This window comes from Streptomyces sp. NPDC059454 (genome assembly GCF_042749965.1).
Classification (GTDB): domain Bacteria; phylum Actinomycetota; class Actinomycetes; order Streptomycetales; family Streptomycetaceae; genus Streptomyces.
Window position 1 is genome coordinate 1 of sequence record NZ_JBHYVC010000025.1, and the last position, 56,602, is coordinate 56,602.

The 56,602-nt window shown below is 72.2% G+C and carries 52 protein-coding genes and 1 pseudogene (1 of these 53 cut by a window edge); 33 read left to right on the top strand and 20 right to left on the bottom strand.

Annotated elements, in window-relative coordinates; translation table 11 throughout:
* Positions 1-171 precede the first annotated feature (171 nt).
* Together ileS and ACFXAE_RS18805 are read right to left on the bottom strand one after the other, a co-directional pair.
* Positions 172-3,315, bottom strand: a complete 3,144-nt coding sequence (ileS, locus tag ACFXAE_RS18800) for an isoleucine--tRNA ligase (RefSeq protein ID WP_384715645.1) — start codon at positions 3,313-3,315, stop codon at positions 172-174.
* Between the two features lie 627 nt (positions 3,316-3,942).
* Positions 3,943-4,074, bottom strand: coding sequence for a hypothetical protein (locus ACFXAE_RS18805; protein WP_384715913.1), 132 nt, complete (start codon positions 4,072-4,074; stop codon positions 3,943-3,945).
* 49 nt (positions 4,075-4,123) lie between these two features.
* Between ACFXAE_RS18805 and ACFXAE_RS18810 the strand changes: the two genes are divergently transcribed.
* From ACFXAE_RS18810 to ACFXAE_RS18835, 6 genes are all read left to right on the top strand, one after another.
* Positions 4,124-5,092, top strand: a complete 969-nt coding sequence (locus ACFXAE_RS18810) for a TraR/DksA C4-type zinc finger protein (protein ID WP_384715901.1) — start codon at positions 4,124-4,126, stop codon at positions 5,090-5,092.
* Positions 5,093-5,159: 67 nt separating this feature from the next.
* Positions 5,160-5,756 carry a signal peptidase II gene (gene lspA / locus ACFXAE_RS18815; protein ID WP_384715648.1) on the top strand — a complete coding sequence of 199 codons (597 nt, stop codon included), beginning with the start codon at positions 5,160-5,162 and terminating at the stop codon, positions 5,754-5,756.
* A gap of 43 nt (positions 5,757-5,799) precedes the next feature.
* A complete protein-coding gene (locus ACFXAE_RS18820) occupies positions 5,800-6,744 on the top strand; it encodes an RluA family pseudouridine synthase (protein ID WP_384715651.1) in 945 nt (314 codons plus the stop codon).
* Positions 6,741-7,208, top strand: a complete 468-nt coding sequence (locus tag ACFXAE_RS18825) for a GNAT family N-acetyltransferase (protein ID WP_384715654.1) — start codon at positions 6,741-6,743, stop codon at positions 7,206-7,208. Before ACFXAE_RS18820 ends, ACFXAE_RS18825 begins: the two co-directional genes overlap by 4 nt.
* Positions 7,209-7,295: 87 nt before the next feature.
* Positions 7,296-8,882 carry a Na+/H+ antiporter gene (locus ACFXAE_RS18830; protein WP_384715657.1) on the top strand — a complete coding sequence of 529 codons (1,587 nt, stop codon included), beginning with the start codon at positions 7,296-7,298 and terminating at the stop codon, positions 8,880-8,882.
* A 108-nt stretch (positions 8,883-8,990) separates the two neighbouring features.
* Positions 8,991-9,731, top strand: coding sequence for an SDR family NAD(P)-dependent oxidoreductase (locus tag ACFXAE_RS18835; RefSeq protein WP_384715660.1), 741 nt, complete (start codon positions 8,991-8,993; stop codon positions 9,729-9,731).
* Positions 9,732-9,738: 7 nt separating this feature from the next.
* On the opposite strand, the gene ACFXAE_RS18840 is transcribed toward ACFXAE_RS18835, so the two are convergent.
* Positions 9,739-10,854, bottom strand: coding sequence for a mechanosensitive ion channel family protein (locus tag ACFXAE_RS18840; protein WP_384715663.1), 1,116 nt, complete (start codon positions 10,852-10,854; stop codon positions 9,739-9,741).
* Between the two features lie 107 nt (positions 10,855-10,961).
* On the opposite strand from ACFXAE_RS18840, the gene ACFXAE_RS18845 reads away from it, so the two are divergent.
* A complete protein-coding gene (locus ACFXAE_RS18845) occupies positions 10,962-11,537 on the top strand; it encodes a dienelactone hydrolase family protein (RefSeq protein ID WP_384715666.1) in 576 nt (191 codons plus the stop codon).
* Positions 11,538-11,549: 12 nt separating this feature from the next.
* Here the strand turns inward: ACFXAE_RS18845 and ACFXAE_RS18850 are convergent, their stop codons facing one another.
* The 4 genes from ACFXAE_RS18850 to ACFXAE_RS18865 form a co-directional block, all read right to left on the bottom strand.
* Positions 11,550-13,235: an alkaline phosphatase D family protein gene (locus ACFXAE_RS18850; RefSeq protein WP_384715669.1), complete on the bottom strand. Its 1,686-nt coding sequence runs from the start codon at positions 13,233-13,235 to the stop codon at positions 11,550-11,552.
* Between the two features lie 90 nt (positions 13,236-13,325).
* Positions 13,326-14,141 carry a DsbA family protein gene (locus ACFXAE_RS18855; RefSeq protein ID WP_384715672.1) on the bottom strand — a complete coding sequence of 272 codons (816 nt, stop codon included), beginning with the start codon at positions 14,139-14,141 and terminating at the stop codon, positions 13,326-13,328.
* A 96-nt stretch (positions 14,142-14,237) separates the two neighbouring features.
* Positions 14,238-14,939: a hypothetical protein gene (locus ACFXAE_RS18860; protein ID WP_384715675.1), complete on the bottom strand. Its 702-nt coding sequence runs from the start codon at positions 14,937-14,939 to the stop codon at positions 14,238-14,240.
* Positions 14,940-15,007: 68 nt separating this feature from the next.
* Positions 15,008-16,357, bottom strand: a complete 1,350-nt coding sequence (locus ACFXAE_RS18865) for a DUF2252 domain-containing protein (RefSeq protein ID WP_384715678.1) — start codon at positions 16,355-16,357, stop codon at positions 15,008-15,010.
* 205 nt (positions 16,358-16,562) lie between these two features.
* On the opposite strand from ACFXAE_RS18865, the gene dnaE reads away from it, so the two are divergent.
* Entirely contained in the window at positions 16,563-20,102 is a 3,540-nt protein-coding gene (gene dnaE / locus ACFXAE_RS18870) for a DNA polymerase III subunit alpha (protein ID WP_384715681.1), read from the top strand.
* A gap of 107 nt (positions 20,103-20,209) precedes the next feature.
* Here dnaE and ACFXAE_RS18875 read toward each other — a convergent pair whose 3' ends face one another.
* Positions 20,210-20,377: a hypothetical protein gene (locus ACFXAE_RS18875; protein ID WP_384715684.1), complete on the bottom strand. Its 168-nt coding sequence runs from the start codon at positions 20,375-20,377 to the stop codon at positions 20,210-20,212.
* 220 nt (positions 20,378-20,597) lie between these two features.
* Here ACFXAE_RS18875 and ACFXAE_RS18880 point away from each other — a divergent pair, with 220 nt between their 5' ends.
* From ACFXAE_RS18880 to ACFXAE_RS18895, 4 genes are all read left to right on the top strand, one after another.
* Positions 20,598-21,806, top strand: coding sequence for an NYN domain-containing protein (locus ACFXAE_RS18880; RefSeq protein ID WP_384715687.1), 1,209 nt, complete (start codon positions 20,598-20,600; stop codon positions 21,804-21,806).
* Positions 21,807-22,098: 292 nt separating this feature from the next.
* The gene (locus ACFXAE_RS18885) at positions 22,099-23,073 is read left to right on the top strand and encodes an ABC transporter ATP-binding protein (protein WP_384715904.1); all 975 of its coding nucleotides are present in this window, start codon (positions 22,099-22,101) and stop codon (positions 23,071-23,073) included.
* Between the two features lie 80 nt (positions 23,074-23,153).
* A complete protein-coding gene (locus ACFXAE_RS18890; protein WP_384715690.1) occupies positions 23,154-23,975 on the top strand; it encodes an ABC transporter permease in 822 nt (273 codons plus the stop codon).
* Positions 23,976-24,009: 34 nt separating this feature from the next.
* On the top strand, positions 24,010-24,714 hold the full coding sequence (locus tag ACFXAE_RS18895) for an AAA family ATPase (RefSeq protein WP_384715693.1): 705 nt from the start codon (positions 24,010-24,012) through the stop codon (positions 24,712-24,714).
* A gap of 157 nt (positions 24,715-24,871) precedes the next feature.
* Here ACFXAE_RS18895 and ybaK read toward each other — a convergent pair whose 3' ends face one another.
* The 4 genes from ybaK to ACFXAE_RS18915 all read right to left on the bottom strand — a co-directional run bounded on the left by ybaK (position 24,872) and on the right by ACFXAE_RS18915 (position 28,948).
* Entirely contained in the window at positions 24,872-25,372 is a 501-nt protein-coding gene (gene ybaK, locus ACFXAE_RS18900) for a Cys-tRNA(Pro) deacylase (RefSeq protein WP_384715696.1), read from the bottom strand.
* A gap of 30 nt (positions 25,373-25,402) precedes the next feature.
* Positions 25,403-26,143 (bottom strand): LON peptidase substrate-binding domain-containing protein, encoded by a 741-nt coding sequence (locus ACFXAE_RS18905; RefSeq protein WP_384715699.1) that lies wholly within the window; start codon positions 26,141-26,143, stop codon positions 25,403-25,405.
* 11 nt (positions 26,144-26,154) lie between these two features.
* On the bottom strand, positions 26,155-27,231 hold the full coding sequence (locus ACFXAE_RS18910) for a hypothetical protein (RefSeq protein ID WP_384715702.1): 1,077 nt from the start codon (positions 27,229-27,231) through the stop codon (positions 26,155-26,157).
* Between the two features lie 139 nt (positions 27,232-27,370).
* On the bottom strand, positions 27,371-28,948 hold the full coding sequence (locus ACFXAE_RS18915; RefSeq protein ID WP_384715705.1) for an oxidoreductase: 1,578 nt from the start codon (positions 28,946-28,948) through the stop codon (positions 27,371-27,373).
* A 192-nt stretch (positions 28,949-29,140) separates the two neighbouring features.
* On the opposite strand from ACFXAE_RS18915, the gene hisD reads away from it, so the two are divergent.
* The 8 genes from hisD to hisF are packed head-to-tail and all read left to right on the top strand — an operon-like array spanning position 29,141 to position 34,870.
* Entirely contained in the window at positions 29,141-30,466 is a 1,326-nt protein-coding gene (hisD, locus tag ACFXAE_RS18920; protein WP_384715708.1) for a histidinol dehydrogenase, read from the top strand.
* The gene (locus tag ACFXAE_RS18925; protein WP_384715711.1) at positions 30,463-31,572 is read left to right on the top strand and encodes a histidinol-phosphate transaminase; all 1,110 of its coding nucleotides are present in this window, start codon (positions 30,463-30,465) and stop codon (positions 31,570-31,572) included. The genes hisD and ACFXAE_RS18925 overlap by 4 nt, the downstream gene beginning before the upstream one ends.
* On the top strand, positions 31,569-32,162 hold the full coding sequence (hisB, locus tag ACFXAE_RS18930) for an imidazoleglycerol-phosphate dehydratase HisB (protein ID WP_384715714.1): 594 nt from the start codon (positions 31,569-31,571) through the stop codon (positions 32,160-32,162). Before ACFXAE_RS18925 ends, hisB begins: the two co-directional genes overlap by 4 nt.
* A 3-nt stretch (positions 32,163-32,165) precedes the next feature.
* Positions 32,166-32,324 carry a hypothetical protein gene (locus ACFXAE_RS18935; RefSeq protein WP_384715717.1) on the top strand — a complete coding sequence of 53 codons (159 nt, stop codon included), beginning with the start codon at positions 32,166-32,168 and terminating at the stop codon, positions 32,322-32,324.
* Positions 32,325-32,328: 4 nt separating this feature from the next.
* Positions 32,329-32,970, top strand: coding sequence for an imidazole glycerol phosphate synthase subunit HisH (hisH, locus tag ACFXAE_RS18940; RefSeq protein ID WP_384715719.1), 642 nt, complete (start codon positions 32,329-32,331; stop codon positions 32,968-32,970).
* Between the two features lie 4 nt (positions 32,971-32,974).
* Positions 32,975-33,697: a bifunctional 1-(5-phosphoribosyl)-5-((5-phosphoribosylamino)methylideneamino)imidazole-4-carboxamide isomerase/phosphoribosylanthranilate isomerase PriA gene (gene priA, locus ACFXAE_RS18945; protein WP_384715722.1), complete on the top strand. Its 723-nt coding sequence runs from the start codon at positions 32,975-32,977 to the stop codon at positions 33,695-33,697.
* A 16-nt stretch (positions 33,698-33,713) separates the two neighbouring features.
* Complete coding sequence (locus tag ACFXAE_RS18950) at positions 33,714-34,118, top strand: Rid family hydrolase (RefSeq protein WP_384715725.1); 405 nt, start codon at positions 33,714-33,716, stop codon at positions 34,116-34,118.
* Positions 34,115-34,870 (top strand): imidazole glycerol phosphate synthase subunit HisF, encoded by a 756-nt coding sequence (gene hisF, locus ACFXAE_RS18955; protein ID WP_384715728.1) that lies wholly within the window; start codon positions 34,115-34,117, stop codon positions 34,868-34,870. Before ACFXAE_RS18950 ends, hisF begins: the two co-directional genes overlap by 4 nt.
* 2 nt (positions 34,871-34,872) lie before the next feature.
* On the opposite strand, the gene ACFXAE_RS18960 is transcribed toward hisF, so the two are convergent.
* Both ACFXAE_RS18960 and ACFXAE_RS18965 read right to left on the bottom strand, forming a co-directional pair.
* On the bottom strand, positions 34,873-35,271 hold the full coding sequence (locus ACFXAE_RS18960) for a VOC family protein (RefSeq protein WP_384715731.1): 399 nt from the start codon (positions 35,269-35,271) through the stop codon (positions 34,873-34,875).
* A gap of 23 nt (positions 35,272-35,294) precedes the next feature.
* Entirely contained in the window at positions 35,295-35,930 is a 636-nt protein-coding gene (locus tag ACFXAE_RS18965) for a TIGR03085 family metal-binding protein (protein ID WP_384715734.1), read from the bottom strand.
* A 176-nt stretch (positions 35,931-36,106) separates the two neighbouring features.
* Here ACFXAE_RS18965 and hisI point away from each other — a divergent pair, with 176 nt between their 5' ends.
* From hisI to lgt, 11 genes and pseudogenes are all read left to right on the top strand, one after another.
* The gene (gene hisI, locus ACFXAE_RS18970; RefSeq protein ID WP_384715737.1) at positions 36,107-36,487 is read left to right on the top strand and encodes a phosphoribosyl-AMP cyclohydrolase; all 381 of its coding nucleotides are present in this window, start codon (positions 36,107-36,109) and stop codon (positions 36,485-36,487) included.
* 11 nt (positions 36,488-36,498) lie between these two features.
* Positions 36,499-37,992, top strand: a complete 1,494-nt coding sequence (locus tag ACFXAE_RS18975; protein WP_384715740.1) for an anthranilate synthase component I — start codon at positions 36,499-36,501, stop codon at positions 37,990-37,992.
* 41 nt (positions 37,993-38,033) lie between these two features.
* Entirely contained in the window at positions 38,034-38,675 is a 642-nt protein-coding gene (locus ACFXAE_RS18980; protein ID WP_384715743.1) for a TIGR02234 family membrane protein, read from the top strand.
* A 103-nt stretch (positions 38,676-38,778) separates the two neighbouring features.
* Positions 38,779-39,030 (top strand): HGxxPAAW family protein, encoded by a 252-nt coding sequence (locus tag ACFXAE_RS18985; RefSeq protein ID WP_384715746.1) that lies wholly within the window; start codon positions 38,779-38,781, stop codon positions 39,028-39,030.
* 65 nt (positions 39,031-39,095) lie between these two features.
* Positions 39,096-39,533: a DUF2752 domain-containing protein gene (locus ACFXAE_RS18990; protein WP_384715749.1), complete on the top strand. Its 438-nt coding sequence runs from the start codon at positions 39,096-39,098 to the stop codon at positions 39,531-39,533.
* A gap of 120 nt (positions 39,534-39,653) precedes the next feature.
* Positions 39,654-40,463, top strand: a complete 810-nt coding sequence (trpC, locus tag ACFXAE_RS18995; RefSeq protein ID WP_384715752.1) for an indole-3-glycerol phosphate synthase TrpC — start codon at positions 39,654-39,656, stop codon at positions 40,461-40,463.
* A 20-nt stretch (positions 40,464-40,483) separates the two neighbouring features.
* Positions 40,484-40,724 (top strand): annotated as a pseudogene (gene trpM / locus ACFXAE_RS19000) (tryptophan biosynthesis modulator TrpM).
* A gap of 9 nt (positions 40,725-40,733) precedes the next feature.
* Positions 40,734-42,017 (top strand): tryptophan synthase subunit beta, encoded by a 1,284-nt coding sequence (trpB, locus tag ACFXAE_RS19005; protein WP_384715755.1) that lies wholly within the window; start codon positions 40,734-40,736, stop codon positions 42,015-42,017.
* Positions 42,014-42,829 carry a tryptophan synthase subunit alpha gene (gene trpA, locus ACFXAE_RS19010; protein WP_384715758.1) on the top strand — a complete coding sequence of 272 codons (816 nt, stop codon included), beginning with the start codon at positions 42,014-42,016 and terminating at the stop codon, positions 42,827-42,829. The genes trpB and trpA overlap by 4 nt, the downstream gene beginning before the upstream one ends.
* 98 nt (positions 42,830-42,927) lie before the next feature.
* Positions 42,928-43,707, top strand: coding sequence for a thioredoxin domain-containing protein (locus tag ACFXAE_RS19015; protein WP_384715760.1), 780 nt, complete (start codon positions 42,928-42,930; stop codon positions 43,705-43,707).
* A 93-nt stretch (positions 43,708-43,800) separates the two neighbouring features.
* Positions 43,801-44,778 (top strand): prolipoprotein diacylglyceryl transferase, encoded by a 978-nt coding sequence (gene lgt, locus ACFXAE_RS19020; protein WP_384715763.1) that lies wholly within the window; start codon positions 43,801-43,803, stop codon positions 44,776-44,778.
* A gap of 195 nt (positions 44,779-44,973) precedes the next feature.
* Here the strand turns inward: lgt and ACFXAE_RS19025 are convergent, their stop codons facing one another.
* The 6 genes from ACFXAE_RS19025 to ACFXAE_RS19050 are packed head-to-tail and all read right to left on the bottom strand — an operon-like array spanning position 44,974 to position 51,942.
* A complete protein-coding gene (locus tag ACFXAE_RS19025; RefSeq protein WP_384715766.1) occupies positions 44,974-45,804 on the bottom strand; it encodes an HpcH/HpaI aldolase/citrate lyase family protein in 831 nt (276 codons plus the stop codon).
* The gene (locus tag ACFXAE_RS19030) at positions 45,801-47,006 is read right to left on the bottom strand and encodes a CaiB/BaiF CoA transferase family protein (RefSeq protein ID WP_384715769.1); all 1,206 of its coding nucleotides are present in this window, start codon (positions 47,004-47,006) and stop codon (positions 45,801-45,803) included. The genes ACFXAE_RS19025 and ACFXAE_RS19030 overlap by 4 nt, the downstream gene beginning before the upstream one ends.
* Entirely contained in the window at positions 47,003-48,487 is a 1,485-nt protein-coding gene (locus tag ACFXAE_RS19035; RefSeq protein WP_384715772.1) for an ADP-ribosylglycohydrolase family protein, read from the bottom strand. Before ACFXAE_RS19035 ends, ACFXAE_RS19030 begins: the two co-directional genes overlap by 4 nt.
* Positions 48,475-49,662, bottom strand: coding sequence for an ADP-ribosylglycohydrolase family protein (locus tag ACFXAE_RS19040; protein ID WP_384715775.1), 1,188 nt, complete (start codon positions 49,660-49,662; stop codon positions 48,475-48,477). The genes ACFXAE_RS19035 and ACFXAE_RS19040 overlap by 13 nt, the downstream gene beginning before the upstream one ends.
* 7 nt (positions 49,663-49,669) lie before the next feature.
* Positions 49,670-50,941, bottom strand: coding sequence for an ADP-ribosylglycohydrolase family protein (locus tag ACFXAE_RS19045; protein ID WP_384715778.1), 1,272 nt, complete (start codon positions 50,939-50,941; stop codon positions 49,670-49,672).
* Complete coding sequence (locus ACFXAE_RS19050) at positions 50,938-51,942, bottom strand: ADP-ribosylglycohydrolase family protein (protein WP_384715781.1); 1,005 nt, start codon at positions 51,940-51,942, stop codon at positions 50,938-50,940. Before ACFXAE_RS19050 ends, ACFXAE_RS19045 begins: the two co-directional genes overlap by 4 nt.
* A gap of 259 nt (positions 51,943-52,201) precedes the next feature.
* On the opposite strand from ACFXAE_RS19050, the gene ACFXAE_RS19055 reads away from it, so the two are divergent.
* Both ACFXAE_RS19055 and gltB read left to right on the top strand, forming a co-directional pair.
* Positions 52,202-52,933, top strand: coding sequence for a VIT1/CCC1 transporter family protein (locus ACFXAE_RS19055; protein ID WP_384715784.1), 732 nt, complete (start codon positions 52,202-52,204; stop codon positions 52,931-52,933).
* Between the two features lie 370 nt (positions 52,934-53,303).
* Positions 53,304-56,602, top strand: partial view of a glutamate synthase large subunit gene (gene gltB / locus ACFXAE_RS19060; protein WP_384715907.1) — the 5' portion only. 1,300 nt of this gene lie beyond the right edge of the window; 3,299 of the gene's 4,599 nt are visible here — the first part of the coding sequence; its start codon is at positions 53,304-53,306; its stop codon lies off the right edge, out of view.

The following is a 56,602-nucleotide window of genomic DNA, read 5'->3' on the forward strand; positions in this document are numbered from 1 at the left end:
CCCACCGAGGTTTTCCGGTGGGCCGGGCCTTCGGCGTTGCGTCGTGCCTTCCCGTCCGCGGGGCAGGCCGTCCGGCGCCCGCGGGTGGTGCGTGGCCGGCCGCGCCCGCGCGGCGAAGCCGCATGTCGACGAGGCCCCGCGCCCCTGGGGGCGCGGGGCTCACCGGGAGGCTTACGCCTTCCGCAGGCGGAACGTCAGTGACAGGCCCTCGTCCGCGAAGGCGTCCCCGTACGTGTCGTCCGCCTCGCCCTGCGCGAAGTCCGTGGCGAGGACCTCGTCCGCGATCAGGGCGGAGTGATCGGTCAGCGCGGCGACCGCCGCGGGCTCCGTGGCCGTCCAGCGCAGGGCGATCCGGTCGGCCACGTCCAGGCCGCTGTTCTTGCGGGCCTCCTGGATCAGGCGGATGGCGTCACGGGCCAGGCCCGCGCGGCGCAGCTCCTCCGTGATCTCCAGATCCAGGGCGACCGTGGCGCCGGCGTCGGACGCCACCGACCAGCCCTCGCGCGGGGTCTCCGTGATGATCACCTCGTCCGGAGCGAGGGTGACCGTCTCACCGTCGACCTCCACCGAGGCCGTGCCCTCGCGCAGTGCCAGGGACAGCGCCGCGGCGTCCGCGTTCGCGACCGCCCTGGCCACGTCCTGGACCCGCTTGCCGAACCGCTTGCCCAGCGCGCGGAAGTTCGCCTTCGCCGTGGTGTCCACCAGCGAGCCGCCCACCTCGGACAGGGACGCCAGGGACTCGACGTTCAGCTCCTCGGTGATCTGCGCGTGCAGCTCCGGGGCGAGATCCGCGAAGCCGCCCGCCGCGATCAGCGCGCGCTTCAGCGGCTGGCGGGTCTTCACGCCCGACTCCGCGCGCGTGGCCCGGCCCAGCTCCACGAGCCGCCGCACCAGCACCATCTGCCGCGACAGCTCCGGGTCGATCGCGGACAGGTCCGCCTCCGGCCACGAGGACAGGTGCACCGACTCCGGGGCGCCCGGGGCGACCGGGACGATCAGGTCCTGCCAGACCCGCTCGGTGATGAACGGGGTGAGCGGGGCCATCAGCCGGGTGACCGTCTCCACGACCTCGTGCAGGGTGCGCAGCGCGGCCTTGTCGCCCTGCCAGAAGCGGCGCCGGGAGCGGCGCACGTACCAGTTCGACAGGTCGTCGACGAACGCGGACAGCAGCTTGCCGGCGCGCTGGGTGTCGTAGCCCTCCAGTGCCTGGGTCACCTGGTCGGTGAGCGCGTGCAGTTCGGAGAGCAGCCAGCGGTCGAGGACCGGGCGGTCGGCCGGGGCCGGGTCGGCCTCGCTCGGCGCCCAGTTCGACGTACGGGCGTACAGGGCCTGGAAGGCGACCGTGTTCCAGTACGTCAGCAGCGTCTTGCGGACGACCTCCTGGATGGTGCCGTGGCCCACCCGGCGGGCCGCCCACGGGGAACCGCCGGCCGCCATGAACCAGCGGACCGCGTCCGCGCCGTGCTGGTCCATCAGCGGGATCGGCTGCAGGATGTTGCCCAGGTGCTTGGACATCTTGCGGCCGTCCTCGGCGAGGATGTGACCGAGGCAGACGACGTTCTCGTACGACGACTTGTCGAAGACCAGGGTGCCGACCGCCATCAGCGTGTAGAACCAGCCGCGGGTCTGGTCGATGGCCTCGGAGATGAACTGCGCCGGGTACCGGCTCTCGAACAGCTCCTTGTTCCTGTACGGATAGCCCCACTGCGCGAACGGCATCGAGCCCGAGTCGTACCAGGCGTCGATGACCTCCGGCACGCGCGTGGCCGTCTTCCCGCAGCCGTCGTGGCGGCAGCCGAAGGTGACCTCGTCGATGTACGGGCGGTGCGGGTCGAGGTCCGACTGGTCGGTGCCGGTCAGCTCGGTCAGCTCCGCGCGGGAGCCGACGACCGTGAGGTGGTCGTCCTCACAGCGCCAGATCGGCAGCGGGGTGCCCCAGTAGCGGTTGCGGGACAGCGCCCAGTCGATGTTGTTGTTCAGCCAGTCGCCGAACCGGCCGTGCTTGACGGAGTCCGGGAACCAGTTGGTCTTCTCGTTCTCCTGGAGCAGGCGGTCCTTGACGGCCGTGGTGCGGATGTACCAGGACGGCTGCGCGTAGTAGAGCAGCGCGGTGTGGCAGCGCCAGCAGTGCGGGTAGCTGTGCTCGTACGGGATGTGCTTGAAGAGCAGGCCGCGCTCGTCGAGGTCCGCGGTGAGCTTCTCGTCGGCCTTCTTGAAGAAGACGCCGCCGACCAGGGGGACGTCCTCCTCGAAGGTGCCGTCGGGGCGGACCGGGTTGACCACCGGCAGGCCGTAGGAGCGGCAGACCTTGAGGTCGTCCTCACCGAAGGCGGGGGACTGGTGGACCAGACCCGTACCGTCCTCGGTGGTGACGTACTCGGCGTTCACCACGTAGTGGGCCGGCTCGGGGAACTCCACCAGCTCGAAGGGGCGCCGGTACGTCCAGCGCTCCATCTCGGCGCCGGTGAAGGACTGACCGGTGGCCTCCCAGCCCTCGCCGAGGGCCTTGGCGAGCAGCGGCTCGGCGACGACCAGCTTCTCCTCACCGTTCGTCGCGACGACGTAGGTGACCTCGGGGTGGGCGGCGACCGCGGTGTTGGAGACCAGGGTCCACGGGGTCGTCGTCCAGACGACCAGCGCGGCCTCGCCGGCCAGCGGTCCTGAGGTGAGCGGGAAGCGGACGTAGACGGACGGGTCGACGACCGTCTCGTAGCCCTGCGCCAGCTCGTGGTCGGACAGGCCGGTGCCGCAGCGGGGGCACCAGGGGGCGACGCGGTGGTCCTGGACCAGCAGGCCCTTGCCGAAGATCTCCTTCAGCGACCACCAGACGGACTCGACGTACTCCGGGTCCATGGTGCGGTAGGCGTCGTCGAGGTCGACCCAGTAGCCCATGCGGGTCGTCAGCTCGGTGAAGGCGTCGGTGTGCCGGGTCACCGACTCGCGGCACCTGGCGTTGAACTCGGCGATGCCGTACGCCTCGATGTCCTGCTTGCCGGAGAAGCCGAGCTCCTTCTCGACGGCCAGCTCCACCGGGAGGCCGTGGCAGTCCCAGCCGGCCTTGCGGGCCACGTGGTAGCCGCGCATGGTGCGGAAGCGGGGAAAGACGTCCTTGAAGACGCGGGCCTCGATGTGGTGGGCACCGGGCATGCCGTTGGCGGTGGGCGGGCCCTCGTAGAACACCCATTCGGGGCGGCCCTCGGACTGCTCCAGGCTCTTGGCGAAGATCTTCTGCTCGCGCCAGAAGTCGAGCACCGCGTGCTCGAGGGCGGGCAGGTCGACCTGGGCGGGTACCTGGCGGTATGTCGGCGTTGTCATCAGCGGGCTTCCTCCGGCGGACTTGCTGCCTTCCGTCCGGAGGGACGAGAGCTGTGTCGATCCCTGCGCCGCTGTCGGCGCGCTCCCGCGGTACCACCCTCCTTGGCCCCCCGGTGCGACACTCGCTCCGGTGAGCCCCCTCATTGGGGTCGCGATACCGGGTCTACCGCCCCGTGCAGGGGTTTCTTCCGGCGGCTCCGGGGTGATCTTCACGTCGCGCTCGCCCCCGGGCTCACACCGTCCCCGGGTCGCTCTGGGCCGCGTACGCCGCTACTCGTCCCCATCCACGCTTTTCGCTCCGCCCAGTGTACGGCGCGGCGGGGACGGCGGCCGACCGGATTTCCGCCCGCCGTACGACCCGGCGTACCTCGAATGGCGCGGTGTGCCCGTCCGGGGCCCGGAGGTCCGTGTCGGCGGCATACCCGGCGGGGAGCTGGGCACAACGCATGCAGGTTCGCCGCGGGGCGGGGCAACGGGGCGGTGTGCCCCGTTGCCGCGGGGCTCAAGTCGATTTATCGTCCCAGAGCGATTTGCGTGCAAGATCACAATATGTGAAGGGGCCGCGGCCATGGTGGCGAAGAAGACCGCCGTACAGCAGCCGGCACCGTCCGGCAGGCCCGGGCCCGCTCATGGCGGCGGGGCCAGGAAGAGGGCGCCTGCCGGGGAGGCGGTGGCGAGGAAGAGGGCGGTGGCGGAGGCACCCGCCAGGAAGACGGCGAAGAAGGCGACGGGCGCCGCCAAGGAGGCGGCGGCGCGCACGGCTCACGACGGAGTGACGGTGGAGACCGGGTCGCCGGCCACGTCACCCGTGAAGAAGACATCGGCCAAGAAGACGTCGGTCAAGAAGGCCACGGCCAAGGAGGAACCCGCGGACAAGGCCACCGCGCGGGGGACGCCAGCCGGGGCTGCGTCCGCCGAAGAGGCGCGGGCGAAGAGACCGCCCGCGCGGAAGGCGGCGACGACGAAGGTGAAGGCGGCGCAGACGACGGGGCGGAGGGCGGTGGCCGGGGATGCCTCCGCGAAGAGGCCACCCGCGCGGAAGGCGGCCGGGGAAGCGGCCGTCGGGAAGACACCCGCGGCCAAGGAGGCGGTGGCCGGGAAGGGGGGCCGCGAGCAGGCGGCCGGTCGGGTACCGGGAAAGGGGGCCGCCCCGGGGGCGGTTTCCGCGGGGTCCCCCAGGGCGGGTCGCTCGGGGAGCGGCGCCGCAGGGGCCAGTGGGTCCGTACAGGATGTGGCCGGGCACAGCACGGCCGATGACGCGGGCGCGGTGGATGCCGCGGCGCAGACGGGAGCGACGACGGTGGGTGCGAAGAAGACTCCTGGCACGGCCACGGCGGCGAAGAGCCCCGTACCCAAGGCCCGGATCGGTGCGGCGGGACCGGGCGACCTCGCGGTACGTCCGGGCGAGGAGCCGTGGACCCCGGAAGAGGTCGAGAAGGCGCGGGCCGAGCTGACGTCCGAGGCGCTGCGGCTGCGCGAGGAGATCACCTCCTCCGAGCAGTCGCTGGCCGGCCTGATGCGGGACTCCGGCGACGGCGCGGGCGACGACGACGCCGACACCGGCACCAAGAACATCACGCGCGAGCACGAACTCGCGCTCGCCGCGAACGCGCGCGAGATGCTCACCCAGTCCGAGCGCGCCCTCCAGCGCCTCGACGCCGGCACCTACGGCCTCTGCGAGAACTGCGGCAACCCCATCGGAAAGGCCCGCATGCAGGCCTTTTCCCGGGCCACCCTGTGCGTCGAGTGCAAGCAGAAGCAGGAGCGACGGTACTGATCGGCGGGCGCGCGGGGCGTGCCGTACCCTCGTCCTTTAGTCAGGTACCTAGGGCTGAGGGACTCACGTGGCAGAGGCGGAGCGCATCATCGGTACGCCGGACACCCCGGACGCGGACCGGGACGAGCAGGACCGGGCCGGCACCGAAGGGACGGCGGCGGAGACCGAGCGGCCCCGCGGCAAACGGCGGATCGCCGTGCTGTTCGCCGTCGCCGTGTTCGCGTACGCCCTCGATCTGATCAGCAAGATGATCGTGGTCGCCGAGCTGGAGCACCACGAGCCCGTCGAGATCGTCGGGGACTGGCTGAGGTTCGAGGCGATCCGCAACGCGGGCGCGGCCTTCGGCTTCGGCGAGGCCTTCACCGTGATCTTCACGGTGATCGCGGCAGCCGTGATCGTGGTGATCATCCGCCTCGCCCGCAAGCTCTACAGCCTGCCCTGGGCGATCGCGCTCGGCCTGCTGCTCGGCGGCGCCCTCGGCAACCTCACCGACCGGATCTTCCGTTCGCCGGGTGTCTTCGAGGGCGCGGTGGTCGACTTCATCGCGCCCAAGCACTTCGCCGTGTTCAACCTGGCGGACTCGGCGATCGTGTGCGGCGGCATCCTGATCGTGCTGCTGTCGTTCCGCGGCCTCGACCCGGACGGCACCGTCCACAAGGACTGAACGCGCGTACGGGGTTGCCGGCCCCGTCCGGCATACTCGACGGGTGAGCACGATTCCCGAGATCCGTACCCTGCCCGTACCCGACGGCCTGGAGGGCGAGCGCGTCGACGCCGCCATCTCCCGCATGTTCGGCTTCTCCCGCACCAAGGCGGCCGAGCTCGCCGCCGCGGGGAAGGTCACGGTCGACGGATCGGTGGTCGGCAAGTCGGAGCGGGTGAGCGGCGGCGCCTGGCTCGAGGTGGAGATGCCGCAGGCGCCCGCGCCGGTGCGGGTGGTCGCCGAACCGGTCGAGGGCATGGAGATCGTGCACGACGACGACGACGTGGTCGTGATCGTCAAGCCCGTCGGCGTCGCCGCCCACCCCTCGCCCGGCTGGACCGGCCCGACGGTGATCGGCGGTCTCGCCGCCGCCGGGTACCGCATCTCGACCTCCGGTGCCGCCGAGCGCCAGGGCATCGTGCACCGCCTCGACGTCGGCACCTCGGGACTGATGGTCGTCGCCAAGTCGGAGTACGCGTACACGTCACTGAAGCGCCAGTTCAAGGAGCGCACCGTCGACAAGCGCTACCACACGCTCGTCCAGGGCCACCCCGACCCCACCAGCGGCACCATCGACGCCCCCATCGGCCGGCACCCGCAGCACGACTACAAGTGGGCGGTCACCGCCGACGGCAAGGCGTCCGTCACGCACTACGACCTCATCGAGGCCTTCCGCGCCGCCTCCCTCCTCGACGTCAAGCTGGAGACCGGCCGTACCCACCAGATCCGCGTCCACATGGCCGCCCACCGCCACCCTTGCGTCGGCGACCTGACCTACGGCGCCGACCCCACGCTCGCCAAGCGGCTCGGGCTGACCCGCCAGTGGCTGCACGCCGTGCGCCTCGGCTTCGAGCACCCCGGTGACGGGCAGTGGGCGGAGTTCTCCTGCGACTACCCGGAGGACCTGCGGCAGGCGCTGGACCAGGTCCGCGAGGAGACCTACGCGTGAGCCACCCGTACGTGGTCCGTGTGGCGGAGGGGCCCGCCGACCGCGAGGCGTGCTTCGCGGTCCGCAAGGAGGTCTTCGTCGCCGAGCAGGGCGTCCCCGAGGACATCGAGTACGACGCCCACGACGCCGGGGCCGTCCATGTGCTGGCGGTCGGGCAGGACGGCACACCGCTCGGCACCGGGCGGCTGCTGCACGGCGAGGCCGCCGCGGCGAAGAACGGCGGCGACCCGGCGGTCGGCTCCCTCGGCCGGCTCGCGGTGACGCGCCGGGCACGGGGCCTCGGGGCCGGGGCGGCGCTGGTGCGGGCCATCGAGGAGGCGGCCCGCGCGCGGGGCCTCACCGCCGTCGACCTGCACGCGCAGACGCACGCCCTCGGTTTCTACGAGCGGCTGGGCTACGAGGCGTACGGGCCCGAATTCCCGGACGCGGGGATGCCGCACCGGGCCATGCGGCGCGTTCTGTAGCCGGGGCCGCGAACGGCCGGGTGAGGGCGTCGGCGTGGCAGGGTGGAGATCCGCCCGCCGATCGTCGATCCGCCCGGAGCCGTGACCGTGGATCAGTTGACCCTGCTGTTCGCCCTGCTGCTCGGGGCCGTGGTGAGCGTCCCGGTCGGGGAGCGGCTGGGGCTGCCGGCACCGGTGCTGATGACAGTCCTCGGGGCCGTCCTGGCGCTGCTGGAGTTCGTGCCGAACGTCGACGTCCCGCCCGACCTGATCCTCCCGCTGCTGCTGCCGCCCCTGCTCCACGCCGCCGTACGACGGACCTCCTGGCGGCAGTTCGCGGCGAACGTCAGACCGATCCTGCTGCTCGCGGTGGCGCTGGTCTTCGTCACCACGCTGTGCGTGGCCGTCGTCGCCCACGCGATCGTGCCGGGGCTGCCGCTGGCCGCGGCCGTGGCCCTCGGCGCGCTGGTCGCGCCGCCCGACCCGATCGCGGCGACCGCCGTCGCCGGGAAGCTGGGACTGCCGCGCCGGCTGGTGTCGATCCTGGAGGGCGAGGGGCTCTTCAACGACGTCACGGCCATCGTCCTCTACAACGTGGCGATCGCCGCCGCCGTGAGCGGCAGCTTCTCGGCCTGGGAGGCCGGGCTCGACCTGGTGCTGTCGGCCGTGGTGGCGGTGGCGGTCGGGCTCGCGCTGGGCTGGGGCGCGAACAAGCTGATGGATCTCCTCGGGGACGCGACCCTGCAGATCGGGCTGAGCCTGCTCGTGCCGTACGCCTCCTACGTCCTGGCCGAGGAACTGCACGGCTCGGGTGTGCTCGCCGTGCTCACCACCGCGCTGTTCCTCGTCGAGTACGCCACCGACGCCGACGACGTCATGACCCGGCTGGCCGGGCACACCTTCTGGGACATCGTCGACACCCTCGTGACCGGGGTCGCGTTCGGGCTGGTCGGGCTCGAACTGCACAACGCGGTAAGGACCGCGGCCGGCCACTGGGGCGAACTGCTCACCTGGGCGGCGGTGATCGTGGGCGTGGTCGTCCTGGTCCGGCTGCTGTGGCTGCTGCCGGCGACCTGGCTGACGAAGCGGCTGCACGCCGCGCGGGACACCGCCGAGGAGATCCCGGTGAGCTGGCGCGAGACCGTGGTGATGTGGTGGTCCGGGATGCGCGGGGTGGCCTCGGCGGCGCTGGCACTGGCGATTCCGCTGGAGACCGACACCGGAGGCGGGTTTCCCGGCCGGGGCGAGATCGTCTTCATCGCGTTCGGCGTGATCATGGCGACCCTGCTGGTGCAGGGGCTGAGTCTGCCGTGGCTGGTGGGGCGGCTGGGAGTACGGGCCGACACCGGGCGGGAGAAGCGGTTCGAGCACGATCTGGCGGTCCGGGCGGCCAGGGCGGCGAAGCGCAGGCTGCGCGAGATCGAGGAGGCCGAGGAGCTGCCGGAGGAGCTGTCCGAGCAGATGCTGCGCAGCGCCTTCGACATCGGGGTGCGGATCAGCCCGGACCTCGCGGACGACGAGCGGCGGGAGGCGCACCGGCAGCGGGCGCGGCGGCTGAAGCGGGTGCGGGCGATTCAGCGGGAGATGCTGAGCGCGGCGCGACACGAGGTGATCGCGGCGCGGAGCGAGCCGGGGGCGGATCCGGCGGTCGTGGACCGGGTGCTGCGGCATCTGGACGTGCGCAGCTTGCGCTGACGGGGGCGTGCCCCCACCCGCGTACCGGCCGGCCCGGTCAGTCGAGAAGTGGGCGTTTCCCGTGAGGGCTTGGCGTCATTGGCAGCTTTTCGTTCGTAGAGTCTGCATATGACCAGGAATGTTGTGATCAGCGGGGGTGGCACCGGGATCGGGCTCGCCGCCGCGCGGGTGTTCGCCGCCGACGGGGACCGGGTGCTGCTGCTCGGGCGGCGCAAGGACGTGCTGGAGCGGGCCGAGGTGCCGGGTGCCCTGACGTACGCCGCCGATCTCGCCGACCCCGAGGACGTGCGGGGTGTCGCCGGCCTCGTGGGCCGGGAGTTCGGCGCGGTGGACGTGCTGATCCACAGCGCCGGGGGCAACGGGCTCCTCGAACCCCCGGCCGGCGGTGACGACCCGCTCGACGCCGTCGTCCGCTCCTGGACGGTCAACTTCCGGCTCAACCTGCTGACCGCCGCACTGCTCACCGAGGCCCTGCGGGCCCGGCTCGCCGAACCCGGCGGGCGCGTGCTGTTCATCGGCTCCATCGCCGCCTACCGGGGCCACGGACAGGTGGCGTACGCGGCGGCCAAGGCCGGGCTGCACCCGTACGCCCACGACCTCGCCCGGAGACTGGGCCCGCACGGCATCACCGTGAACGTGGTCGCCCCCGGCTACATCGAGGACACCGCCTTCTTCGGCGACGGCATCGACGAGGAACTGCGTGCCCGGCTGGTCGAGGAGACCCTGGACGGGCGCGCCGGAACGCCCGGGGACGTCGCCGCGACCCTGCACTGGCTCGCCTCCCCGGGCGCCGCACACATCACCTCCCAGATCATCCAGGTCAACGGCGGCGCCGAACGCGGCCACTGAGTGCCGCTCAGCGCTCCCTCGGATGGCTGTGCGCGCGACGGGCCGCCGGCACGCCGCCGGGGGAGCGGTGGCCGTCCAGGCGGGACGGCAGCACCGCGTCCGCCGTGTTGACCCGGGGCAGCGCGTACGGGTGCGCGTCGGCCAGCCAGCGGATCATCTGCTCGCGGACCTCGACCCGTACCGTCCATATGTCGTCCGCGTCCTTGGCCGTCACCAGGGCCCGCACCTCCATCGTGCTGGGCGTGCTGTCCGTCACGTTCAGGTTGTAGGCGCGGCCGTCCCAGGCCGGGCACTCCCGCAGGATGTCGCGGAGCCTGTCGCGCATCGCCTCCAGCGGCGCCGAGTGGTCGAGGTGCCAGAAGACGGTGCCGGTCATCTGCGGCGTACCGCGCGACCAGTTCTCGAACGGCTTGGACGTGAAGTACGACACCGGCATGGTGATCCGCCGCTCGTCCCAGGTGCGCACGGTCAGGAAGGTCAGCGTGATCTCCTCGACCGTGCCCCACTCGCCGTCCACGACCACGGTGTCGCCGATGCGCACCATGTCGCCGAAGGCGATCTGCAGCCCGGCGAACATGTTGCTCAGGGTGGACTGGGCGGCCACGCCGGCGACGATGCCGAGGATGCCGGCCGAGGCCAGCAGCGAGGCCCCGGCCGCCTGCATCGCGGGGAAGGTCAGCAGCATCGCGGCCACCGCCACCACACCGACGATCGCGGAGACCACCCGCCGGATCAGCGTCACCTGGGTGCGCACCCGGCGGACCCGCGCCGGGTCGCGCTCGCGGTGGTTGCTGGCGTACCGCGTGTACGTGGTCTCGACGACCGCGGCCGCGATGCGGATCGCCAGCCAGGCGGCCGAGCCGATCAGTACCAGGGTCAGGGTCCGGCCGACGGCGGTCTCGTGCTCCGGCAGCAGTCCCGCCTCTTCGTACGACCCTCTCAGCAGGGCCGCGCACAGCAGCAGCTGGTAGGGGATCCGGCCGCGGCGCAGCAGGCCCCACAGCGGAGTCTCGTGGTGGCGTTCGTCGGCCTTGCGCAGCAACAGGTCGGTGGCCCAGCCGAGCAGCAGTGTGAGCACGACCGAGCCGCCGACCACGATCAATGGGCGGAGCACGTCATCCATGCCCCCGAACCTAACCGGCCCGGGCGGGCATGAACATGTGACTTCCGCGCGATCGCGGGTAGTGCCGCGATCCGGCGTCGTCACACCGGGCTGGCACCATGGACCGCATGAACATCATGCTCTTTCACTCGACCTACGGTCTGCGGCCCGCGGTGCACCGGGCCGCGGACCGGCTGCGCGCGGCCGGACACGAGGTGTGGACGCCCGACCTCTTCGAGGGCCGCACGTTCGACACGGTCGAGGAGGGCATGGCGTACAAGGAGGAGACCGGCAAGGAGGAGCTGCTGAAGCGGGCCGTGCTGGCCGCCGCGCCCTACTCCGAGCGGGGGCTGGTGTACGCGGGGTTCTCCTTCGGCGCCTCCGTCGCCCAGACGCTGGCCCTCGGCGACGACAAGGCGCGCGGACTGCTGCTCCTGCACGGCACGTCGGACATCGCGGAGAGCGCCTCGGCGGACGAACTGCCGGTGCAGCTGCACGTCGCCGAGCCCGACCCGTTCGAGACCGACGACTGGCTCACCGCCTGGTACCTGCGGATGGGCCGGACCGGGGCCGACGTCGAGGTGTACCGGTACGCGGGGGCCGGCCACCTCTACACCGACCCCGACCTGCCGGACCACGACGAGGAGGCCGCCGAGGCCACCTGGCGGGTGGCGCTCGGCTTCCTCGACTCGCTGGAGGACTGACCCGGGCGCGGATCAGACCGGGTGGTGGGCGCGCTCGACCTTCTGCGTGCCGCTGCGGGTGCGGTAGGAGCGGGCCCACTCGGACGTGGCGTCCGCCTCCGTACGGCTCGACAGCACGTAGTAGTCCATCTGCGCCCGCTCTGCGGTGACGTCCAGCACGCCGTAGCCGTGCCGGTCGGTGTCGACCCAGTGGACGTGCCGGTTGGCGGCCCGGATCAGCGGGGAGGCGAGCGCGGAGACGGTGCCCTCGGGGACCTTCACGAGGTCGTCGAGGTTGTCGGAGGTGACCGAGGTGACCACGAACTCCGTGGCGGCCGATGCCGACAGCGGATAGGTACCGGCGTTCACCGGCACGTCGTTGGCCCACGCCATGTGGATGTCGCCGGTGAGGAAGACCGTGTTGCGGACGGCGTTCGTCCGCAGGTGGGCGAGGAGTTCGCGGCGGTCGTCGGTGTAGCCGTCCCACTGGTCGGTGTTGAGGGCGAGCCCCTCCTGCGGCAGGCCCAGCAGCTTCGCGAGCGGCTTGAGGAGGTTCGCGGGGAGGGAGCCGAGGGCGAACGGCGAGATCATCACCGAGGTGCCGACCAGCCGCCAGGTGGTGTCGGACGCCGTCAGACCCGCCTTCAGCCAGTCCAGTTGGGCGCGCCCGGTGAGCGTGCGGTCCGGGTCGTCGACCTCGCCGTCGCCGAGGGAGACCTGCTGGGAGCGGAAGGAGCGCAGGTCGAGGAGCGAGAGGTCGGCCAGCTTGCCGAAGCGGAGCCGGCGGTAGGTGGTGCCGGCGATCGCGGGCCGTACCGGCATCCACTCGAAGTAGGCCTGCTTGGCGGCGGCCCGGCGGGCCGCCCAGGTGCCCTCCGCGCCCTCGGTGTGGTTCTCGGCGCCGCCCGACCAGGTGTCGTTGGCGATCTCGTGGTCGTCCCAGATCGCGATGGCCGGCGCCCTGTGGTGCAGGGCCTGGAGGTCGGGGTCGGTCTTGTACTGGCCGTGCCGGGCGCGGTAGTCGGCGAGGGTGACGATCTCGTGGGCGGGCGTGTGCGGTCGGACGGCCCCGCCGCGGGTGCCGTACTCGCCGGCGGCGTACTCGTAGAGGTAGTCGCCCAGGTGCAGCCAGGCGTCCAGGTCGCCGCGGGCCGCGAGGTGGCGGTACGCCGAGAAGTGGCCGGCCTCCCAGTTGGAGCAGGAGACCACGCCGAAGCGCAGCCCGGTCACGGCGGCGTCGGCGGCCGGGGCGGTGCGGGTGCGGGCGGCGGGGGAGTCGGCGCCGCCGGCGGAGAAGCGGAACCAGTAGTCGGTGGCCGGCCGCAGGCCGCGGATGTCCGCCTTGACGGTGTGGTCGGAGGCGGCGGTGGCGAGCGTCGAACCCTTCGCGACGACGTCGGTGAACGCCTTGTCCCGGGCGACGGTCCAGCTCACCTCGGTGTCCGGGCCGAGCCCGGAGCCGGGTATCGCCTCCGGCACCGGCGTCACCCGGGTCCACAGCAGGACGCCGTCCGGCAGCGGGTCGCCGGAGGCCACGCCGTGCAGGAAGGCGGGCGCCCGCGTGGTCGCGGCACGCGCGGGCGGGGCGGCGGCGAGCGGTCCGGCCAGCACCGCGGTGGCGGCGGCCGCCCTGACGACCGTACGACGGCGCGGCGCGAGGGAGTCGGGGGCCGTGGTGGCGGGGACGGCGCTCTCGGATGATCTGTGTCGACTGGTCACAGCCGATCAGGTTACTGACAGGTACACGCGAGAGCGGGCGAACTCGCGAAAGTTCGCCCGCTCTTCAGCGCGCCGTCAGCCGGTCGGGGTTCAGGCCTTGAGTGCCGCGTCGACGGCCGTGTTGAACTCGTCCACCGTCATGGGCGCGTTCTGGCCGTCGGAGCCGGTGAGCTTCTTGCCGTCCATCATCAGCGTCGGCGTGCCCTGGACACCCTCGGTGCTGTCGAACACGTCGGACATCTCCAGCGCCCACTTGTCGTAGGTGCCGTCCTTCACGTCCGCCTGGAACTCCTTGTTGTTCTTCAGGGCGTCGACCGTGTTGGCGATCTTGATCAGGTACGCGTCGTCCGCGAACTTGTCGTCCGACTCCTCGGGGTGGTACTCGGCCGAGTAGAGCGCGCTCTTGTAGGCGAGGAATGCGTCGGGGTCGACGTTCAGCGCGGCGCCCAGGGCGCTCAGGGCGTTCCTGGAGCCCTCGCCGGTCAGGCCGCGGTCGAGGAACGAGGCGCCTATGAAGCGGATCTTGTACTTGCCGTCCTCGACGTCCTTCTCGATGGTCTCGCCGACCGTCTGCTCGAAGGAGGCGCAGACCGGGCAGCGCGGGTCCTCGTACAGCTCGAGGGTCTTCTTCGCGTCGTCCTTGCCGATGACGACGGTCGTGCCGTTCTCGCCGCTGGTGTGGGCCGGCTTGACGAGCTTGGCGTCCTTCGCGGACTCCCAGTAGTCGGGCTGGTTGGCCTGGACGACCGCGTAGCCGATGCCGCCGGCCGCGGCCAGCACACCGACGACCGAGGCGGCGACGATGAGCTGTCGCCTGACCTTCGCCTTCTTCGCCTGGCGCTCGCGCTCCTCGCGCAGCCGCTCTCGGGCCGCCGACTTCGCCGCCTGGCTGTTCCGCTTGCTCATGGTGATGTCTCCACGGGGGACGCGCACACGGGTCGTGTGCGGGATACGTATGGGGGACTGCTGGTGCTCAGGGGGTTCGCCGGGGCGGGGAACGCCTCAGGCGAGAGCCGCGGAGCACGGCGGTCCGCGCCGCCCCAGGGAGTGCGCGAGGAGCAGGGTCCGGGCCGTGGCGGTACGGCGGACCGGGCGGGCCGGCCGGAGGACCTCCGGGGCCCGGCGCACGGTCACCGCGGCGACCGCGAGCAGCAGCGGCCGGAACGTCGTGGCCGCCACCGCGCTCAGCAGCTGGGCCAGCGCCCGCTCGCCGCGGCGCAGCCAGGCGGCGGCGAACAGACCGACCCCGATGTGCGCGCCGAGCAGCGCCCAGGCGGTCGCCGGGTCGGCCTGCGCCAGCAGGGCCGCCAGCCGGTCGCCGCCCTCGGCGGCGTGCCCGGTGGCCCGGGCGAGCGGCGCGCCCACACTGGTGCCGTCGCCGCACAGCACGTCGAAGCCGACGGAGCGCAGCGGGCCCGCCACGGGTCCGCCCATCCGGCCGTAGCAGACGTGCTGGCCGGTGGTGAAGACGGTGTCGGCGGCCAGCTCCAGCGGGATCAGCAGGGCGGCGATCCGCCCGAAGGAACGCTCCCGCCCCGCCAGGGCGTACGCCAGCCCGAACACGGCGGCGGCGATCGCGGCCACCGTGTTCAGCGGCAGCGGGACCCCGGACAGCAGCACGTGCGACGCGGTGCTGAGCGTCACGACGACGGCCGTGAACAGCGCCGCGCGTACGGCTCTGAGCTGGGTTCCGGATATGTCCATGGCGGTGAAGAGTGTGTCACGTGCTGCGGTAAGGGATCCCTAAAGGGCCCCTGTGGACGGGCGGATCGTTAGAGTCCCGGAATCCTGCCGTTGCGGAACAGGTCCAGGAAGATCTGGTGGTCGCCGCGCGCGCGGGCGCCGTAGTCGTGCGCGAACTCGACCAGGAGGGGGACCAGGGAGTCCTCGTCGGCGGCGATCGCGGCGTCGATGGCGCGCTCGGTGGAGAACGGCACCAGGGACTCGCCGGAGGTGTCGTCCGCCGCCGCGTGCATCGTCGCCGTGGCCCGGCCGAGGTCGGCGACGACCAGGGCGATCTCCTCCGGGTCGTCGATGTCGCTCCAGTCGAGGTCCACGGCGTACGGCGAGACCTCGGCGACCAGCTGGCCCGCGCCGTCCAGCTCGGTCCAGCCCAGCCACGGGTCGGCGTGCGCCTGGAGGGCGCGCTGGGAGATCACCGTGCGGTGCCCCTCGTGCTGGAAGTAGTCCCGGATGGCCTGGTCGGGGATGTGCCGGGAGACGGCCGGGGTCTGGGCCTGCTTGATGTAGATCACCACATCGTTCTCCAGGGCGTCGCTGTGACCCTCCAGGAGGATGTTGTACGACGGCAGCCCGGCCGAGCCGATGCCGATGCCGCGGCGGCCCACGACGTCCTTCACGCGGTAGGAGTCCGGGCGGGCCAGGGAGGCGTCCGGCAGTGTCTCCAGATAGCCGTCGAAGGCGGCGAGCACCTTGTAGCGGGTGGCGGCGTCCAGCTCGACCGCGCCGCCGCCGGCGGCGAAGCGGCGCTCGAAGTCGCGGATGTCGGTCATCGAGTCCAGCAGCCCGAACCGGGTCAGCGAGCGGGCGTCGCGCAGCGCGTCGAGCAGCGGGCCCTGGGCGGTGTCCAGGGTGAACGGCGGCACCTCGTCGCGCTTCGCGCCGGTGGCCAGTGCGTGGATCCGCTCCCGGTAGGCGGCCGCGTAGACGGTGACCAGCTCGGTGATCTGCTCGTCGCTGAGCGCCTTCGCGTAGCCGATCAGCGCCACGGAGGCCGCGAAGCGCTTGAGGTCCCAGGTGAAGGGGCCGACGTAGGCCTCGTCGAAGTCGTTGACGTTGAAGACCAGGCGGCCGTTCGAATCCATGTACGTGCCGAAGTTCTCCGCGTGCAGATCGCCGTGGATCCACACCCGGGACGTCCGGTCGTCCAGATAGGGGCCGCTGTATCCCCTCCCGCCGCCCCGCCCGGCGTTCTCCGCGTCCAGATCGTGGTAGAAGAGGCACGCCGTCCCGCGGTAGAAGGCGAACGCCGAGGCGGCCATCTTCCGGAACTTCACCCGGAACGCGGCCGGGTCGGCGGCCAGGAGCTCGCCGAAGGCGGTGTCGAGGACGGCGAGGATCTCCTCACCGCGGTGCTCGTCGTTGAGCTGCGGGACCGACATCGCTTGGTGCCTCCTGGTGCAGGATGTTTCGGGACGGCTGGTCCGTCCCCTGCCTAACGTGCGACGGGTCACGGGAGTGCCCGCGCCACCGCCCGAAGGTACGTCGGGACGAGCTCGTAGTGTCAGTGTCGGGGCATAGACTTCGACGCTGTCCCCCGGACCGTCCGCCCGCCCGTCACCGGCTGTTCTCCTTGGAGGCCGCACCGTGTCAAAGCCGCCGTTCACGCACCTGCACGTCCACACCCAGTACTCGCTGCTGGACGGTGCCGCGCGGCTGAAGGACATGTTCAACGCCTGCAACGAGATGGGCATGACGCACATCGCCATGTCCGACCACGGCAACCTGCACGGGGCGTACGACTTCTTCCATTCCGCCCAGAAGGCCGGAGTCACCCCGATCATCGGGATCGAGGCGTATGTCGCGCCCGAGTCCCGGCGCAACAAGCGCAAGATCCAGTGGGGCCAGCCGCACCAGAAGCGGGACGACGTCTCCGGTTCCGGCGGGTACACCCACAAGACGATGTGGGCCGTGAACAGCACGGGCCTGCACAACCTCTTCAAGCTCTCCTCCGACGCGTACGCCGAGGGCTGGCTGCAGAAGTGGCCCCGGATGGACAAGGAGACCATCAGCCAGTGGTCCGAGGGGATCGTGGCCTCCACCGGCTGCCCCTCCGGCGAGGTGCAGACCCGGCTGCGCCTCGGCCACTTCGACGAGGCCCTCAAGGCCGCCGCCGACTACCAGGACATCTTCGGCAAGGACCGCTACTTCCTGGAGCTGATGGACCACGGCATCGAGATCGAGCACCGGGTCCGCGACGGCCTGCTGGAGATCGGCCGGAAGCTCGGCATCCCGCCCCTGGTCACCAACGACTCGCACTACACGTACGCGCACGAGGCGACCGCCCACGACGCGCTGCTGTGCATCCAGACCGGCAAGAACCTCTCCGACCCCGACCGCTTCAAGTTCGACGGCACCGGCTACTACCTCAAGTCCACCGACGAGATGTACGCCATCGACTCCTCGGACGCCTGGCAGCAGGGCTGCGCCAACACCCGGCTGATCGCCGAGATGGTCGACACCACGGGGATGTTCGTCAAGCGCGACCTGATGCCGAAGTTCGACATCCCCGAGGGTTACACCGAGGTCACCTGGTTCCAGGAGGAGGTCCGCCGCGGCATGGCGCGCCGCTTCCCCGGCGGCGTCCCCGAGGACCGCCAGAAGCAGGCCGAGTACGAGATGGACGTCATCATCCAGATGGGGTTCCCGGGCTACTTCCTCGTGGTCGCCGACTTCATCATGTGGGCCAAGAACCAGGGCATCGCGGTCGGCCCCGGCCGAGGCTCCGCGGCCGGTTCGATCGTGGCGTACGCGATGGGCATCACCGACCTCGACCCGATCCCGCACGGCCTGATCTTCGAGCGGTTCCTCAACCCCGAGCGCGTCTCCATGCCCGACGTCGACATCGACTTCGACGAGCGTCGGCGCGTCGAGGTGATCCGGTACGTGACGGAGAAGTACGGCGCCGACAAGGTCGCCATGATCGGCACGTACGGCAAGATCAAGGCGAAGAACGCCATCAAGGACTCCGCGCGCGTGCTGGGCTACCCGTACGCCATGGGCGACCGGCTCACCAAGGCCATGCCCGCCGACGTCCTCGGCAAGGGCATCGACCTCGACGGCATCACCAATCCCTCGCACCCGCGCTACAACGAGGCCGGCGAGATCCGCGCGATGTACGAGAACGAGCCGGACGTGAAGAAGGTCATCGACACCGCCAAGGGCGTCGAGGGCCTCGTGAGGCAGATGGGCGTGCACGCGGCCGGCGTGATCATGTCCAGCGAACCCATCGTCGACCACGCCCCGATCTGGGTGCGGCACACCGACGGCGTGACCATCACACAGTGGGACTACCCCCAGTGCGAGTCGCTGGGCCTGCTGAAGATGGACTTCCTGGGCCTGCGCAACCTCACGATCATGGACGACGCCATCAAGATGGTGAAGGCCAACAAGGGCATCGACCTGGAGATGCTCGCCCTCCCGCTGGACGACCCCAAGACCTTCGAACTGCTCTGCCGCGGTGACACCCTCGGCGTCTTCCAGTTCGACGGCGGCCCGATGCGCTCGCTGCTCCGCCAGATGCAGCCCGACAACTTCGAGGACATCTCCGCCGTCTCGGCCCTCTACCGGCCGGGCCCGATGGGCATGAACTCGCACATCAACTACGCGGAGCGCAAGAACGGCCGCCAGGAGATCACACCGATCCACAAGGAACTGGAGGAGCCGCTCCGGGAGGTGCTGTCGGTCACCTACGGCCTGATCGTCTACCAGGAGCAGGTGCAGAAGGCCGCCCAGATCATCGCGGGCTACTCGCTCGGCGAGGCCGACATCCTCCGCCGCGTGATGGGCAAGAAGAAGCCCGACGAGCTGGCGAAGAACTTCGTCCTCTTCCAGGAGGGCGCGCGGAAGAACGGCTACAGCGACGAGGCGATCCAGGCCCTGTGGGACGTGCTGGTCCCCTTCGCCGGCTACGCGTTCAACAAGGCCCACTCCGCCGCGTACGGACTGGTGTCGTACTGGACCGGATATCTCAAGGCGAACTACCCGGCCGAATACATGGCCGCGCTGCTCACCTCCGTCAAGGACGACAAGGACAAGTCGGCCGTCTACCTCAACGAGTGCCGCCGCATGGGCATCAAGGTGCTCCCGCCGAACGTCAACGAGTCCGAGTCGAACTTCGCCGCGCAGGGCGACGACGTGATCCTCTTCGGCCTGTCGGCGGTGCGCAACGTCGGCACCAACGTCGTCGAGTCGATCATCAGGTCCCGCAAGGCCAAGGGGAAGTACGCCTCGTTCCCGGACTACCTCGACAAGGTCGAGGCGGTCGTCTGCAACAAGCGGACCACCGAGTCGCTGATCAAGGCGGGCGCCTTCGACTCCATGGGGCACACCCGCAAGGGCCTCACCGCGCAGTACGAGCCGATGATCGACAACGTGGTCGCGGTCAAGCGCAAGGAGGCCGAGGGGCAGTTCGACCTCTTCGGCGGCATGGGCGAGGAGCAGACCAGCGAGCCCGGCTTCGGCCTCGACGTCACCTTCACCGACGACGAGTGGGACAAGACGTACCTGCTCGCCCAGGAGCGCGAGATGCTCGGGCTCTACGTCTCCGACCACCCGCTGTTCGGTCTGGAGCACGTGCTGTCCGACAAGGCCGACGCGGGCATCTCCCAGCTCACCGGCGGTGACTTCGGCGACGGCGCGGTGGTCACCATCGGCGGCATCATCTCGGGCCTGCAGCGCAAGATGACCAAGCAGGGCAACGCCTGGGCGATCGCCACCGTGGAGGACCTCGCGGGCTCCCTCGAGTGCATGTTCTTCCCCGCGACGTACCAGCTCGTCTCGACGCAACTCGTCGAGGACGCCGTGGTGTTCGTCAAGGGCCGGCTCGACAAGCGGGAGGACGTGCCGCGCCTTGTCGCGATGGAGCTGATGATCCCCGACCTGTCCAACGCGGGCGCCAACGCGCCCGTGGTGCTCACCATCCCGGCCACCCGCGTGACCCCGCCGATGGTCAGCCGGCTCGGTGAGATCCTCACCCACCACAAGGGCGACAGCGAGGTCCGCATCAAGCTCCAGGGGCCGACGAAGACGACGGTGCTGCGCCTGGACCGGCACCGGGTGAAGCCGGACCCGGCTCTGTTCGGCGATCTGAAGGTCCTCCTCGGACCGTCCTGCCTGGCGGGCTGAGAACGCCCGTCCGACACGTGTGAGGGGCGCACCCTGCGGTGGGTGCGCCCCTCTTCCTGCGCGCGGAGCTTCCCGCGCCCGGGCCGCAACGGCCCGTCACGCGGATGTCAGTTGTGGCCGAAGCGCTTCTGCCGGCCCTTGCCCCGGCCGACCTCGCCGGGCACGACCTGTGTGGTGCGCTGCTCGTCCGGCGTCTCCATCGTGGACTGCTGCACCGCCCGCTGGGCACGCTCGGCCTGCGGCTGCTTACGGTCACGGTTCTTGTTCTTGGCCATGGTGATGCCTCCTGTGGGGGACTAGGGGCCAGGGCCGGGACCAGATTCACACAGCCTGATGACGGACGCATGCTGGACAATTACCGTGTGTGACCGAGGTGATCGGGGAGGAAGTGTGGAAACGCCACGCCGAAGATCGAGTTCGGGCCGTTAACCCCGGCGTGGTCGGGCAGACTCGAAGCAAGCCCGAAGCAAACCTCCCGGAAAGAGGGTGGACCGCGTGGACCGCTGCATCGTCCTGGTGGACGCCGGGTATCTGCTGGGGGCCGCAGCCAGTCTCCTGGCGGGGGAGCCCTCGCGGTCCCGCATCACCGTCGACCACGCGGCCCTCATCCAGGGGCTGCGGGAGCGCGCCGAGTCCGAGACGCGTCAGCCGCTGCTGCGCATCTACTGGTTCGACGGCGCCCCCGACCGCGTCCCGCAGCCCGAACACCGCAGGCTGCGCGTGATGCCCCGGGTCACCGTCCGGCTCGGCGCGCTGACCCGCAGCGACGGCCGCTGGGCGCAGAAGGGCGTCGACGCCGCGATGCACGCCGAGTTGACCGAGCTGGCCCGCAACCGTGCCTGCTCCGACATCGTCCTGGTGACCGGGGACGGCGACCTGCTGCCCGGCATGATGGCCGCCAAGGAACACGGCGTCGCCGTGCATCTGTGGGCCGTGCAGGCCGCCGACGGCGACTACAACCAGTCCGAGGACCTGGTCGCCGAGGCCGACGAGCGCCGGGTGCTGGACCGGGCGTGGATCACCCGGGCCGTACGGGCCAAGGAGCACACCGGGGTGTGCGCCCCGCCGCCCGTGCCGCGGCCCGAGATCGCCGCGATCCTCTCCGCCCCGCTGCCGGAGTCCGCGCCCGGCGCGACGGCCGAGCGGACCGTCCAGGAGCCGCAGCACCCGGCCGCCGCCGGGCACAACGGCACCGCCGAGCGGGCGTCCACGGCCAAGGGCGTACCCACCCCCAAGGACCTGGCCGCGCTGCGCGGCCCCGGCCCGCACCCGCCCCAGCAGCCCGCCTCCGCCACCCTGCGCTGGTCCTCCGACAAGGGCTGGGTCGACCGGCCGGCCGCCGAGCCGCCGGACGCGGCCTCCATGCCCACGCTCGCCCAGCTGACCACGGCGGAGCAGCGGTGGGCCGACCGCGAGGAGGACATCACCACCGTCGGCGGGGACCCCTTCGAAGTGGGGCAGGTCTTCGCCCGGCGCTGGGTGGAGCGGCTCGGCGACCAGAGCCACATCCAGAAGCTGTCCGGCATGTATCCCCGGATTCCGCACCGTGTCGACGGGGAGCTGCTGCGGTACGCGGCTCGCTTCGGGCTGCTCGCCCACAAGGACGACCAGATCGACGAACGTGACCGTTACGCCATTCGGGCGGGGTTCTGGCGTGAGCTGGACCTTCGTACCGGTACGGAGAGGGCTCCCGCCGGGGAGTAGGCGAGGGTCCGCCCCCGCGCCCCGTGTCGAGGGCTCCGCCCCCACGCCCCCGCCTCCTGGACCCCCGGCCTGTGCCCACCCCCCACCCGGCTCGGTGGGCTGGAAGGCGGGCCCTGGCCCCGGCGTGGGCGGGTGCCGGATGGGGGGTGGGCGGTGTTCTGGGGTGGTAGGGGTTGGGGTGGGTTTGGTGGGTGGTGGGGTGCCCCGGGGGCGGGGCGGGGTTCGAGACCCCGTAGGCTCGTCCCTTGTGAAGACGCGCGCGGCACAGGGATTCCGGCACGGTGGTGACGTCGTGTGTGCGGTGCGCGGGCTGACCAAGACCTATCCGGCGGTGCGCGGCCGGCGCGGGGTCCCCGCGACGCCCGAGGTCCGGGCCACCGACGACGTGGGGCTCGACATCCGGCGCGGTGAGATCTTCGGGCTGCTCGGACCGAACGGCGCCGGCAAGTCCACCCTCGTACGCCAGCTGACCGGACTGATGCGGCCCGACCGCGGCAGCGTCGAGATCCTCGGCCACGACATCGTGCGCCACCCCGAGCGTGCCGCGCGCATCCTCGCCTACCTCGGCCAGGAGTCCAGCGCCCTCGACGAACTGACCGTGTCCCTCGCCGCCGAGACCACCGGACGGCTGCGCGGGCTCGACGTGCGCCGGGCGCGGGCCGAGCGGGACGACGTCCTGGACGAACTGGGGCTCACCCCGATCGCCGGGCGCCCGCTGAGGAAGCTCTCCGGAGGTCAGCGCCGGCTCGCCTGCTTCGCCGCCGCGCTGGTGGGGGAGCGGCCCCTGCTCGTCCTGGACGAGCCCACCACCGGCATGGACCCGGTGGCCCGGCGCGCGGTGTGGTCCGCCGTCGACCGGCGCCGCGCCGAGCACGGCACCACCGTGCTGCTGGTCACCCACAACGTCATCGAGGCCGAGACCGTGCTCGACCGGGTCGCCGTGCTCGACCGGGGCCGGGTCATCGCCTGCGACAGCCCGGCCGGCCTCAAGGAGCGGGTCGCCGGCGAGGTCCGGGTCGATCTGGTGTGGCGCGAGGCGGCGCCCCTGCACGTGCCCGAGGTCGCCGCGCTGCGGGACCGGGTCGTCGAGTCGGGCCGCCGCTGGACCCTGCGGCTCGCCCCCGAGGAGGCCCGTACGGTCGTCGCCACCGTCACCGGCGGGGCCGCCTTCGCCGCGCTGGACGACTTCACGCTGGCCACGCCCAGCCTGGAGGACGTCTACCTGGCCCTGGGCGGCGCCGTACGACAGGGACTGGTGAAGGTGTGAGCACACGGGCCGCGCCACCCGTACGGAACAGGACCGCAGTGGTTTCGGGCGAACCTCCGAACGAAGGGGAGCAGCACGACGTGAGTGTCGTACCCGCCGATGTCCTGCCGGGCGGCGCCCTGGCCGTGGAGGAGACCGCGCCGGAAGCAGCCGAGCTCGGCCCCCGGGCGCGGCTGTGGCCGTCGCTGGCGGCCGTGTACCGGGCGCAGCTGTCCCGGGCCCGGGTCGCGCGGATACCGCTGCTGTTCGTGGCGACCTTCCAGTCGGTCGGGATCATGATCCTGATGCGCGGGGTCGTGGACGGCGGCGGTGAGGCGCAGGCCGTGGTCGCCGGTTCGGCGGTCCTGGTCGTCGCCTTCGTCGCGCTGAACCTGCTCGCCCAGTACTTCGGGCAGCTGCGGGCCAGCGGCGGGCTCGACCACTACGCGACGCTGCCGGTGCCGCCGGCGGCGGTGGTGCTGGGCACGGCGGGCGCGTACGCCTCGTTCACCGTGCCGGGGACCGTGGTGACCGCCGTCTTCGGATGTGTGCTGTTCGGGCTGCCGCTGGCGCATCTGTGGGTGCTGGCCGCCGTGATCCCGCTGGCCGGGGCCGCGCTCGCCGGACTCGGAGCGGCGCTCGGCCTGCTCGCGCCCCGCGCGGAGGTGGCCACGCTGCTGGGCCAGCTCGGCATGTCGGCCGCGCTGCTGCTCGGTGTGCTGCCGGCCGAGCGGATGCCGGAGGCGGTGCGTCTGGCCCGGGACCTGTTGCCGTCGACGTACGGCGTCGAGGCCTTGGCGCGGACCTTCGGACCGCATCCCGACTGGGCGCGCGTGCTCGGTGACCTCGCCGTGTGCGGCGGCGTCGGCGTGCTCTCGCTGGCCGTCGCGACCTGGGCGTACCGCAGGGCAGCCGTCCGGTGACGCGCCGCACAGCCGGGCCTGGCACGATGGCAGGGTGAGCGCACCTCTGACACCACCACCGCCTCCGCACGAGCGTTCCGCGCGGGACGTGTGGCAGCCGCCGTCCGACGGGCAGGCGGCTGCCACGACTCCGCACGCGGACAAGAGCGGGCACGCCGGGTATCCACGGCCCGACTGGTGGTACGAACAGGACGGCCCCGGGATGAAGGCGGAGATACGGGAGGCCGGCGTGACCGCGGTGGCGGTGGCGCTCGGCGGGGTGCTGCTCGGGGTGCTGTGGTGGTGGCTGGCGCCGCGCGTGCCGCTGGTGGGCGACGTGGTCGGTGACAACTGGGTCGTCTACCTCAAGGACTCCGAGGGTGAGCACGGCATCGGGGTGGACGGGACGTTCTCGCTGCTCGCGCTCGGGTTCGGTGCGGTGAGCGCGCTTGCCGTGTTCCTGGTGCGGCGGCGTGGGGGTGTGCCACTGGTGGTGGCGCTGGCGGTCGGTGGACTGCTGGGGTCGGTGCTGGCCTGGCGGCTCGGGGTGTGGCTGGGGCCGGCGTCGGACGTGATCGCCCAGGCGAGGAGTGCGGGCAAAGGGGTCACGTTCGACGCGCCGTTGAAGCTGAGCGCGAAGGGGGCGCTGCTGGCGTGGCCGTTCGCGGCACTGGTGCTGCACCTGGGGTTGACGGGGCTGTTCGGGCCGCGGGATCCGGAGCAGTTCCCTGCGGGGACGTACGGGATGCCGGGGGCGTAGGCCGCCGGGAGCCCTGTGCCGGTGCGGGGCGGGGGTGGGTCGCGCGGCCCGGCGTTTGCGGGGTGCTGTCGCGCCCACCCGTGCCGCCCTGCGGCACGATTGCCCGCGGGTACGGCCGGGCGGTGCGGCTGTGCCTGCCCGCGGGTACGGCCGGGCGCTACGGGCGGCCGATCGGGGCCAGGGTCGCCGAGGTCAGGCCGGTCAGGTCGGTCGGGGAGAGTTCCACCTCCAGGCCGCGGCGGCCCGCCGAGACGCAGATCGTCTCGTGGAGGGTGGCCGACTCGTCCAGGACCGTGGGGAGTCTCCTGCGCTGGCCCAGGGGTGAGATGCCGCCGCGCACGTAGCCCGTGGTGCGTTCCGCCAGGGCCGGGTCGGCCATCGTGGCCCGTTTGCCGCCGGCGGCCGCCGCGAGGGCCTTCAGGTCCAGCTGCCCCGCCACCGGCACCACCGCCACCGTCAGCGCGCCGTCGACGTCCGCCACCAGCGTCTTGAAGACCCGGTCCGGTGAGACGCCCATCGCCTCGGCCGCCTCCTCGCCGTACGACGGGTGGGTGGGGTCGTGGTCGTAGGAGTGCACCGTGAACGGCACCCCGGCCGCGGTGAGCGCCACCGTCGCGGGCGTTCCTCCCGACTGCTGCTTCCTGGACTTCTTCGCCATCCCCGCCTGTACCCCGGTCGATTTCGTACGTCAGTTGAGACTCGTCGGACCGCGTGTCAGCTCCGCGGCCGGCAACGACGGCAGATGACGGATGACGGCCGTCTCCGCGCGCAGCAGTTTCAGCTCGTCACGGAGCCGGGACGCGGTGTCCGGCGCCTGGAGCAGCCGCTGCTTCGTCGGTGTGTCCAGCATCATCGCGGCGGCGACCAGATAGGAGACGACACCCGGCTCGTCCGGCAGGTCCGCGCCGGTCGTCAGCGACCGTTCCCGCGCCCCCGCCAGCCGCTTCTGGTACTGGCGGAAGGACCGCAGCACCCCCTCGGCCAGTGCCCCCGCCTCGTCGCCGGGATCCTCGGCCAGCGGCTCCGACTCGGCCGTCAGATACGGCCCCGAGGCGTCGACGGACAGCAGCCGCACCCGGGTCGTACCGGTCGCCAGTACCTCGAAGGTGCCGTCGGCCCGCTCCCGGATCGTCGCCGCGTCGGCGACACAGGCCACCTTGTGGAAGGCGCGCAGCGGATCGGTGCCGAAGCCCGCCGCCGGGCCGCGTGCGGGCACGGCCGTCGGATCGGGCAGGCCGGGCGCGCTCGGCGCCACCTCGTGCCCGTCGCGGATCGCCACGACGGCGAACCGGCGCGGCTCGTCCTCCGGGGTCTTCAGCAGCTCGCGCATCATGGCGCGATAGCGCTCCTCGAAGACGTTGAGCGGAAGCACGAGCCCCGGGAACAGCACCGTGTTCAGGGGGAAGAGCGGGAGCCGGACGGTCGTCACGAGCCAAGAGCCTAATGGTCGCCGAAGCGGAGTCGACCGCCCTGCTCACTCCTCGGCCGGTCGAAGACCGGTGCCGGGGAGCCGTACCCCGGCTCGGGACGGCCGGACGCGACCGCCGCGCGCACGCTCCGACGGACCTCCAGGAACCGGCCGAGCGGATCGCCCGCGTCCCGGTCCCAGGGGAAGGACGTGGCGTACGGGCCGGTCAGCCGCAGCTGCTCCAGGGCGTCCCGCGGGCGTTCCAGCCTGACCAGGACGTACGTCAGCAGATTGCGCAGCTCGGCCGGCCAGGGCTGGCTCCCCGGCAGCCGGGCGGACAGGGCCACGGCGCGGTCGGCCGCCGCCTCGAGCCGTTCGCGCGGCACTTCGGGACCGCAGCGGTCGGTCAGATAGCCGAACGCCGCCCGCAGCGGCAGCGCCTGGGTGAGCGAGTCCTCCGGCGCGTCCTGCGCGGCCAGGTCCGCGAAGGTGAAGCACTCGTGGTGCGAACCGTGCCACGAGGACGCCAGATAGCGCAGGGCCGCCACATGACAGCCGTGGTGGTGCGGGGCCCGCCGGACCGCCGCCTCCCACAGCTCCTCGAAGTACGTGTGCCCGGCGCGCGCGCCGCGGGCGTGGTCCAGGGCGAGCCGCCAGGGCACCGGATCGCGGTTGTCCGCCCGGGCGGCGGCCGTGATCAGCGGGCTCACCTCGCGCAGCAGCTCGACGCGGGCCGGTGAGTCCCAGGCGCGGTCCACCGCCCGCTGGGCGTCCACCAGCAGCCCGTCGGGGTCGCGCGGGTCGTGGGCGCGCCAGGTGTCCAGCCACTCGGGGCGCGAGCGCGCGAAGGCGGCCAGCCGCCGCACATACCGGTCGCGGTGCTCCCAGGCACCGGTGCGCCGGGTGACGGCGAGCAGCCCGGCGACGGGCGTGTGGTCACCGCCCGCGGCCCCGACCAGCGCCGGGCCCAGCAGATCGTCGGGTGCGTCGAGCAGCACCTCGTCGTCGGCGGGCAGCGCGACGGGGACGGGGGGCGTGGCGCCCGTCGTCTTTCCTCGCACCCGGGACGTACGGGTGAACGCGTGCAGCAGAGCCATGGTGTCGACCATTGAAAGACCGCAGGTCACAGCGGCGCCAGAGGCGACACGGAAGTCGTGGAAGGTTGTACGGGGCTCGGTCAAGGCCCGGCAAAAAGCAGAGTGCTTTTCACCTTGCGCGGGCCTCTCGCGCCCCCGGTCGCGGAGGTCGCTACGTACGTCGCAGTGTCCGCGTCGCCCCCGCCGCCACCGTCGTCGCCAGGATCCAGCCCAGCAGGACGAACGCGGCCGACAGCCACTGCCAGCCGCCGCGCAGCTGCCAGAAGCCGACCTGGCCGAGGTCGATCACCGGCAGCAGCAGGTCCAGGGTGAACAGGGGCGGGTTCCACGCGGGATGCTCACCGCTCTTGAGGGGCGGGGGAGCGGAACGCGCGAAGGCCAGCGAACCGCCCGCCCACAGGACCGCCATCCACACCGCGGCCCGGCCCGGGCGGTATCCGTAGGCGACCGTCCAGTCCTGTACGTGACCCCACAGCTTGGCCGCCACCGGCAGGCTCTCGCGGCGCCGGCGCTGCTTGGCGAGCAGCACCTCGCGGGCGTCCTCGTCCTCCCCGCCCTCCCGCAGCACGGCGGCCAGCCGCTCGTACGGTTCCGGGTTGTACTCGGCGCTCGCCGCGTCCACCCAGCGCAGCCGCAGCGCCAGCGGGAACGGCCCGCGCGGCACCAGGTTCTCGTAGGTGAAGCCGCCCATGTGCAGCCGGCCGGGGCCGGGCCAGCTGTCCGCCCGGTCCATCAGGTTGACCACCTTCGCCCCCGACAGCACGACCCTGCCGCGCACCGGCCGCTCCCCGAGGAAGCGCAGCTCCGGCGTCTGCACCCGGCGCAGCGACAGCTCCTGCTCGTCGGTGAAGGTGAACCGGGCCCCCTCGAAGTCGACCGCGTCCCCGAACCGCCCGTCGTCCAGCCGCACCCCGCCCCGGCACTCGAAGCGCTGGATCCGCGTCCCGCGCGCCGGGGTCATCCCGCTGCGCGCCTGGGCACCCACCCCCGCCGGGGTCAGATACAGCGAGCGCTCCACGGTCAGCTGCGGCGCGTTCAGCGCGAGCCGGGTGTACGGGTTGACCAGCCGGGCCCCGCGCAGGCTCAGTGAGACGCCGATCGTCGCGCTGCGCAGGCTCAGCTCGCCGTGCGACTCCAGCATCTCCGCCTGGAGGTCCTGGCCGACGTTCATGCCGTCGGCCGCTATGGAGCGGCCACTGCGGTCCTGGTGCACGATCGCCTGGTTGAGCAGCAGATCCGTACCGATCCGGGCGTCGGTGAGCCGTATGCCGCCCAGGAACCGGCAGCGCGGCAGATGCAGATCGCCCTCGGTGTGCAGCCGGGCCGCCTCCAGACGCGGTATCGAGCAGTCCACCATCCGCACGGTCGTGAAGCGGGCCTCCGGCAGCAGCACGTCCCGCTCGAAACGGCAGGCCCGCATCTCCAGGTACGGCACCACCGTGCCGCCCGCCAGGTCCAGTGCGCCGCTGATCTGCACCCCGACCAGCTTCAGCGACGAGACCCGGCCGGCCAGGGCGGGCGGCCCGTCCAGCAGCAGCCAGCACACGACGCGCGCCCGGACCGTCCGCCCGGGGCCCCACGGATGTCCTCCGTGCGGATCGTCGACGACCGTGTCCCCGCTGCTCAGGTCGTACACGCTGCCGTTGCGGAAGGCCTGCCACATCCCGGCCTCCGCGGCGGTCAGGTCCTCCGGCGGCTCTCCGCCGCCCGGTCCCACCCCCTCGGTCACGGAACTCCCCTCCTCCTCACCTACTCGCCGGTTCGTCCCTTCGTACAACCGTTCATGCCCGGTGAAGTGACGTGTCGAACACGGAAAGTGAAGAGGATCTCCGGAATGTGCGCGGACCGTCACCGGGAGGTGTCGTATCAGCCATTGGAACGGGCGGACGGCCCGCTGTGCGGGTCTGAGAGAATTGAGCACGTGATCTCTCGTATCGATCTGCGCGGCGACGCCCTCCCCGAGGGCCCCGCCCTGCGCGACCTGCTGCCCCGAGCCGACTTCGACGTCGCGGCCGCCCTGGAGAAGGTGCGGCCCATCTGCGAGGACGTGCATCATCGGGGTGACGCGGCGCTGATCGACTTCGCCGAGCGGTTCGACGGCGTGAAGCTGGACCAGGTGCGGGTGCCGGCCGCCGCGCTCACACGCGCGCTGGAGGAACTCGACCCGGCCGTGCGCGCGGCCCTGGAGGAGTCCATCCGGCGCGCCCGGCTCGTCCACCGCGCGCAGCGCCGCACCACCCACACCACCCAGGTCGTGCCCGGTGGCACGGTCACCGAGAAGTGGGTCCCGGTCGACCGCGTGGGGCTGTACGCGCCCGGCGGCAGGTCGGTCTACCCGTCCTCCGTGATCATGAACGCCGTGCCCGCCCAGGAGGCCGGTGTCCCGTCCGTCGCGCTCGCCTCACCGGCCCAGGCCGACTTCGGCGGACTGCCGCACCCGACGATCCTCGCCGCCTGCGCCCTGCTCGGCGTCGACGAGGTCTACGCGGCCGGCGGCGCCACCGCCGTCGCGATGTTCGCGTACGGCACCGAGTCCTGCCCGCCCGCGAACATGGTCACAGGACCCGGCAACATCTGGGTCGCCGCCGCCAAGCGCTACTTCACCGGCCGCGTCGGCATCGACGCCGAGGCCGGTCCGACCGAGATCGCGATCCTCGCGGACTCCACGGCCGACCCGGTGCACGTGGCCTCCGACCTGATCAGCCAGGCCGAGCACGACCCGCTGGCCGCCGCCGTCCTGGTCACCGACTCCGCGGAGCTCGCGGACGCGGTGGAGAAGGAGCTGGAGCCGCAGGTCGAGGCCAGCAAGCACATCGACGACCGGATCGTCCCGGCCCTGTCCGGCCGCCAGTCCGCGATCGTCCTGGTCGACGGCGTCGACGAGGGACTGCGGGTCGTCGACGCCTACGGCGCCGAACACCTGGAGATCCAGACCGCCGACGCCGCCGCGGTCGCCGACCGGGTGCGCAACGCGGGCGCGGTCTTCGTCGGCCCCTGGTCCCCGGTCTCCCTCGGCGACTACGCGGCCGGCTCCAACCACGTGCTGCCCACCGGCGGCTGCGCCTGCCACTCCTCGGGCCTGTCCGTCCAGTCCTTCCTGCGCGGCATCCACGTCGTCGACTACACCGAGGACGCGCTGGCCGAGGTCGCGCACCACGTGGTCACGCTGGCGGAGGCGGAGGACCTGCCCGCGCACGGCGCGGCGATCAAGGCGAGGTTCGGGTGGAAGGTGCCTGAGAACAAGTGAGCTTCGGAATCGACGACCTCCCCGTACGGGACGAGCTGCGCGGCAAGTCCCCCTACGGCGCGCCCCAACTGGACGTCCCCGTACGGCTGAACACCAACGAGAACCCCTACCCGCTGCCCGAACCGCTGGTCGAGCGGATCACCGAGCGGGTCCGCGAGGCCGCCCGGCACCTCAACCGCTACCCCGACCGGGACGCGGTCGAACTGCGCACCGGGCTCGCCGCATACCTGACGAAGACGGCCGGGCACCCGGTCGCCGTCGAGAACGTGTGGGCCGCCAACGGCTCCAACGAGGTCATCCAGCAGCTGCTGCAGACCTTCGGCGGACCGGGCCGCACCGCGATCGGCTTCGAACCCTCGTACTCGATGCACGGCCTCATCGCGCGCGGCACCGGCACCGGCTGGATCTCCGGGCCCCGCAACGAGGACTTCACGATCGACCTCGCCGCCGCCGAGAAGGCGATCGCCGAGCACCGGCCCGACGTCGTCTTCGTCACCACGCCCAACAACCCCACCGGCAACGCGGTCCCGCCCGGGACGGTCCTCGCGCTGTACGAGGCCGCCCAGGCCGCCAAGCCGTCGATGGTGGTCGTCGACGAGGCGTACGTCGAGTTCAGCCACGGCGACTCGCTGCTCCCGCTGCTCGACGGACGCCCGAACCTGGTGATCTCCCGCACCATGTCGAAGGCGTTCGGCGCGGCGGGCCTGCGTCTCGGCTACCTCGCCGCGCACCCGGCCGTCGTCGACGCCGTCCAGCTGGTGCGGCTGCCGTACCACCTCTCGGCGGTCACCCAGGCGACCGCACTGGCCGCCCTGGAGCACACCGACACCCTGCTCGGCTACGTCGAGCAGCTCAAGGCCGAGCGCGACCGGCTGGTCGCCGAACTGCGCGCCCTCGGCTACGAGGTGACCGAGTCCGACGCGAACTTCGTCCAGTTCGGACGGTTCGAGGACGCGCACGCCACCTGGCGGAAGATCCTCGACCGGGGCGTCCTGGTCCGGGACAACGGCGTGCCCGGATGGCTGCGGGTGACCGCCGGAACCCCCGAAGAGAACGACGCGTTCCTCGACGCGGTACGTGAGATCAAGAAGGAGCAGAGCGCATGAGCCGCGTAGGACGCGTGGAACGCACCACCAAGGAGACGTCCGTCCTCGTCGAGATCGACCTCGACGGCACCGGAAGGACGGAGATCTCCACCGGGGTCGGCTTCTACGACCACATGCTCGACCAGCTCGGCCGGCACGGTCTGTTCGACCTGACCGTGAAGACCGAGGGCGACCTGCACATCGACTCCCACCACACCATCGAGGACACCGCCCTCGCGCTCGGCGCCGCCTTCAAGCAGGCGCTCGGCGACAAGGTGGGCATCTACCGCTTCGGTAACTGCACGGTTCCGCTGGACGAGTCCCTCGCCCAGGTCACCGTCGACCTCTCCGGCCGCCCCTACCTCGTGCACACCGAGCCCGAGAAGATGGCGCCGATGATCGGCGAGTACGACGTGACGATGACCCGGCACATCCTGGAGTCCTTCGTCGCCCAGGCCCAGATCGCGCTGCACGTGCACGTGCCCTACGGGCGCAACGCGCACCACATCGTGGAGTGCCAGTTCAAGGCCCTCGCCCGCGCCCTGCGCTACGCCTCCGAGCGCGATCCCCGCGCGGCCGGCATCCTGCCCTCCACGAAGGGCGCGCTGTAAGCCATGAACGGTCTGTCCACCGTCCTGATCGTCGTCGGCCTGTTCTTCGTCGGCGGGATCGTCTCCTTCGTCAAGCAGAAGATGCCCGCGAGCCTCATCGTGCTGCTCTCCATCGGTGCCGCGATGTGTCTCGTCACGGGTCTTCTGCGGCTGGAGGTGTGAACCCTTGAGCACCACCAAGAAGGTCGTGGTCTTCGACTACGGCTTCGGCAACGTCCGTTCCGCCGAGCGCGCCCTGGCCCGCGCGGGAGCCGACGTCGAGATCACCCGTGACTTCGACGCGGCCATGAACGCCGACGGGCTGCTGGTGCCCGGCGTCGGCGCCTTCGCCTCCTGCATGCGGGGCCTGAAGGAGGCACGCGGTGACTGGATCGTCGACCGCCGGCTCTCCGGCGGCCGGCCGGTGATGGGCATCTGCGTCGGCATGCAGATCCTGTTCGCGCGGGGCATCGAGCACGGCGTGGAGTCCGAGGGCCTCGACGAGTGGCCCGGCTCGGTCGAGCCGCTCCAGGCCGACATCGTGCCCCACATGGGCTGGAACACCGTGGACGCCCCGGCCGGCTCCGAGCTGTTCGCCGGCCTCGACGCGGACGCCCGCTTCTACTTCGTGCACTCCTACGCCGTCCACGACTGGACCCTCCAGACCACCAACCCGGCGATGCACGCCCCGCTGGTCACCTGGTCCACCCACGGCAAGCCCTTCGTGGCGGCCGTGGAGAACGGCGCCCTGTGGGCCACCCAGTTCCACCCCGAGAAGTCCGGCGACGCCGGTGCCCAGCTCCTCACCAACTGGATCGGAACCCTGTAGAGACATGGCCAAGCTCGAACTCCTCCCCGCCGTCGACGTCCGCGACGGCCAGGCCGTCCGCCTGGTGCACGGCGAGTCCGGCACCGAGACGTCCTACGGCTCCCCCCTCGAGGCCGCCCTCGCCTGGCAGCGTTCGGGCGCCGAGTGGCTGCACCTGGTCGACCTGGACGCCGCGTTCGGCACCGGCGACAACCGCGCGCTGATCGCCGAGGTCACCGGCGCCATGGACATCAAGGTGGAGCTGTCCGGCGGCATCCGCGACGACGACACCCTCGCCGCCGCCCTCGCCACCGGCTGCACCCGCGTCAACCTCGGCACCGCCGCCCTGGAGACCCCCGAGTGGGTGGCCCGGGTCATCGCCGAGCACGGCGACAAGATCGCCGTCGGCCTCGACGTACGCGGCACCACGCTGCGCGGCCGCGGCTGGACCCGCGACGGCGGCGACCTCTACGAGACGCTGGCCCGCCTCGACAAGGAGGGCTGCGCCCGCTACGTCGTCACCGACATCGCCAAGGACGGCACCCTCCAGGGCCCCAACCTGGAGCTGCTGAAGAACGTCTGTGCCGCCACCGACCGCCCGGTGGTCGCCTCCGGCGGCGTCTCCTCCCTGGACGACCTGCGCGCCATCGCCGAACTCGTCCCGCTCGGTGTCGAGGGCGCCATCGTCGGGAAGGCCCTGTACGCCAAGGCGTTCACCCTGGAAGAGGCCCTGGAGGCCACCTCTTGAGGAAGGACACAGCCCGATGACATCCGAAGCCGTACGGCGTGTGCAGAGCGCGAACCCCTGGGAGGAGTCCTTCGGCTTCGCACGCGCCGTGGCGGCGGGTGACCGCGTCCTGGTGGCGGGCACGACCGCGTTCCGGGGCGAGGTGCTGTACGGCGAGGGCGACCCGTACGAGCAGGCCAAGGTGGCCTTCACCGGCGCGCTGGAGGCGATCGCCGAGTTCGGGCTCGGCATCGACTCCGTGATCCGCACGCGCGTCCACCTCGCCCACGCGCGGGACGTCGACGCGGCCGGACGTGCCCACAAGGAGCTGTTCGACGCGGTGCGCCCGGTCACCACCCTGCTGGTGGTCGAGGGCTTCGTCGACTCGCGCATCCTGGTCTCAGTGGAACTCGAAGCATTCAGAGGAGCCGTGACTTCATGACCCTGGCGGTCCGAGTCATCCCCTGCCTGGACGTGGACAACGGCCGGGTCGTCAAGGGCGTCAACTTCCAGAACCTGCGCGACGCGGGCGACCCCGTCGAGATGGCCAAGGTGTACGACGCCGAGGGCGCCGACGAGCTGACGTTCCTGGACATCACCGCCTCGTCCGGCAACCGCGAGACGACGTACGACGTGGTGCGCCGCACCGCCGAGCAGGTGTTCATCCCGCTGACGGTGGGCGGCGGCGTCCGCACCGCCGAGGACGTGGACAGGCTGCTGCGCGCGGGCGCCGACAAGGTGGGCGTCAACACGGCGGCCATCGCCCGGCCCGAGCTCATCCGCGAGATCGCCGAACGCTTCGGGCGGCAGGTGCTCGTCCTCTCGGTCGACGCCCGCCGCACGGACTCCGGCTCCTTCGAGGTCACCACGCACGGCGGCCGTCGCGGCACCGGCATCGACGCCGTGGAGTGGGCGCACCGTGCCGCCGAGCTGGGCGCCGGCGAGATCCTGCTCAACTCCATGGACGCCGACGGCACCAAGGACGGCTACGACCTGGAGATGATCGCCGCCGTCCGGGAGCACGTCACCGTCCCGGTGATCGCCTCCGGCGGCGCCGGAAAGCTCACCGACTTCCCGCCCGCGGTCGCCGCCGGCGCGGACGCCGTCCTGGCCGCCTCCGTCTTCCACTTCGGCGACCTGCGCATCGGCCAGGTCAAGGAGACGCTGCGGGAGGCCGGCCACCCGGTGCGGTGAGCTCAGCCGGCCGGCTGCGCCAACTGGATGAGGTTGCCGACCGTGTCGTCCAGGACCGCGGAGATCACCGGACCCTGCTCCCGCGGGTCCTGGACGAAGTGGACACCCTCCCCGCGCAGCCGCTCGTACTCCGCGCGGAGGTCGTCCACGGAGAACACGATCGAGGGCAGCCCCGCCTCCCGCACCGCCCGGCGGTACGGCTCGGCGATGGATCCCTGCCCCGGCTCCAGCAGGAGCTCCAGATCCCGCTGGGCGCCCTCGCGCGCCCCCACGGTGACGAACAGCATGCCGTCGCCCATATCCATGTGGGTACGGGTCTCGAAGCCGAGGACATCGGTGTAGAAGGCGTGCGCCTTCGCCACGTCGTCGACGTACACACTGGTCATGGCCACTTTGATCACGAGCTGCGCCTTTCGGGTGCGGATCAGATGCCGAGCTGTTTGGTCTCGCGCAGCTTCGCGATCGCGTTCTCGTCGCCGTCCAGCTCGACCTCGGCGGCGCTCTGCCGGCCGTAGGCGAACAGCACCAGCTCGGACGGCTCCCCGGTCACCGTGACCACCGGGGTGCCGCGATGCGCCACCACCGTCTGGCCGTCCGGACGGCGCAGCACCAGGCCCGTCGGCACCCCGCGGCCCATCAGCCGCGCGGAGCGCTCGAGGCGCGACCACAGGACGTCCTGGAACACCGGGTCGAGCTCACGCGGCGTCCAGTCGGGCCGGGCGCGGCGCACGTCCTCCGTGTGGACGTAGAACTCGACGATGTTCGACAGCTCGTCGATCTGCTTGAGCGAGAAGGGGGAGAAGCGCGGCGGACCCGTCCGGATCAGCTGGATCAGCTCCTCGTACGGCTTGGCGGTGAACTCCGCCATCACCCGCTCCAGACGCGCCGCGAGCTGCTTGACCAGCATGCCGCCGGCCGCGTCGGGGCGGCGTTCGCGCACCACCACGTGGGCGGCGAGGTCCCGGGTGGTCCAGCCCTCGCACAGGGTCGGGGCCTGAGGGCCCGCGGTCTCCAGCAGATCGGCCAGGAGAAGTCGTTCACGCTTGGCATGGGTCGACATGCGAGCCAGCCTACGGCCAGGCGGAGGCTCCGCCCACCCGTCGCCCGGCCACCGCCCCCCAACGAGCCTCCTCCCCCCAGTGCCTGAACGGCCCGGGGGCACCTCCATCGCGCCGCTGTTCCCAATCAGTGGACGTCCGCGCGGGCGCCACGTGCCCGCGCGGCACAATGGTCCGCATGACCAGCATGTCCCGGCCCGGCCGCCTCGACCCGGAGATCGCCGCGCGGCTCAAGCGCAGCCCCGACGGCCTCCTGCCCGCCATCGCCCAGCAGTACGACACCGGAGAGGTGCTGATGCTGGGCTGGATGGACGACGAGGCGCTGCATCGCACGCTCACCACCGGCCGCTGCACCTACTGGTCGCGCAGCCGCCAGGAGTACTGGGTCAAGGGCGACACCTCCGGCCACTTCCAGTGGGTCAAGTCCGTCGCCCTCGACTGCGACGCCGACACCGTGCTGGTCAAGGTCGACCAGGTGGGCGCCGCCTGTCACACCGGCGCCCGCACCTGCTTCGACGCCGACGTGCTGGTGGCGGACGCCCCCGCCGCGGATCAGTAAGGTCTGCCGCCATGGACCTCGAGACGTTCCGCAAGCTCGCCACCGACCGCCGGGTCGTCCCGGTCACCCGCAAGCTCCTCGCCGACGGCGACACCCCGGTCGCGCTCTACCGCAAACTCTCCGCCGAGCGCCCCGGCACCTTCCTGCTGGAGTCGGCGGAGAACGGGCGCTCCTGGTCCCGCTACTCCTTCGTCGGCGTCCGCAGCGCCGCCACCCTCACCGAGCGGGCCGGACAGGCGCACTGGGAGGGCACCCCGCCCGTCGGCGTGCCCGTCGACGGTGATCCGCTCGCCGCGCTGCGCGCCACCCTGGCGGCCCTGCACACCCCGCGCGACCTCGCCCACGACCTGGGCCTGCCGCCCTTCACCGGCGGCATGGTCGGCTACCTCGGCTACGACATCGTGCGCCGCCTGGAGAAGGTCGGCCCCGGCGAGCGCGACGACCTGGGGCTCCCCGAACTGACCATGCTGCTCACCAGCGACCTCGCCGTCATGGACCACTGGGAGGGCGCCGTCTGGCTGATCGCCAACGCGATCAACCACAACGACCTGGAGACCGGCGTCGACGAGGCGTACGCCGACGCCGTGGCCCGGCTCGACGCCATGGAGGCCGACCTCACCCGCGCGGTGGCCCAGCCGCCCGCCGTACTGCCGCCCTCCGAACTGCCCGAGTACACCGCGCTGTGGGGCGGCCCCGACTTCCGGCGGGCCGTGGAGGACATCAAGGAACGCATCCGCGCGGGGGAGGCCTTCCAGGTCGTCCCCTCCCAGCGGTTCGAGACGCCGTGCACGGCGAGCGCCCTCGACGTCTACCGGGTGCTGCGGGCCACCAACCCGTCGCCGTACATGTACCTGTTCCGCTTCGACGGCTTCGACGTCGTCGGCTCGTCCCCCGAGGCACTGGTGAAGGTCGAGGACGGGCGGGCCATGGTCCACCCCATCGCCGGCACCCGGCACCGCGGCGCCACCCCGCAGGAGGACCAGGCCCTCGGCGACGAACTGCTCGCCGACCCCAAGGAGCGGGCGGAGCACCTGATGCTCGTCGACCTCGGGCGCAACGACCTCGGACGGGTCTGCGAACCCGGCTCCGTCGAGGTCGTCGACTTCATGTCCGTCGAGCGGTACTCGCACGTCATGCACATCGTCTCGACGGTCACCGGCCGGGTCACCGCCGGCCGCACCGCGTTCGACGTACTCACCGCCTGCTTCCCGGCCGGCACGCTCTCCGGCGCGCCCAAGCCCCGCGCGCTGCAGATCATCGACGAACTCGAACCGTCCCGGCGCGGGCTGTACGGCGGCTGCGTCGGCTACCTCGACTTCGCGGGCGACTCCGACACCGCGATCGCGATCCGAACGGCGCTGCTGCGGGACGGCACCGCGTACGTGCAGGCCGGAGCGGGAATCGTGGCCGACTCCGATCCGGTCGCGGAGGACACCGAGTGCCGCAACAAGGCGGCGGCGGTGCTGCGCGCGGTGCACACCGCGAACCGGCTGGGAACGGTCTGAGACGAACCCCGGGTGTCGGTTCGCCCGGGGTTCAGGCGATAGTGGATGTCGTGACTGCTGTACCCACCCCCCGTTCCGAGGCCGCCGGCTCCGCCCGCAGCGGCCGCCTCAGCCTCGCCGTCGCCCTGCTGTGCGGTGCCCTGGGCGCGGCCGTGACCCTGCTCGCCACCCGGCAGCAGTGGTCGGAGGGCACCGCCACGGTGGCCGGCGGCGCGTTCCCCCTGACCGCGCGGGGGAGCGACGTCACGGGCGTGCCCGCCGCCCTGGCCGTCGTGGGGCTGGCGGCGCTGGTCGCGGTGTTCGCCGTGCGCCGGGCCGGCCGCCTCGCCGTCGCGACGCTGCTGGCGCTGTCGGGAGCGGGCACGGTGGCGGCGGCGCTGCTCGGAGCGTCGGACAGCGGGGCGCTCGACGAGAAGGCGGCCCAGGTGTCGGGGGACACCTCCGCGACCGTGGACGCCCTCAGCCACACCGCGTGGCCGTACGTGGCCGCCGTGGGCGGTGTCCTGCTGCTGCTGTCCGGCCTGCTCGCCCTGCGCTACGGCCGCCTCTGGCCGGCCATGTCCGGCCGCTACGAACGGGGCGGCGCGCCGAGCCCGCGCCGCACGTCCGTGTCCGTCGACCCCGACCGCCCGGAGGACCTCTGGAAGGCCCTGGACAGGGGCGAGGACCCGACGGGCGCGTAGCCGCGGGTCCGCGCGCGTACCCCCGCTCACCCTCGGCGCGCGTGTGCGGGACAATGGCTGCGAGCGTCTGCTCAGACACGTACACAGCAACGAGGAGCAAGCAATGGCGGGCAGCAGCCACGGTCACACCCCGGCCGCCTGGACCGGTGTCATCATCGCCTTCATCGGTTTCTGCGCCGGGGGCGCCTTCATGGTGATGGACCAGCCCGTGGGCTTCTGGGCCAGCATGGGCCTCGTCCTCCTCGGCGGCGTCGTCGGCGCCGTCATGCGCTCGATGGGCATGGGCCAGCCGAAGAGCAACCACCCCGTGCACCAGGTCACCGGCGACCGCACGCCGGCCCGCGCCGAGGGCTGAGCACTCCGCACAGGGGCGGGCCCGGCACGGTACCGGAACCGCCCCTGAGCCGCGTCCGGGGCACAATGCACGGCGTGAACGCTCCCACTCCCGGTGTGACCCCCGGCCGGGCGGCCCGACTGGCCGTCCCCGCCGGGCTGCTCGCCGCCGTCGCCGGGGCCTTCGCCTACGTCGGGGCCGTGGACCCCAACGAGCCCGGCCACTACCCCGCCTGCCCGCTGCTGCGCCTCACCGGCCTGTACTGCCCCGGCTGCGGCGGACTGCGCAGCGCGCACGCCGTCGTCCACGGCGACCTCCCGGCCGCCCTCCAGGCCAACGCGCCCGCCGTCCTCGGCTACGCCGTCTGCGCCGTGCTGTGGACCGTCTGGGTGGTCCGCGCGGCGCGCGGCGGGCCGCCGCTGCGGATCGATCCGCCGCCGGTGCTCCTGTGGTCCCTGGGCGCGCTGCTGCTGGCTTTCACGGTGGTCCGGAACCTGCCGTTCGGTGGCTGGCTGCATCCTTGATCAATAGGTGAAAGTCCAGGCAGAGGGACCGGCGTCGGCCTGGATGCGAGGCATACGCCCCGCTGCGGATACCATCGCAGTGACCAGTGAAGACCGACCGTCAGGAAGGGGGCCGCTCGCGTGAGTGTGCTCGACGAGATCATCGACGGAGTCCGTGCCGACCTCGCGGAGCGGCAGGCGCGCGTCAGCCTCGACGAGCTCAAGGAGCGCGCGGCGAAGGCTCCCGCGGCCAAGGACGGCGCGGCCGCCCTGCGCGGCGACGGCGTCAAGGTGATCTGCGAGGTCAAGCGCTCCAGCCCGTCCAAGGGCGCGCTGGCCGCGATCGCCGACCCGGCGGGACTCGCCGCCGACTACGAGGCGGGCGGCGCCGCCGTCATCTCCGTCCTCACCGAACAGCGCCGCTTCGGCGGCTCGCTGGCCGACCTGGAGGCCGTCCGCGCGCGCGTGGACATCCCCGTGCTGCGCAAGGACTTCATCGTCACCTCGTACCAGCTCTGGGAGGCCCGCGCGTACGGCGCCGACCTCGCGCTGCTGATCGTCGCGGCCCTCGACCAGCCGGCCCTGGAGTCACTGATCGAGCGTGCCCAGTCCATCGGCCTCACCCCGCTCGTCGAGGTGCACGACGAGGACGAGGTCGAGCGCGCGGTCGACGCGGGCGCCAAGGTCATCGGCGTCAACGCGCGCAACCTGAAGACGCTGAAGGTCGACCGCGGCACGTTCGAGCGGGTCGCCCCGGAGATCCCCGCGCACATCGTCAAGGTCGCCGAGTCCGGCGTCCGCGGTCCGCACGACCTCATCGCCTACGCCAACGCCGGCGCCGACGCCGTCCTGGTCGGCGAGTCCCTGGTCACCGGCAAGGACCCGAAGACGGCCGTCTCCGACCTGGTGGCGGCGGGCGAACACCCCGCACTGCGGCACGGCCGCGGCTGACACCCCGGTAGGCTGCCCCGATGACCCTCACCCGCCTCGCACGTGGCTGCCGCCCCCGAGGCTGCCGCGCCCCCGCCCGCAGGGTGCACGGCCGCAGGGTCCGCTACGTGATCGGCGACGAGCCCGGGCAAGTGAACGGGCGGCGATGGCAGCGCGCCCCATAAGGGCGCGGGGAACTGCGCGACAAGCCACAACGGGCCCGCAGAGGCCCGAAAATCCCCGCCCCCACGGCGAAACGTGCCCAACACACACTCACCGTGAGGTTCACGCATGCCCAGCAACTTCTTCATCCCCGACCCGGAGGGGCGGACCCCCAGCCCCGAGGGCTACTTCGGGGCGTACGGCGGCAAGTTCATCCCCGAGGCCCTCGTCGCGGCAGTCGACGAGGTCGCCGTCGAGTACGACAAGGCCAAGTCCGACCCCGAGTTCGCCCGGGAACTCGACGACCTCCTGGTCAACTACACCGGCCGCCCGTCGGCGCTCACCGAAGTACCCCGGTTCGCCGCGGAAGCGGGTGGCGCCAGGATCTTCCTCAAGCGCGAGGACCTGAACCACACCGGCTCGCACAAGATCAACAACGTGCTCGGCCAGGCCCTGCTCACCAGGCGCATGGGCAAGACCCGCGTCATCGCCGAGACCGGCGCCGGCCAGCACGGCGTGGCCACCGCCACCGCCTGCGCCCTCTTCGGCCTCGACTGCACGATCTACATGGGCGAGATCGACACACAGCGCCAGGCCCTCAACGTGGCCCGGATGCGCATGCTCGGCGCCGAGGTCATCGCCGTGAAGTCCGGCAGCCGCACCCTGAAGGACGCCATCAACGAGGCGTTCCGCGACTGGGTCGCCAACGTCGACCGCACGCACTACCTCTTCGGTACCGTCGCAGGACCGCACCCCTTCCCGGCGATGGTCCGCGACTTCCACCGCGTCATCGGCGTCGAGGCCCGCCGCCAGCTCCTGGAGCGCGCCGGACGCCTGCCCGACGCCGCGATCGCCTGCGTCGGCGGCGGCTCCAACGCCATCGGCCTGTTCCACGCCTTCATCCCGGACACCGGCGTACGCCTCATCGGCTGCGAACCGGCCGGACACGGCATCGAGAGCGGCGAACACGCGGCCACCCTCACCGCGGGCGAGCCCGGCATCCTGCACGGCTCCCGGTCGTACGTCCTCCAGGACGACGAGGGCCAGATCACCGAGCCGTACTCGATCTCGGCCGGCCTGGACTACCCGGGCATCGGACCCGAGCACTCCTACCTCAAGGACAGCGGCCGCGGCGAGTACCGCGCGGTGACCGACGACGCCGCCATGCGGGCCCTGCGCCTGCTGTCGCGCACCGAGGGCATCATCCCGGCCATCGAGAGCGCCCACGCGCTGGCCGGAGCCCTGGAGGTCGGCAGGGAACTGGGCGAGGACGGGCTGATCGTCGTCAACCTGTCCGGGCGCGGCGACAAGGACATGGACACCGCCGCCCGCTACTTCGGGCTGTACGACACCGACGCCGAGGTCGCCGCCGACGAGGCCGGCACCGCCGAGATCGAGGGGGACGCCAAGTGAGCGGGAACGTGCGGCTGCTGAACGACACCCTCGCCGCGGCGAAGGCCGAGGGCCGTTCCGCCCTCATCGCCTACCTCCCGGCCGGGTTCCCGACCGTGGACGGCGGCATCGAGGCGGTCAAGGCCGCCCTGGACGGCGGCGCCGACGTCGTCGAGGTGGGTCTGCCGCACAGCGACCCGGTCCTCGACGGTCCGGTCATCCAGACCGCCGACGACATCGCGCTGCGCGGCGGCGTGAAGATCGCCGACGTGATGCGCACGGTCCGCGAGGCGCACGCGGCCACCGGCAAGCCGGTCCTCGTGATGACCTACTGGAACCCCATCGACCGCTACGGCGTCGAGCGTTTCACCGCCGAGCTCGCCGAGGCGGGCGGCGCCGGGTGCATCCTGCCCGACCTGCCCGTGCAGGAGTCGGCGCTGTGGCGGGAGCACGCGGAGAAGCACGGGCTCGCCACGGTCTTCGTGGTCGCGCCCAGCAGCAAGGACGAGCGGCTCGCCGAGATCACCGCGGCCGGCAGCGGCTTCGTCTACGCGGCCTCCCTGATGGGCGTCACCGGCACCCGTGAGTCGGTCGGCGCGCAGGCCGAGGACCTGGTGCGGCGCACCCGCGCCACCACCGACATCCCGGTCTGCGTCGGCCTCGGCGTCTCCAACCCCGCCCAGGCCGCCGAGGTCGCCCGCTTCGCCGACGGCGTGATCGTCGGCTCGGCCTTCGTCAAGCGGATGCTGGACGCCCCCGACGACGCGGCCGGTGTCGAGGCCGTGCGCGCGCTCGCCGGTGACCTGGCCGAGGGGGTACGCCGACAGGCGTGACCGGCCGGGGTATCCGCAGGTAGTCATACGGGTCCCTCGTAAGGGTGGTCCTGGGACCGGGGAGGCGCTCTGCGCCTCCCCGGTTCGTTCTGCGGGGTGTGAGCGAGAAGAACCGTGAGGGAAAGCGCACCGCCCGGGAGCGGATGGCGGACGAGCGCGAGAAGCAGAAGAGGGCGGAGAAGCGACGCCGTGCCCTGATCGTGGGCGCGAGCGTGCTCTGCGTCCTGGGGCTCGCGGCGGTGATCGGTGTCGTCGCCGCCAATTCGGGCGGGGACGACGAGAGCGAGGCGGCCGGCCCCGTCGTGGCGCCCTCCGGCGCCCTGGGCAAGGACGGCCTCGCCATCCCGGTCGGCAAGGAGAGCGCCAAGGCCACCCTCGTGGTGTGGGAGGACTTCCGCTGCCCGGCCTGCAAGGTCTTCGAGCAGGCCTACAGCCCCACCATCCACGAGCTGACCGACTCCGGTCAGCTGAAGGTGGAGTACCGCCTGGTCACGCTGATCGACAACGGCATGGGCGGCACCGGCTCCCGCAACGCGGCCAACGCCGCCGCCTGCGCCCAGGACGCCGGGAAGTTCGCCGCGTACCACGACGTGCTGTTCGAGAACCAGCCGATGGAGAGCGACGACGCCTTCGCCGGCAACGACAAGCTGATCGAGCTGGCCGGCAAGGTCGACGGACTCGACACCCCCGCCTTCCGCTCCTGCGTCGAGGACGGCACGCACAACAGCTGGGTCGCCAAGTCCCACGAGGCGTTCCGGAAGGGCGGCTTCAGCGGCACGCCGACGGTGATGTACGAGGGCAAGAACATCCACCAGGACCGCTCGATGACCCCCGAGAAGTTCAAGCGGATGGTGCAGGACGCCAACAAGGGACAATGACGCCCCGGACCGACCGTCCGCGGGTCCTGTTATGGAGCCGTAGCCGGACCGCCTGCCGTGCGGCCGGTCCGGCACGGTAGCGTCGACCCTGCCATGGAACTTGCCTACATTCCCAGCCCGTCGAGCGGGGTGCTGTACCTCGGCCCCGTTCCGCTGCGCGGCTACGCGTTCTGCATCATCATCGGCGTCTTCGTTGCCGTCTGGCTCGGCAACAAGCGCTGGATCGCCCGGGGCGGGCGGGCCGGCACGGTGGCCGACATCGCTGTCTGGGCCGTGCCCTTCGGCCTGATCGGCGGCCGGATCTACCACGTGATCACGGACTACCAGCTGTACTTCAGCGAGGGCCGTGACTGGGTGGACGCCTTCAAGATCTGGGAGGGCGGCCTCGGTATCTGGGGCGCCATCGCGTTCGGCGCGCTGGGCGCGTGGATCGGCTGCCGGCGCCGTGGCATCCCGCTGCCCGCCTACGCCGACGCCATCGCGCCGGGCATCGCCCTCGCCCAGGCGATCGGACGCTGGGGCAACTGGTTCAACCAGGAGCTGTACGGGCGGGCCACCGATCTGCCGTGGGCGGTGGAGATCACGTCCTCCGCCGACGGGCGGGAGCCGGGGACGTACCACCCGACGTTCCTGTACGAGTCGCTGTGGTGCATCGGCGTGGCGCTCCTGGTGATCTGGGCGGACCGACGGTTCGAGCTCGGACACGGGCGGGCGTTCGCGCTGTACGTCGCCGGGTACTGCGCGGGGCGGTTCTGGATCGAGTACCTGCGCGTCGACGAGGCGCATCACATCCTCGGCCTGCGGCTGAACAACTGGACGTCGGTCCTGGTGTTCCTGCTGGCAGTGCTGTACATCGTGCTGTCGGTGCGGAAGCGGCCGGGGCGGGAGGACGTGGTGGAACCGGGTGCCTCCGGCGGTGAGGGCGGTTCCGGTGCCGCCTTCGACGAGGCCGAGGCCGGGGAGAAGGACGAGGAGGGCGCTCCTTCCGTGAAGGAGGACGCTTCGGGATCCGAGGGATCCGAGGAGTCCGAGGAGTCCAAGGACGGGGCCGGGTCGGCGAAGAAGAGCTGACGGTCCGCAGTACGACATCGAGGGCGTCCGGGGTTTTCCGGGCGCCCTCGGTTCGTGTGGGGCGGGGAGTGTTGCGCAGCCCGGCGATCGCGGGGTGCTGTCGCGCCCACCCGTGCCGCTGGGGGCACCTCCCGGGCCTTTGAGGCACTGGGGGAGGCACGATTGCCCGAGGTGGCGACGGAAGCGGGGAACTGCTCAGGTCCTGGTGGCCAGGGACAGGGTTCTTCGGGCTGCCAGTACTACCGCTGTGTCGATGAAGGTGCCGTCGGGGAGGGCCTGGGCGCCTTGATCCATCGCCGCTGTCTTGATCACCGTTTCCGCCTGCTCGATCTCCTCCTCCGTGGGGAGGTAGGCCCGCTCGATGATCCGCAGTTGGCGGGGGTGGATCGCGGCGCGGCCCAGGAAGCCCAGGGCGCGGCCGTGGGCGCAGGAGGCTGCCAGGCCGTCCAGGTCGCGGGTGTCGGGGTGGACGGACTGGGTGGGCGGGGCGAGGCCCGCCGCCCGCGCGGCGACGACCACCCGGGAGCGGGACCAGTCGAGGCCCGCGTCGTCGCGTACGCCCAGGTCGGCCCGTAGGTCCGCCTCCCCGATGGCGATACCGCGCAGGGACGGGTGGGCGGTGGCCACGGCATGGGCGCGTTCGATGCCGAGGGCCGTCTCCAGCAGGGCGTACAGGGGCAGTGCGCCGCCGTGGGCGGTCACGGTGCGCCGGGCGACGCGTACGACGTCGGACGGGGACGACACCTTGGGCAGGCGCAGGCCGGACAGACCGGGGGCGGTCGCGACGGCCGCGAGGTCGGCGCGGGCCCAGGGGCCGGACAGGGCGTTGACGCGGACGTGGACCGGGACCGGCTGGGGGTCGCGCAGCAGTTCGGCGGTGGCGGAGCGGGCGTAGGCCTTGCGGTCGGGGGCGACCGCGTCCTCCAGGTCGATCACCACCACGTCGGCGCCGGAGGTGAGCGCCTTCGCCACCACGGGGGGACGGTCGCCGGGGGCGTACAGCCAGGTCAGCGGGAACCCCGTCACAGGGCGCCCTCCGCGCGGAGCTCCGCGAGGTCGTCGGGCGTGAGGCCCAGCTCGGTCAGGACCTCCTCGGTGTCCGCGCCGTGCGGGCGGCCCGCCCAGCGGATCGCGCCCGGGGTGCCGGAGAGCCGGAAGAGCACGTTCTGCATGCGCAGCGGGCCCAGCTCCGGATCGTCGACCGTGGTGATCGTGTCCAGCGCCTGGTACTGCGGGTCCGCCATGACGTCCCGTACGTCCTGGACGGGGGCGACGGCCGCCTCCGCCTTCTCGAAGGCGGCCAGGACGTCGGTGCGGGTGTGCCGGGCGATCCAGCCGCCGACCGCCTCGTCCAGGAGGTCCGCGTGCCGGGCCCGGTCCGCGCCGGTGGCGAACCAGGGCTCGTCGATCAGGTCCGGCCGGCCCACCAGCACCATCACGCGCTCGGCGATCGACTGGGCCGAGGTGGAGACCGCGACCCAGGTGCCGTCGGCGGTGAGATACGTGCCGCGCGGCGCGTTGTTCTGGGAGCGGTTGCCGGTGCGGGGCTGGACGTGGCCCAGTTGGTCGTACCAGGTCGGCTGGGGTCCGAGCACGGTGAGGATCGGCTCGATCAGGGCCATGTCGACGACCTGGCCCTCTCCCGTGCGGTCCCGGCCGGCGAGCGCGGTCATGACGGCGTACGCCGTGGTCAGGCCCGCGATGGAGTCCGCCAGGCCGAACGGCGGCAGGGTCGGCGGCGCGTCCGGCTCCCCGGTGATCGCGGCGAAGCCGCTCATCGCCTCGGCGAGGGTGCCGAAGCCCGGGCGGTGGGCGTACGGGCCGAACTGGCCGAAGCCGGTGACCCGGACCAGGACCAGCCGGGGGTTGACGGCGGACAGCTCGGGCCAGCCCAGCTCCCACTTCTCCAGGGTGCCGGGGCGGAAGTTCTCGATGACGACGTCGGCGGTCCCGGCGAGGCGCAGGAGGGTGGCCCGGCCGCCGGGTGTGGACAGGTCGAGGGTGATGGTGCGCTTGTTGCGGCCGAGCATCTTCCACCACAGGCCGATGCCGTCCTTCGACGGGCCGTGGCCGCGGGAGGGGTCCGGTTTCCTCGGATGCTCGACCTTGACGACCTCCGCGCCGAAGTCGCCGAGCAGGGTCGCGGCGAGGGGGCCGGCGAAGAGGGTGGCGAGATCCAGGACGCGCAGGCCGGTCAGCGGGGGACCGGCGGGGGTGGGCCTGGTCATGGGCGGGTGGCCTCCAGATGGGTCAGTCGGGCCAGGGTGTCGAAGCCGGTGCCGTGGAAGTCGCCGACGGAGGTGGCCAGGCGGTTCTTCAGCGGGGCCGTCCAGTGTTCGGGGAGCGCGCGGGGCGAACCGGCGAGGAGGGCGGCGACGCTGCCGGCCGTCGCGCCGTTGGAGTCGGTGTCCCAGCCGCCGGACACCGCGCGGCGGATGGAGCCGGTGAAGTCGCCGTCGGCATGGGTGAGGGCGGCGGCGATCAGGGCGGTGTTGGGGACGGCGTGCACCCAGTGGTGGGTGGCGGCGTAGGTCTCGTGCAGCAGGTCGACGACGGTGTCGAAGTCGGTGTGCTCGTGGGCCAGCCGGACGGCTCGGCGGACGGCCCGGGCGAGCCGGGAACGCGGCGGGACGACGGTGAGGCCGGTGCGCAGACAGGCGTGGACGTCGCGGTCGCCGGTGGCGGCGGTGGCGATGACGGCCGCCGTGAACATCGCCGCGTAGACGCCGTTGGCGGTGTGGGTGAGGGTGGCGTCGCGGTGGGCCTGCTCGGCGGCGGCGGCCGGGTCGCCGGGGTTGGTCCAGCCGTGCACGTCGGCCCGGATCAGGGCGCCGATCCACTCGCGGAAGGGGTTGTGGTGGCGGGCGGTCCGTGGGGGTTCCAGACCGCTGAGGAGGTTGCGGTAGGCGACGCGTTCGGCGGTGAAGGCGCGGCCGGCGGGGAGTTCGTCGAGCCAGACACGGGCCACGTCGGTGGTGGTGAAGGCGCGGCCGTGGCGCTGGAGGACGAGGAGGGCGAGGAGGGGGTGGTTGAGGTCGTCGTCCTCGGGCATGCCGTCGATGTTCTCGGCGAGGGAGGTCGTCGCGGAGCGACGGTTCCAGGGGTACTCGGCCAGTAGGTCCTCGGGGACGCCGTGGGCGGTGAAGTAGGTGCTCAGGGGCCAGTTGCCGGTGGCCTGGGCGAGGCGGCGGATGCCGGTGAGAGGGAGTTTCTCCACGGGTTTGCCGAGTAGGCAGCCGACTGCTCTGCCCAGCCAGGCGGCTTCCAGGCGGGTGGGGTGTGCTGCTCGGGGGGAGGTCGCGCGGCCCGGCGCTTGCGGGGTGCCTCCCCCACTCTCGGCTTCGCTCGAGCGGGAGGTGCCCCCACCGCCCACCCGTGCCGCCCTGGGGGTCCCCCCTCCGGGGGAGGCACGACTGCCCGCAGGCTGCGGCCAGTCGGTGCACAGGGATGTGATCCTGGCCAGGTCGGTCGGTTCGTCGTCTGCCGACTTGCTGGGGAGGTCGGCGAGTTCGTCGAGGAGGTCGGTGGCCAGGAGGCGGAGGTAGGGGGAGGCCGGGGTGGGGGAGGCGCCTGCGGTGAGGGGGGCTTCGGGGCCGCCCGCCGCGCGCCAGCGGGCGGCGACGGCCGAGGGCTCGCGGCCGTCCTGGGCCGCCTGGCGCAGTTCGTGGCCGATCAGGTCCTCCGGCTGGACCCAGGTCAGTCGGAGCATTCCGGGGCTCCTCCCGCCAGCTCGGCGAACGCCCGCTCGTGGGCGCGGCGGCGGTCCACGTCACGCGCGAAGATCTCGCGGGTCACGGCGGTGAGGGCGGCCGCCGGTTCCCACAGGTCGAGGCGGCTGGCCTCCGCCACCGTCTTGGCCCAGCCCTCGGGGACCGGTGAGCCGAGCGCGCCGGCCACCGCGCCGGCCATCGTGGCGATGGAGTCGCAGTCGCGGCCGTAGTTCACCGCGCCCAGGACCGCGTGCCGGAAGTCGCCGGCGGCCACCACCAGCATGCCCAGCGCGACCGGGAGTTCCTCGACGGCGTGCAGCCGGGACGGGCGGCGGGCGCCCAGCGACGGGGAGCGGTAGTCGGGGCCCACGGTGTCGTACGGCGTCACCGCCTCCCGCAGCGGACCCAGCGCCGACTCGAAGTCCGTGTGCCGGGAGGCGACGTCGCAGACCTTCTCGATCGCCTCCCGCGTGCCGTCCTTCGCCAGGGACAGACACGCGGCGACGACCGAGTCCGCCGTCGCGCCCGGTGCGCACGCCGCCGCCACGGCCGCCGCGAAGACGCCGGCCGCCTCCCTGCCGTACGACGACTGGTGCGCGCCCGCGACATCCAGCGCCTCGGCGTAGGCGGCGGCCGGACGGGCGGCGTTGACCAGGCCGACCGGGGCCATGTACATCGCGGCACCGCAGTTGACGATGTTGCCGGTGCCGGCCTCGCGCGGGTCGACGTGGCCGTAGTGCAGGCGGGCCACGAGCCACTTCTCGGCGAGGAAGATCCGCTGCAGTGGGATCGCCTCCGCCTCCAGCTCCGGGATCCAGCGCGGGTTCGTCATCAGGTCCGGGACCAGGTGGTCGGCGACGGCGTAGGCGTCCAGGTGGTCGCGGACCGTCGCGTACACCCGGATCAGCGCGTGCGTCATGAGGGTGTCGTCGGTGACGTGGCCGTCGCCCTTGTGGTACGGCGCGATGGGTCGGGCGGTGCGCCATGCGGCGCCGTTCCACGGGCCGACGACGCCGTGCACGCGACCTCCGTGGCGCTCGACGATCTGCTCGGGGGAGTACCCCTCGACCGGCCCGCCGAGGGCGTCGCCGACGGCCGCTCCGACGAGGGCGCCGGTGATCCGCTCGTCCAGGGGCAGGCCCCGGTCACTGTTTTCCGCCTCTTCGCGCGTCATGCCCGAATCATCCCCCCGTCGGGGCCGGTTGTACGGTTTCCAGGAGTCCGGCGAGTTCCACCAGGTCCGTGCCGGTGAGCCGGGGGAGTACGCAGCCGGAGAGGGTGCGGCAGCTCTCCCGCCACGTCCCCGGGATCGCGGCCCCGCCGCCCAGCGCGCCGGTGAGGGCGCCGACGAGCGCCGGGGCGGAGTCCGCGACCCGGGACAGACAGGCCGCCGCGGGGACCGCCTCCGCGATCCGGCCGTGGGCGGCGGTGGCGAGGGCGAGGGCGACGGGGACGGTCTCGGCGGCGGCGACGCCGTAGCTGTACACGTGGTCGACGATCTGGTGCTCCAGCGGTGGTACGAGGGCGAAGGCGCTGTCGGCGTCCGCCGCGAGCTTCAGGGCGTGCCGGGCGTTGCGGCCGATCTCCGTGTCCTCGGGCAGCTCGGCGCAGGCCGCCGCCACGCAGGTGTGCGGGTCCGCGCCGGCCAGTGCGAGGGAGACGGCGGCGGCCATGGCGCGGGCGCCGTGCACGCCGTCGCCGTCCTGGGTGTAGCGGGCGTCGAACTCGGCGAGGTCGGCGGCGGCCCGTGGGTCGCCGGGGTGGGCCACGGCCAGGACGCAGGCGCGGACGCAGGCGGCGTCGTCGAAGTAGTGCGGGTTGTCGTGGCCGGTGGCGGGCGGGCGCAGGCCGGTGGCGAGGTTGCCGAGGCCGGCGCGGACGGAGATGCGGGCGCGCAGGGGGAGTACGGCGGACTCCGTCTCGGGGGCGCGGTCCGCTGCCGCGGCGATCTCACCGGCCACGGTGTTCCACGTCAGGTCGATCGCCGCGCGGGTGCGGCGCTCTCGGCTCAGGTCGCCGAACGCGGCCTCGTCACCCGCCCGGAGAACGGCTTCCGCGGCGAAGGCCGCCCATTCGGCGTCGTCGGAGGGGCCGAGGCGCAGGGGCTCGGAGGGCTGGTTCAGGGCGATGGGGACGGGGAGGGTGGTGGTGGCGTTCTGTTCGGCGAAGGTGTCGAGCTCTCGGGTGAGGCGCCTTGTCCACTCGGGCATGCGGGCGGCTCTGTGGCGGGCGGCCGGCCAGCCGGCGGCGTCGCCTGCGGCGAGGCCGAGGAGGAGGCCCTCGATTCTTGCCCGCGGCGGCGGGGCGGGGCTTTCGGCCTCGGCTTCGCCTTCGGCCCGGATGTTCCCACCCGCACCGCCCGCACCACCCGTACGGCTTTCGTCAGCAGGTGCGGGTGGCTCCTGCGGTGCGGTCGCGGTGTTGGTGAGGGTGGCTGTCGGTGTTGTGGTCATGAGGGGGTCTCCTGGGTCAGCAGGTCCGCGATGTCCAGGACGTGGTGGCCCGCCATGGTCGGCAGGCAGGTGCCGCGGGCCGGGGTGATGGCGGACGACCAGGCCGGCGGGATCGTCGCGGCGCCCCGGGTCGCGCCCGCCAGGGCGCCGGCCACCGCCGCCGTGGTGTCGGCGTCGCGGCCCATGTTGACGGCCGTCAGCACCGCCTGTTCGAAGTCGCCGTCGGCCGCCGCGTACGCGCCGAAGGCGAGGGCGACCGCCTCGGGGGCCAGGTCGGTCCACGGGTAGCCGCCGATCACCACCGCCGCGCGGACCGCGCGCTCGCCGAGGTGGGCCGCGGTGACGGCGCGGCGCAGTGAGCGGGCGGTCCAGGAGTCGTCCGGTACCACCGCCAGGGCCGAGGCCACGACCGCGACCACCGGCGCCCCGGCCATCGCCGCCGCGACGCCCGCCGCGACCGCCTGGCCGCCGTAGATGCCCTCGCCGTCGTGGCTGACCGAGCCGTCGATCGCCGCCAGCCGGGCCGCCTCGTCGGGACGGCCGGCCGCGAACACCCCATGGGGCGCCGCCCGCATCGCCAGCCCGTCGCTCCAGGCGTGCCGGTGCTGGGCGGAGATCGGCGCCACCAGCCCGCGGCGCAGGTTCTCCAGCGTGCCGCGCTCGCTGAAGCCGGCGCCCCGGAAAGGTCCCTCCGCGCGGTCCGCGATCCACTCGTGCCAGGCCGCCTCGACATGCGCCGGGGTGAGCGCGGAGCCGTGCCGGGCCAGCAGCAGACCCGAGAAGATCGCGTACTCGGTGTCGTCCGTGCCCGCCGGGTGTTCCGCCACGTATCCCGTGATACGGCCCCACCGCGCGCGGATCTCGGAGGGCTTCATGTTCTCGGCCGGGGCGCCCAGCGCGTCACCGACGGCCAGGCCGAGCAGCGCGCCGCGCGCCCGCTCGCGGCGCCCGAGGGTGTCCCCGGGCGCCGGGACGGAGGGGATGCGGGCGGTCGATGCCATACGCGGCTCTCCTCTCAGGTGCGCCCCGAGAGGCGCGGAGCCCTTTGCGGATCTGTCCCCGGTGCGGTGTCCGGCGCAGCCTCACGGGGCTCAGCGTCACCCGGTCGACATCTGCGCATCCATCCACACAAACGAGCGAAACCTGCAAAACCGCAGGTTAGCCGAGCCTTTCCTTGCTGGCGGGAGGGAATCGGGAGGCATACATTGGGTGTTGTCAAAGAGTAGAACTTGTCCAAACAAGACTGTGGGGGACACAGGCATGGCCATCATCGAGACCGAGGCGACGCTGCACGAGGCGCACCGCGACAACCACACGCACCGGGACGTGAACGGCGGCTGGCTGCGCCCGGCGGTCTTCGGCGCGATGGACGGACTGGTCTCCAACCTCGCCCTGATGACCGGTGTCGCCGGAGGGGCGGTCGCTCAGCAGACCGTCGTGCTCACCGGCCTCGCCGGTCTGGCCGCCGGCGCCTTCTCCATGGCGGCCGGCGAGTACACCTCCGTGGCCTCCCAGCGTGAACTGGTCGAGGCCGAGCTCGACGTCGAGCGGCGTGAGCTGCGCAGGCACCCCAAGGACGAGGAGGCCGAGCTCGCCGCGCTCTACGAGGCCCGCGGCGTCGAGCCCCGGCTGGCCCGCGAGGTGGCCCGGCAGCTGTCCAGGGACCCCGAGCAGGCGCTGGAGATCCATGCCCGCGAGGAACTCGGCATCGACCCCTTTGACCTGCCCTCGCCCGGCGTCGCCGCCGTGTCCAGCTTCGGCTCCTTCGCGCTGGGCGCCCTGCTGCCCGTACTGCCGTATCTGCTCGGTGCGAGCAGCCTGTGGCCCGCCGTGCTGCTGGCGCTGTTCGGCCTCTTCCTGTGCGGTGCGGTGGTGGCCAAGGTGACGGCGCGGAGCTGGTGGTACAGCGGTCTGCGGCAGCTCGCCCTCGGCGGCGCGGCGGCCGGTGTGACGTACGCCCTGGGCGCACTGTTCGGAACGGCCGTAGGATGATGCGGCTCGCACCTATACATTGAGTCGCATAAGTAGTCGTTACCTGCTGGTTTCGATTGCGTGGCCACTGGGCATGAGCCGTAAGCGCTGTGGGCAAAGAGGCCGACGGCGCGCCCCGCGGGACGGGTGAAGGAGTCCTTTCCCGCCATTGGACCGACGGACACCGATCTGTTCGACCCGGTCCCCATAGCCTCCACCGCAGGCGCGGAATCCCGCCGCGACCCATGCGGTGTCCGCATGCTGGAACGTGGTATCCCGGTTCCCGAGAATCGCTCCATCATGTAACCTGCACGAAATTTCGCACCACGCAGAGGGCCAACGTCGTCCCTCGGCACTTGCCACATGCCACATGACGACGACGGGAGAGCCGATGCGTACGCCGCGCCAGCCGTCCCAGCACTCCACGAACGACCGCCTGAACTGGTCGTTCATGGATGCTCGCCCTGCTGCGCAGGGTATGTACGACCCCCGCAACGAGCACGACGCCTGCGGCGTCGGCTTCGTCGCCACCCTTACCGGCGAGGCGTCCCACACCCTGGTCGAGCAGGCCCTCACGGTCCTGCGCAATCTCGAACACCGCGGTGCCACCGGTTCCGAGCCGGACTCCGGCGACGGTGCCGGAATCCTCTCCCAGGTCCCCGACACCTTCTTCCGCGAGGTGGCCGGATTCGAACTGCCCGGGGCCGGCGGTTACGCCGTCGGTATCGCCTTCCTGCCGGAGGACGGCGCCGACGCCGCCGTCGCCCGCATCGAGGAGATCGCCGCCGCCGAGGACCTGACCGTCCTCGGCTGGCGCGAGGTGCCGGTCGCGCCCGAACTGCTCGGCGCCACCGCCCGCTCGACGATGCCGGTCTTCCGGCAGATCTTCGTCACCGCAGGCGAGAGCAGGGGCATCGACCTCGACCGCAAGGCGTTCGTGCTGCGCAAGCGCGCCGAGCGCGAGGTGGGCGTCTACTTCCCGTCGCTGTCCGCGCGGACCATCGTCTACAAGGGCATGCTGACCACCGGTCAGCTCGAGCCGTTCTTCCCGGACCTGTCCGACCGCCGCTTCGGCTCCGCGATCGCGCTGGTGCACTCCCGGTTCTCCACGAACACCTTCCCGTCGTGGCCGCTCGCGCACCCCTACCGCTTCGTCGCGCACAACGGTGAGATCAACACCGTCAAGGGCAACCGCAACTGGATGCGCGCCCGCGAGTCGCAGCTGGTCTCCGAGCTGTTCGGGACCGGCAAGGACCTCGAGCGGATCTTCCCCGTCTGCACGCCCGACGCCTCCGACTCCGCCTCCTTCGACGAGGTCCTGGAGCTCCTGCACCTGGGCGGCCGCTCGCTGCCGCACTCCGTGCTGATGATGATCCCGGAGGCGTGGGAGAACCACGACTCCATGGACCCCGAGCGGCGCGCCTTCTACCAGTACCACTCCACGATGATGGAGCCCTGGGACGGCCCCGCCTGCGTCACCTTCACCGACGGCACCCAGGTCGGCGCCGTGCTCGACCGCAACGGCCTGCGTCCCGGCCGCTACTGGGTCACCGACGACGGTCTGGTCGTCCTCGGCTCCGAGGTCGGCGTCCTCGACATCGACCCGGCGAAGGTCGTCCGCAAGGGCCGCCTGCAGCCCGGCCGCATGTTCCTGGTGGACACCGCCGAGCACCGCATCATCGAGGACGACGAGATCAAGGCCGCCCTCGCCGCCGAACACCCCTACGCGGAGTGGCTCGAGGCCGGCGAGATCGAGCTGCCCGACTTGCCCGAGCGCGAGCACATCGTGCACACCCACGCCTCGGTCACCCGCCGCCAGCAGACCTTCGGCTACACCGAGGAGGAGCTGCGGGTCCTGATCGCGCCGATGGCCAAGGCCGGCGCCGAGCCGATCGGCTCGATGGGCACCGACTCGCCGATCGCCGCGCTGAGCGAGCGTCCGCGCCTGCTCTTCGACTACTTCACCCAGCTGTTCGCGCAGGTCACCAACCCGCCGCTGGACGCGATCCGCGAGGAACTGGTCACCTCCCTGCGTTCCCCGCTGGGCCCGTCGGGCAACCTGCTGGAGCCGAACGCGGCCTCCTGCCGCAGCGTCGTCCTGCCCTTCCCGGTGATCGACAACGACGAGCTGGCCAAGCTCATCCACATCAACGCCGACGGCGACCTGCCCGGCTTCAAGGCCGCGACCCTGTCCGGCCTGTACCGGGTGTCCGGCGGCGGCGACGCGCTCGCCGCCCGCATCGAGGACATCTGCGCCGAGGCCGACGCCGCCATAGAGAACGGCGCCCGGCTGATCGTCCTGTCGGACCGGCACTCCGACGCCGAGCACGCGCCGATCCCGTCGCTGCTGCTCACCGCGGCCGTCCACCACCACCTCATCCGCACCAAGCAGCGCACCCAGGTGGGTCTGCTGGTCGAGGCCGGCGACGTCCGCGAGGTCCACCACGTCGCCCTGCTCATCGGCTACGGCGCCGCCGCCGTCAACCCGTACCTGGCGATGGAGTCCGTCGAGGACCTGGTCCGCGCGGGCACCTTCCTGTCCGGCATCGAGGCCGAGCAGGCCATCCGCAACCTGATCTACGCCCTCGGCAAGGGCGTCCTGAAGGTCATGTCCAAGATGGGCATCTCCACGGTCGCCTCCTACCGCGGCGCCCAGGTCTTCGAGGCCGTCGGCCTCGAGGACGCCTTCGTGGAGAAGTACTTCAACGGCACCGCCACCAAGATCGGCGGCGTCGGCATCGACGTCGTCGCCAAGGAGGTCGCCGCCCGCCACGCCAAGGCGTACCCCGCCTCGGGCATCGCTCCCGCGCACCGTGCGCTGGAGATAGGCGGCGAGTACCAGTGGCGCCGCGAGGGCGAGCCGCACCTGTTCGACCCGGAGACGGTCTTCCGCCTCCAGCACTCCACGCGCTCCGGCCGCTACGACATCTTCAAGAAGTACACCGAGCGGGTGAACGAGCAGTCCGAGCGCCTGATGACGCTCCGCGGCCTGTTCGGCTTCGCGTCCGGCCGGCAGCCGATCCCCGTCGACGAGGTCGAGCCGGTCTCCGAGATCGTCAAGCGGTTCTCCACCGGTGCCATGTCGTACGGCTCCATCTCCCAGGAGGCGCACGAGACGCTCGCCATCGCCATGAACCAGCTGGGCGGCAAGTCCAACACCGGTGAGGGCGGCGAGGACCCGGAGCGGCTGTACGACCCGGCCCGCCGCTCCTCCATCAAGCAGGTCGCCTCCGGCCGCTTCGGCGTGACCTCCGAGTACCTGGTCAACTCCGACGACATCCAGATCAAGATGGCCCAGGGCGCCAAGCCCGGTGAGGGCGGCCAGCTGCCCGGCCACAAGGTCTACCCGTGGGTCGCGAAGACCCGGCACTCGACGCCGGGCGTGGGCCTCATCTCCCCGCCGCCGCACCACGACATCTACTCCATCGAGGACCTCGCCCAGCTGATCCACGACCTGAAGAACGCCAACCCCCAGGCGCGCATTCACGTCAAGCTGGTCTCCGAGGTCGGTGTCGGCACCGTCGCCGCGGGTGTCTCCAAGGCGCACGCGGACGTCGTGCTGATCTCCGGCCACGACGGCGGCACGGGCGCCTCCCCGCTGACGTCGCTGAAGCACGCCGGCGGTCCCTGGGAGCTCGGCCTCGCCGAGACCCAGCAGACCCTGCTGCTCAACGGCCTGCGCGACCGGAT

What these genes read in the sequence shown, in the direction of transcription:
- ileS (WP_384715645.1), bottom strand. Translation starts at nt 3,315, where the DNA reads ATGACAACGCCGACATACCGCCAGGTACCCGCCCAGGTCGACCTGCCC.
- ACFXAE_RS18835 (WP_384715660.1), top strand. Translation starts at nt 8,991, where the DNA reads ATGACCAGGAATGTTGTGATCAGCGGGGGTGGCACCGGGATCGGGCTC.
- ACFXAE_RS18840 (WP_384715663.1), bottom strand. Translation starts at nt 10,854, where the DNA reads ATGGATGACGTGCTCCGCCCATTGATCGTGGTCGGCGGCTCGGTCGTG.
- ACFXAE_RS18845 (WP_384715666.1), top strand. Translation starts at nt 10,962, where the DNA reads ATGAACATCATGCTCTTTCACTCGACCTACGGTCTGCGGCCCGCGGTG.
- ACFXAE_RS18855 (WP_384715672.1), bottom strand. Translation starts at nt 14,141, where the DNA reads ATGAGCAAGCGGAACAGCCAGGCGGCGAAGTCGGCGGCCCGAGAGCGG.
- ACFXAE_RS18860 (WP_384715675.1), bottom strand. Translation starts at nt 14,939, where the DNA reads ATGGACATATCCGGAACCCAGCTCAGAGCCGTACGCGCGGCGCTGTTC.
- ACFXAE_RS18865 (WP_384715678.1), bottom strand. Translation starts at nt 16,357, where the DNA reads ATGTCGGTCCCGCAGCTCAACGACGAGCACCGCGGTGAGGAGATCCTC.
- ACFXAE_RS18875 (WP_384715684.1), bottom strand. Translation starts at nt 20,377, where the DNA reads ATGGCCAAGAACAAGAACCGTGACCGTAAGCAGCCGCAGGCCGAGCGT.
- ybaK (WP_384715696.1), bottom strand. Translation starts at nt 25,372, where the DNA reads ATGGCGAAGAAGTCCAGGAAGCAGCAGTCGGGAGGAACGCCCGCGACG.
- ACFXAE_RS18910 (WP_384715702.1), bottom strand. Translation starts at nt 27,231, where the DNA reads ATGGTCGACACCATGGCTCTGCTGCACGCGTTCACCCGTACGTCCCGG.
- hisB (WP_384715714.1), top strand. Translation starts at nt 31,569, where the DNA reads ATGAGCCGCGTAGGACGCGTGGAACGCACCACCAAGGAGACGTCCGTC.
- ACFXAE_RS18935 (WP_384715717.1), top strand. Translation starts at nt 32,166, where the DNA reads ATGAACGGTCTGTCCACCGTCCTGATCGTCGTCGGCCTGTTCTTCGTC.
- priA (WP_384715722.1), top strand. Translation starts at nt 32,975, where the DNA reads ATGGCCAAGCTCGAACTCCTCCCCGCCGTCGACGTCCGCGACGGCCAG.
- ACFXAE_RS18950 (WP_384715725.1), top strand. Translation starts at nt 33,714, where the DNA reads ATGACATCCGAAGCCGTACGGCGTGTGCAGAGCGCGAACCCCTGGGAG.
- hisF (WP_384715728.1), top strand. Translation starts at nt 34,115, where the DNA reads ATGACCCTGGCGGTCCGAGTCATCCCCTGCCTGGACGTGGACAACGGC.
- ACFXAE_RS18965 (WP_384715734.1), bottom strand. Translation starts at nt 35,930, where the DNA reads ATGTCGACCCATGCCAAGCGTGAACGACTTCTCCTGGCCGATCTGCTG.
- hisI (WP_384715737.1), top strand. Translation starts at nt 36,107, where the DNA reads ATGACCAGCATGTCCCGGCCCGGCCGCCTCGACCCGGAGATCGCCGCG.
- ACFXAE_RS18975 (WP_384715740.1), top strand. Translation starts at nt 36,499, where the DNA reads ATGGACCTCGAGACGTTCCGCAAGCTCGCCACCGACCGCCGGGTCGTC.
- ACFXAE_RS18985 (WP_384715746.1), top strand. Translation starts at nt 38,779, where the DNA reads ATGGCGGGCAGCAGCCACGGTCACACCCCGGCCGCCTGGACCGGTGTC.
- ACFXAE_RS18990 (WP_384715749.1), top strand. Translation starts at nt 39,096, where the DNA reads ATGCACGGCGTGAACGCTCCCACTCCCGGTGTGACCCCCGGCCGGGCG.
- trpB (WP_384715755.1), top strand. Translation starts at nt 40,734, where the DNA reads ATGCCCAGCAACTTCTTCATCCCCGACCCGGAGGGGCGGACCCCCAGC.
- lgt (WP_384715763.1), top strand. Translation starts at nt 43,801, where the DNA reads ATGGAACTTGCCTACATTCCCAGCCCGTCGAGCGGGGTGCTGTACCTC.
- ACFXAE_RS19030 (WP_384715769.1), bottom strand. Translation starts at nt 47,006, where the DNA reads ATGACCAGGCCCACCCCCGCCGGTCCCCCGCTGACCGGCCTGCGCGTC.
- ACFXAE_RS19035 (WP_384715772.1), bottom strand. Translation starts at nt 48,487, where the DNA reads ATGCTCCGACTGACCTGGGTCCAGCCGGAGGACCTGATCGGCCACGAA.
- ACFXAE_RS19040 (WP_384715775.1), bottom strand. Translation starts at nt 49,662, where the DNA reads ATGACGCGCGAAGAGGCGGAAAACAGTGACCGGGGCCTGCCCCTGGAC.
- ACFXAE_RS19045 (WP_384715778.1), bottom strand. Translation starts at nt 50,941, where the DNA reads ATGACCACAACACCGACAGCCACCCTCACCAACACCGCGACCGCACCG.
- ACFXAE_RS19050 (WP_384715781.1), bottom strand. Translation starts at nt 51,942, where the DNA reads ATGGCATCGACCGCCCGCATCCCCTCCGTCCCGGCGCCCGGGGACACC.
- ACFXAE_RS19055 (WP_384715784.1), top strand. Translation starts at nt 52,202, where the DNA reads ATGGCCATCATCGAGACCGAGGCGACGCTGCACGAGGCGCACCGCGAC.